This window comes from Olsenella sp. SW781, from assembly GCF_012027725.1.
GTDB lineage: Bacteria > Actinomycetota > Coriobacteriia > Coriobacteriales > Atopobiaceae > Thermophilibacter.
The window spans coordinates 1-57,671 of record NZ_SJOU01000005.1 but is presented as its reverse complement, the minus strand read 5'-3'; the positions used below and the strand labels follow the sequence as shown (position 1 = coordinate 57,671).

General features: G+C 67.9%; 48 protein-coding genes (1 of these 48 running past the window's edge). 27 read left to right on the top strand and 21 right to left on the bottom strand.

Annotated features, from left to right (window positions below):
• From leuC to leuB, 3 genes are all read left to right on the top strand, one after another.
• Positions 1 to 112, top strand: the 3' portion of a protein-coding gene (gene leuC / locus E0L17_RS04115; protein WP_167929987.1) for a 3-isopropylmalate dehydratase large subunit. The gene continues 1,151 nt to the left of window position 1, outside the view; the window shows 112 of its 1,263 coding nt (coding positions 1,152–1,263); its start codon lies beyond the left edge, outside the window; it ends in the stop codon at positions 110 to 112.
• Positions 113 to 740: 628 nt separating this feature from the next.
• Positions 741 to 1,247: a 3-isopropylmalate dehydratase small subunit gene (locus E0L17_RS04110; RefSeq protein WP_167929986.1), complete on the top strand. Its 507-nt coding sequence runs from the start codon at positions 741 to 743 to the stop codon at positions 1,245 to 1,247.
• Between the two features lies 1 nt (position 1,248).
• Positions 1,249 to 2,379, top strand: a complete 1,131-nt coding sequence (gene leuB, locus E0L17_RS04105) for a 3-isopropylmalate dehydrogenase (RefSeq protein ID WP_167929985.1) — start codon at positions 1,249 to 1,251, stop codon at positions 2,377 to 2,379.
• A gap of 224 nt (positions 2,380 to 2,603) precedes the next feature.
• Here leuB and E0L17_RS04100 read toward each other — a convergent pair whose 3' ends face one another.
• From E0L17_RS04100 to E0L17_RS04090, 3 genes are all read right to left on the bottom strand, one after another.
• A complete protein-coding gene (locus E0L17_RS04100; protein WP_353652946.1) occupies positions 2,604 to 5,051 on the bottom strand; it encodes a beta-glucosidase family protein in 2,448 nt (815 codons plus the stop codon).
• A gap of 91 nt (positions 5,052 to 5,142) precedes the next feature.
• Positions 5,143 to 6,126, bottom strand: coding sequence for a helix-turn-helix transcriptional regulator (locus E0L17_RS04095; protein ID WP_167929984.1), 984 nt, complete (start codon positions 6,124 to 6,126; stop codon positions 5,143 to 5,145).
• A gap of 21 nt (positions 6,127 to 6,147) precedes the next feature.
• Positions 6,148 to 6,531: a VOC family protein gene (locus E0L17_RS04090; protein ID WP_167929983.1), complete on the bottom strand. Its 384-nt coding sequence runs from the start codon at positions 6,529 to 6,531 to the stop codon at positions 6,148 to 6,150.
• Positions 6,532 to 6,603: 72 nt separating this feature from the next.
• On the opposite strand from E0L17_RS04090, the gene E0L17_RS04085 reads away from it, so the two are divergent.
• Positions 6,604 to 7,806, top strand: coding sequence for a MalY/PatB family protein (locus E0L17_RS04085; RefSeq protein WP_167929982.1), 1,203 nt, complete (start codon positions 6,604 to 6,606; stop codon positions 7,804 to 7,806).
• Between the two features lie 39 nt (positions 7,807 to 7,845).
• Here the strand turns inward: E0L17_RS04085 and E0L17_RS04080 are convergent, their stop codons facing one another.
• From E0L17_RS04080 to nrdD, 8 genes are all read right to left on the bottom strand, one after another.
• On the bottom strand, positions 7,846 to 8,187 hold the full coding sequence (locus E0L17_RS04080; protein WP_167929981.1) for a hypothetical protein: 342 nt from the start codon (positions 8,185 to 8,187) through the stop codon (positions 7,846 to 7,848).
• Between the two features lie 3 nt (positions 8,188 to 8,190).
• Complete coding sequence (locus E0L17_RS04075; protein ID WP_206109001.1) at positions 8,191 to 8,538, bottom strand: hypothetical protein; 348 nt, start codon at positions 8,536 to 8,538, stop codon at positions 8,191 to 8,193.
• Between the two features lie 10 nt (positions 8,539 to 8,548).
• A complete protein-coding gene (locus tag E0L17_RS04070) occupies positions 8,549 to 9,247 on the bottom strand; it encodes a hypothetical protein (RefSeq protein WP_167929980.1) in 699 nt (232 codons plus the stop codon).
• A 145-nt stretch (positions 9,248 to 9,392) separates the two neighbouring features.
• On the bottom strand, positions 9,393 to 10,016 hold the full coding sequence (locus tag E0L17_RS04065; RefSeq protein WP_167929979.1) for a GNAT family N-acetyltransferase: 624 nt from the start codon (positions 10,014 to 10,016) through the stop codon (positions 9,393 to 9,395).
• Between the two features lie 193 nt (positions 10,017 to 10,209).
• Positions 10,210 to 12,942, bottom strand: a complete 2,733-nt coding sequence (gene mgtA / locus E0L17_RS04060) for a magnesium-translocating P-type ATPase (RefSeq protein WP_167929978.1) — start codon at positions 12,940 to 12,942, stop codon at positions 10,210 to 10,212.
• 277 nt (positions 12,943 to 13,219) lie between these two features.
• Entirely contained in the window at positions 13,220 to 13,777 is a 558-nt protein-coding gene (nrdG, locus tag E0L17_RS04055) for an anaerobic ribonucleoside-triphosphate reductase activating protein (RefSeq protein ID WP_167929977.1), read from the bottom strand.
• Positions 13,774 to 14,898, bottom strand: a complete 1,125-nt coding sequence (locus tag E0L17_RS04050) for a nuclear transport factor 2 family protein (RefSeq protein WP_167929976.1) — start codon at positions 14,896 to 14,898, stop codon at positions 13,774 to 13,776. Before E0L17_RS04050 ends, nrdG begins: the two co-directional genes overlap by 4 nt.
• A gap of 252 nt (positions 14,899 to 15,150) precedes the next feature.
• Positions 15,151 to 17,373 carry an anaerobic ribonucleoside-triphosphate reductase gene (gene nrdD, locus E0L17_RS04045; RefSeq protein WP_167929975.1) on the bottom strand — a complete coding sequence of 741 codons (2,223 nt, stop codon included), beginning with the start codon at positions 17,371 to 17,373 and terminating at the stop codon, positions 15,151 to 15,153.
• A gap of 332 nt (positions 17,374 to 17,705) precedes the next feature.
• Between nrdD and E0L17_RS04040 the strand changes: the two genes are divergently transcribed.
• From E0L17_RS04040 to E0L17_RS04030, 3 genes are all read left to right on the top strand, one after another.
• Positions 17,706 to 18,866 (top strand): pyridoxal phosphate-dependent aminotransferase, encoded by a 1,161-nt coding sequence (locus E0L17_RS04040; RefSeq protein WP_167929974.1) that lies wholly within the window; start codon positions 17,706 to 17,708, stop codon positions 18,864 to 18,866.
• 5 nt (positions 18,867 to 18,871) lie between these two features.
• The gene (locus E0L17_RS04035; protein WP_353652945.1) at positions 18,872 to 19,699 is read left to right on the top strand and encodes a Cof-type HAD-IIB family hydrolase; all 828 of its coding nucleotides are present in this window, start codon (positions 18,872 to 18,874) and stop codon (positions 19,697 to 19,699) included.
• Between the two features lie 99 nt (positions 19,700 to 19,798).
• The gene (locus E0L17_RS04030) at positions 19,799 to 20,401 is read left to right on the top strand and encodes a nitroreductase family protein (protein ID WP_167929973.1); all 603 of its coding nucleotides are present in this window, start codon (positions 19,799 to 19,801) and stop codon (positions 20,399 to 20,401) included.
• Between the two features lie 312 nt (positions 20,402 to 20,713).
• On the opposite strand, the gene E0L17_RS04025 is transcribed toward E0L17_RS04030, so the two are convergent.
• The 7 genes from E0L17_RS04025 to E0L17_RS03995 form a co-directional block, all read right to left on the bottom strand.
• Positions 20,714 to 21,325, bottom strand: coding sequence for a helix-turn-helix domain-containing protein (locus E0L17_RS04025; protein ID WP_167929972.1), 612 nt, complete (start codon positions 21,323 to 21,325; stop codon positions 20,714 to 20,716).
• Positions 21,326 to 21,433: 108 nt separating this feature from the next.
• Entirely contained in the window at positions 21,434 to 22,093 is a 660-nt protein-coding gene (locus E0L17_RS04020; RefSeq protein WP_167929971.1) for a potassium channel family protein, read from the bottom strand.
• 9 nt (positions 22,094 to 22,102) lie between these two features.
• Positions 22,103 to 22,756 (bottom strand): potassium channel family protein, encoded by a 654-nt coding sequence (locus tag E0L17_RS04015; protein WP_167929970.1) that lies wholly within the window; start codon positions 22,754 to 22,756, stop codon positions 22,103 to 22,105.
• Positions 22,757 to 22,760: 4 nt separating this feature from the next.
• Positions 22,761 to 25,598, bottom strand: a complete 2,838-nt coding sequence (locus tag E0L17_RS04010) for a cation-translocating P-type ATPase (protein WP_167929969.1) — start codon at positions 25,596 to 25,598, stop codon at positions 22,761 to 22,763.
• Positions 25,599 to 25,787: 189 nt separating this feature from the next.
• A complete protein-coding gene (locus E0L17_RS04005; protein WP_167929968.1) occupies positions 25,788 to 26,498 on the bottom strand; it encodes a response regulator in 711 nt (236 codons plus the stop codon).
• Positions 26,491 to 27,999, bottom strand: coding sequence for an ATP-binding protein (locus E0L17_RS04000; RefSeq protein WP_167929967.1), 1,509 nt, complete (start codon positions 27,997 to 27,999; stop codon positions 26,491 to 26,493). The genes E0L17_RS04005 and E0L17_RS04000 overlap by 8 nt, the downstream gene beginning before the upstream one ends.
• A 5-nt stretch (positions 28,000 to 28,004) precedes the next feature.
• Positions 28,005 to 30,932, bottom strand: a complete 2,928-nt coding sequence (locus tag E0L17_RS03995; protein ID WP_167929966.1) for an insulinase family protein — start codon at positions 30,930 to 30,932, stop codon at positions 28,005 to 28,007.
• 292 nt (positions 30,933 to 31,224) lie between these two features.
• Here E0L17_RS03995 and E0L17_RS03990 point away from each other — a divergent pair, with 292 nt between their 5' ends.
• Entirely contained in the window at positions 31,225 to 32,148 is a 924-nt protein-coding gene (locus E0L17_RS03990; protein ID WP_353652944.1) for a DMT family transporter, read from the top strand.
• A 129-nt stretch (positions 32,149 to 32,277) separates the two neighbouring features.
• Here E0L17_RS03990 and E0L17_RS03985 read toward each other — a convergent pair whose 3' ends face one another.
• Both E0L17_RS03985 and E0L17_RS03980 read right to left on the bottom strand, forming a co-directional pair.
• Positions 32,278 to 33,411, bottom strand: coding sequence for a coiled-coil domain-containing protein (locus tag E0L17_RS03985; protein WP_286163277.1), 1,134 nt, complete (start codon positions 33,409 to 33,411; stop codon positions 32,278 to 32,280).
• A 233-nt stretch (positions 33,412 to 33,644) separates the two neighbouring features.
• A complete protein-coding gene (locus E0L17_RS03980; protein WP_075278767.1) occupies positions 33,645 to 34,109 on the bottom strand; it encodes a universal stress protein in 465 nt (154 codons plus the stop codon).
• A gap of 186 nt (positions 34,110 to 34,295) precedes the next feature.
• On the opposite strand from E0L17_RS03980, the gene E0L17_RS03975 reads away from it, so the two are divergent.
• The 4 genes from E0L17_RS03975 (at position 34,296) to E0L17_RS03960 (ending at position 38,389) form a co-directional block, all read left to right on the top strand.
• Positions 34,296 to 35,225, top strand: a complete 930-nt coding sequence (locus tag E0L17_RS03975; RefSeq protein WP_167929964.1) for an undecaprenyl-diphosphate phosphatase — start codon at positions 34,296 to 34,298, stop codon at positions 35,223 to 35,225.
• A 23-nt stretch (positions 35,226 to 35,248) separates the two neighbouring features.
• Complete coding sequence (locus tag E0L17_RS03970; RefSeq protein ID WP_167929963.1) at positions 35,249 to 36,745, top strand: D-alanyl-D-alanine carboxypeptidase family protein; 1,497 nt, start codon at positions 35,249 to 35,251, stop codon at positions 36,743 to 36,745.
• Between the two features lie 17 nt (positions 36,746 to 36,762).
• On the top strand, positions 36,763 to 37,209 hold the full coding sequence (locus E0L17_RS03965; RefSeq protein WP_167929962.1) for a low molecular weight protein-tyrosine-phosphatase: 447 nt from the start codon (positions 36,763 to 36,765) through the stop codon (positions 37,207 to 37,209).
• A gap of 166 nt (positions 37,210 to 37,375) precedes the next feature.
• The gene (locus E0L17_RS03960; RefSeq protein WP_167929961.1) at positions 37,376 to 38,389 is read left to right on the top strand and encodes an alpha/beta hydrolase; all 1,014 of its coding nucleotides are present in this window, start codon (positions 37,376 to 37,378) and stop codon (positions 38,387 to 38,389) included.
• 207 nt (positions 38,390 to 38,596) lie between these two features.
• Here the strand turns inward: E0L17_RS03960 and E0L17_RS03955 are convergent, their stop codons facing one another.
• On the bottom strand, positions 38,597 to 39,739 hold the full coding sequence (locus E0L17_RS03955; protein WP_167929960.1) for an SLC13 family permease: 1,143 nt from the start codon (positions 39,737 to 39,739) through the stop codon (positions 38,597 to 38,599).
• A gap of 266 nt (positions 39,740 to 40,005) precedes the next feature.
• On the opposite strand from E0L17_RS03955, the gene E0L17_RS03950 reads away from it, so the two are divergent.
• The 15 genes from E0L17_RS03950 to E0L17_RS03880 all read left to right on the top strand — a co-directional run bounded on the left by E0L17_RS03950 (position 40,006) and on the right by E0L17_RS03880 (position 57,671).
• On the top strand, positions 40,006 to 40,437 hold the full coding sequence (locus E0L17_RS03950) for a PTS sugar transporter subunit IIA (RefSeq protein WP_167929959.1): 432 nt from the start codon (positions 40,006 to 40,008) through the stop codon (positions 40,435 to 40,437).
• 46 nt (positions 40,438 to 40,483) lie between these two features.
• Positions 40,484 to 40,981, top strand: a complete 498-nt coding sequence (locus E0L17_RS03945; RefSeq protein ID WP_167929958.1) for a PTS sugar transporter subunit IIB — start codon at positions 40,484 to 40,486, stop codon at positions 40,979 to 40,981.
• A 90-nt stretch (positions 40,982 to 41,071) separates the two neighbouring features.
• Positions 41,072 to 41,941: a PTS mannose/fructose/sorbose/N-acetylgalactosamine transporter subunit IIC gene (locus E0L17_RS03940; protein ID WP_167929957.1), complete on the top strand. Its 870-nt coding sequence runs from the start codon at positions 41,072 to 41,074 to the stop codon at positions 41,939 to 41,941.
• Complete coding sequence (locus E0L17_RS03935) at positions 41,941 to 42,789, top strand: PTS system mannose/fructose/sorbose family transporter subunit IID (RefSeq protein ID WP_167929956.1); 849 nt, start codon at positions 41,941 to 41,943, stop codon at positions 42,787 to 42,789. Before E0L17_RS03940 ends, E0L17_RS03935 begins: the two co-directional genes overlap by 1 nt.
• A gap of 100 nt (positions 42,790 to 42,889) precedes the next feature.
• On the top strand, positions 42,890 to 43,264 hold the full coding sequence (locus tag E0L17_RS03930) for a hypothetical protein (RefSeq protein WP_167929955.1): 375 nt from the start codon (positions 42,890 to 42,892) through the stop codon (positions 43,262 to 43,264).
• A gap of 60 nt (positions 43,265 to 43,324) precedes the next feature.
• The gene (locus E0L17_RS03925) at positions 43,325 to 47,830 is read left to right on the top strand and encodes a GH32 C-terminal domain-containing protein (RefSeq protein WP_167929954.1); all 4,506 of its coding nucleotides are present in this window, start codon (positions 43,325 to 43,327) and stop codon (positions 47,828 to 47,830) included.
• 148 nt (positions 47,831 to 47,978) lie between these two features.
• The gene (locus tag E0L17_RS03920) at positions 47,979 to 49,754 is read left to right on the top strand and encodes a class I mannose-6-phosphate isomerase (RefSeq protein ID WP_167929953.1); all 1,776 of its coding nucleotides are present in this window, start codon (positions 47,979 to 47,981) and stop codon (positions 49,752 to 49,754) included.
• Positions 49,738 to 50,577 carry a Cof-type HAD-IIB family hydrolase gene (locus tag E0L17_RS03915; protein WP_167929952.1) on the top strand — a complete coding sequence of 280 codons (840 nt, stop codon included), beginning with the start codon at positions 49,738 to 49,740 and terminating at the stop codon, positions 50,575 to 50,577. Before E0L17_RS03920 ends, E0L17_RS03915 begins: the two co-directional genes overlap by 17 nt.
• Before the next feature lie 113 nt (positions 50,578 to 50,690).
• A complete protein-coding gene (locus tag E0L17_RS03910; protein WP_167929951.1) occupies positions 50,691 to 51,143 on the top strand; it encodes a MarR family winged helix-turn-helix transcriptional regulator in 453 nt (150 codons plus the stop codon).
• 114 nt (positions 51,144 to 51,257) lie between these two features.
• Positions 51,258 to 53,819 carry an ATP-dependent helicase gene (locus E0L17_RS03905; RefSeq protein ID WP_167929950.1) on the top strand — a complete coding sequence of 854 codons (2,562 nt, stop codon included), beginning with the start codon at positions 51,258 to 51,260 and terminating at the stop codon, positions 53,817 to 53,819.
• A 133-nt stretch (positions 53,820 to 53,952) separates the two neighbouring features.
• Positions 53,953 to 54,168, top strand: a complete 216-nt coding sequence (locus E0L17_RS03900) for a helix-turn-helix domain-containing protein (protein ID WP_167929949.1) — start codon at positions 53,953 to 53,955, stop codon at positions 54,166 to 54,168.
• 1 nt (position 54,169) lies between these two features.
• Positions 54,170 to 55,465, top strand: coding sequence for a HipA domain-containing protein (locus tag E0L17_RS03895; RefSeq protein ID WP_167929948.1), 1,296 nt, complete (start codon positions 54,170 to 54,172; stop codon positions 55,463 to 55,465).
• A 20-nt stretch (positions 55,466 to 55,485) separates the two neighbouring features.
• Positions 55,486 to 56,250 (top strand): mechanosensitive ion channel family protein, encoded by a 765-nt coding sequence (locus E0L17_RS03890; protein ID WP_167929947.1) that lies wholly within the window; start codon positions 55,486 to 55,488, stop codon positions 56,248 to 56,250.
• Positions 56,251 to 56,471: 221 nt separating this feature from the next.
• On the top strand, positions 56,472 to 56,960 hold the full coding sequence (locus E0L17_RS03885; RefSeq protein WP_167929946.1) for an S-ribosylhomocysteine lyase: 489 nt from the start codon (positions 56,472 to 56,474) through the stop codon (positions 56,958 to 56,960).
• Between the two features lie 9 nt (positions 56,961 to 56,969).
• Positions 56,970 to 57,671, top strand: a complete 702-nt coding sequence (locus E0L17_RS03880) for a 5'-methylthioadenosine/adenosylhomocysteine nucleosidase (protein ID WP_167929945.1) — start codon at positions 56,970 to 56,972, stop codon at positions 57,669 to 57,671.

Genomic DNA, 57,671 nt, shown 5'->3' with positions numbered 1-57,671 from the left:
CAACTTCGTTGGCCGCATGGGTGACCCGACGTCCGAGGTCTACCTCGCGAGCCCGGCCGTCGCGGCCGCGTCCGCTGTGGCGGGCCACATCGCCCTGCCGTCGGACCTGTAAGTCACCTCCGGGAGCCCCGGCCCCGCTCCAGAGCCGCCCTCGCGGCTCGTCCGTAGCGGAGACGGGGCTTCTCTGCGTCCACGTTCTTCTCGTGCGCTGAGACGGTTGCCTCGCCCGGCGTCCCGCCCCGTGCCCTGGGCCGCCTCGCCCGGCACTCTTCTTAATTAAGATATTTATTACATGAAAAATCATGTAGCAACTCATGTCTCCAGCCGGAATTCGGTCGATGCGACCCAGTTCCTACATGCTTTTCCATGTAATAAATATATGAATCATATGGAGTCTCGCTAGATGAAGGGACTGGCGAGAAGGACGGCGGGTTCGACTCCGCGCGCGGCGCCCCGGGGGAGATATCGACCCGAGCGAGGCAGAATTCCGTTTCAGCTCGAAGAACCCGTCCCCCTTTACGTTTGGTTAGGCTGAGACGCGCGCTACAATCGCCCCACGGCAAAGACTCCCGGTGGAGGTCCCGCGATGGCGCGAACCGCGGCAAGACGGTCCCTTCCCGGCCTCACGTTCTTCTCGGCTGCGCAGGGTCGTGGGACATGTCCCGCGCGCAGTTTTGCGAAGCAACTGTTTGAGCACGGGGCATGTCCCACGACCCGGGCACCTGGCAGAAAGGACAACGATGCAGTTCAAGGGAACCGTCTTCCGCTACGGACGCGACATCGACACCGACGTCATCATCCCGGCACGCTACCTCAACACCTCCGACCCGGCAGAGCTTGCCGCGCACTGCCTCGAGGATCTCGATCCCACCTTCGTGAGCCGCGTGGGCCCCGGCGACATCGTCGTGGCCGAGGAGAACTTCGGCTGCGGCTCCAGTCGCGAGCACGCGCCCGTGGCCATCAAGGCGGCGGGCGTCTCCTGCGTCATCGCCAAGAGCTTCGCGCGCATCTTCTACCGCAACTCCATCAACATGGGCCTGCCCATCCTCGAGTGCCCCGAGGCCGTCGACGCCATCTCTGACGGCGACGTGGTCTCCGTGGACGCGGACACCGGCACCATCACTGACGAGACGACGGGCGCCGTCTTCCATGCGCAGCCGTTCCCTCCGTTCATCCAGGAGATCATCAACGACGGCGGCCTCGTCGCGCGCACCAAGCGCGTCATGGCTCAGAAGGGTGGCAACTAGCATGGCCTCTACGACCTATCGCGTCTGCACGCTGCCGGGCGACGGCATCGGCCCCGAGATCATCGCCGAGGGCAAGAAGGTCCTCGCGGCGCTGGGCGAGAAGTACGACGTTGAGTTCGTCTGCGAGGACCACCTGATCGGCGGCGCGGCGATCGACGCGACCGAGGCCGCGGGCGGCCCCGTCTCGGCGCTGCCGGCCGAGACGCTCGAGGCGGCAAAGGCGGCCGACGCCGTCCTTCTCGCCGCGGTGGGCGGCCCCAAGTGGACCGACACGCGCGTGGGCGCCGTCCGTCCCGAGCAGGGGCTTCTCGCCATCCGCAAGGAGCTGGGCCTCTACCTCAACCTGCGCCCGGTGCGCATGTTCGACGCGCTGATCGACGCATCCACGCTCAAGCGCGAGGTGCTCACGGGCGTTGACCTCATCATCGTTCGTGAGCTCACGGGCGGCCTCTACTTTGGCGGCCACGAGCGCACGATGGGCGTCGAGGGCGCCGGCGTGGGCGGCGCGCGCGGCGAGTACGCGCGCGACATCCTCGAGTACTCCGAGTACGAGGTCGACCGCGTGGTGCGCTGGGCCTTTGACGCGGCGCGCCGCCGCAGGGGCGTGGTGCACTCCGTGGACAAGGCCAACGTGCTCGACACCTCCCGCATGTGGCGCGAGGTGGCGCACAACATCGCCGCCGAGTACCCCGACGTGCGCCTCGAGGACATGTACGTGGACAACGCCGCGATGCAGCTCATCACCAACCCGGCGCAGTTCGACGTGCTCGTGACCGAGAACACCTTCGGCGACATCCTCTCCGACGAGGCCTCCATGCTCACGGGCTCGCTCGGCATGCTCGCCTCCGCGAGTCTGGGCGACGGCACGGCCCTCTACGAGCCGAGCCACGGCTCCGCGCCGGACATCGCCGGCCAGGGCATCGCCAACCCGATCGCGCAGATTCTCTCGGTGGAGCTCATGCTGCGCTACAGCTTTGGCATGGACGACGCCGCCGACGAGCTGGCCGCCGCGGTCACGCGCGTGCTCGACGAGGGCTGGCGCACCGTGGACATCGCCGACGAGAGCACGCCGGCCGAGAAGGTCCTCGGCACCGCCGCGATGGGCGACAAGATCGTGGAGGCCCTGGGCTAGACGCTCCGGGTTGGCGGGAGGCCGAGAAGGTCCGGCGCTCAGACAGCTTGCCGCAAAGGGCGCGGCAAGAACTCGCGGCGGACCTTCTCGGCCTCCCGTCGTAGCGACTATCCGGCAGGGCTACCTGCAGGATTGGGCGTTGCGGCAAGAACTCGCGGCGGACCTTCTCGGCCTCCCGCCGTAGCGGCTATCCGGCAGGGCTGATGGTGACGGTCCCGCTTTTCTCAATGCTCCTTGAGATGACGCTCATAGGCTCGGTTGGCCCTGCGGTTGGCAACATATCCGACGGCGAGCCCGCGCAGCCCTCGCAGTAGATGTCCGTTTACGGCGTCGAGCAGGCCCTCGGCCATCTCCATGCTCACCTGGCCCCCTGTCATCTTGGCGATGGCGCGGAAGGGGATGTTGTAGACAAAGAGCAGGTTGAGGTCGGGTCTGCCTTCCTGCTCGGCCTTCTGCATGCGCTTTGTCAGGGCCCGCCAGACGAGGCGCGCCAAGACGCTTTGTGCTCGACTCATCTGCGCCACCGAGTCGTTGATGTCGAGCAGACCCTCTGCGCGGGGTCTGGGAAGAGAGCGTCCGAGAAGGGCCTCAAACTCGTCATCGGTGACATCATGGACGTCGCCCGACCAGTAGTGAGGCAGCTCGCGTGATGTATAGGGCGCCGGGGCGCCGGTGCCAACGGGCTCAATCGACCCCTCAAGACGTATGTCCCGCACGCTTGATCCCACAAGTATTCTGTGACTCCCGCGTTCCCGTTCCCAAGCGCTTGTCTTGACGTTCCAATAGTCGAAGGCATGCTCGACGAGGGCGATGCTCACGCGGCGCGACTCTCCTGCGTGCAGAAAGACCTTTGTGAAGCCGATGAGCTCGCGTCGGGGCCTGAACACCTCGTGTGCCGGGGCCTCGCCGTAGACCTGCGCCACCTCAGCACCGTCGCACGCGCCCGTGTTGGTCAGCGTGATAAGGACGCGGTCATTCTCAATTTCAAGAGACGAGTACGAGAAGGCCGTGTAGCTGAGCCCATATCCAAAGGGATAGCGCACCGGAGTGTCAGTGGTTTCGTAGTAGCGATATCCCACAAAGACGCTTTCCCGGTGCTGGGCGACGAGGCCCTGCCCGGGATAGCAGTCGGCGCAGGGCGTGTCCTCAAGTGCGAGGGGATAGGTCTCGGCAAGATGCCCTGACGGGCAGACGGCGCCCGTGAGCACGTCGAGCATCGCCGAGGCCCCCGCCTGACCGCCGAGATAGCCGTGCAGAATCGCGGCGCAGCTGTTCTCCCATCCCATCTCGACGGGGGAGCCTCCCGAGAGGATCGCGATGACATTCGGGTTTGCCCCGGCGAGCTTCTCGAGAAGTGCTGCCTGGGCCTCGGGGATGCGCAGGTGTCTCCGGTCCATCCCCTCGACCTCGCTGATCTCGTCGAGCCCCATGCAGATGACGACCACGTCAGCCTGACGGGCCAGCTGAACAGCCTCGTCCTCGAGCGCTGCGTCCGGCTCTGTCCCACGGCGATACCCCTGGGCAAATCCAACGCAGCGAAGGCGCGCCGTGGCCTCGCGCTCCATCGTCTCCACCTCGAGCGGATTGACGAGAGAAGAGCCCGCTCCCTGATAGCGAGGGGTGCGGGCAAAGTCTCCGACAAGGGCGACGGTGGCGTCGGGGTCAAGCGGGAGCAGCGGCTTTCCCTCGCGCGCATCGTTCTTGAGCAAGACGGCGGACTCTGCCGCGGTCCTTCTCGCCAGCTTGTTATGCTCTTGAGCGGAAAGATCCTCGGGGTTCTGTGGTCGTGCGGCGGAGCAGCGGAGCACGAGCTCCAGTAGGTCGTCCACGCACTGATTGAGCTGGTCTTCGGAGAGGCTGCCGTTCTCGAGCGCGGCGAGCACCTGTCGCGCGGAGTCGAGGCCCGGCGTGGGCATCTCGAGGTTCGACCTGCACGCGATGGCGCGGACATGGTCGTTTGAGCCGCCCCAATCGGTGATGACGGCGCCCTCGTAGCACCACTCGTCGCGAAGGATGTCTGCGAGGAGGTGCTCGTTCTCGTTTGCGTAGGTGCCGTTCACCTTGTTGTAGCTCGTCATGATCGAACGTGCGGCACCTTCGCGAACGGCAATCTCAAAGCCCCTGAGGTAGATCTCGCGCAGCGTGCGCTCGTCAACGATCTCATCGACGGACATCCGCGAAGTCTCCTGGCTGTTGACTGCGAAGTGCTTCAGGCAGGCGGATGGCCCCTGGGACTGGATGCCGCGCACATAGGCTGCGGCCATCTTGCCCGAGAGCAGGGGGTCCTCGGAGAAGTACTCGAAGTTTCGTCCGCCGAGCGGGCTTCGCTTGATGTTGAGACCGGGACCGAGCACCACGTCGACGCCAAGCGCCCGGGCCTCTTGACCGAGTGCGGAGCCGATTTCCTCGGCAAGGCCAACGTCCCAGCTGTTTGCAACGGTTGCCGTGGTGGGAAAGCATGTGGCCGGAAGGGAGGGGTTAAGCCCGAGGTGGTCTCCCGCGCCCGCCTGCTTGCGCAACCCATGCGGGCCGTCGGCAAGGAAGATCGAGGGGATGCCCAGCCGCTCAAGAGGCCAAGTTTCCCACTCGTTGCGACCGCTGAGCAGGGCAGCCTTCTCCTCGTTGGACATGCGCGCGATGAGGTCGGCATGCCTGAGCTCCTGCTTGTGCACCGTGGGTCCCCTTTCTCTCGCTACGACAATCGTAGAAAATGGAGGGAAGGGGAAAGTGTCCCCGGAGGCACGAGCGTGTGTCCCAGATGACCTAAGAAGACGAGAAGAGCCTTCGATAGACGCTTGGCGTCATGCCACAGGACTCCTCGAAGCGCTTGTAGAAGCCTGACGGGTTGGAATAGCCCAGATCAAAGGCAATGCTTGAGATGGGGCGGTCGCTTTCGAGGAGGAGCTTGCGAGCCTCGCGCATGCGATGTGCGAGGCAGAGCTCGGAGAAGCTGTGGCCACAGCGCTCGCGCAGAAGCCGAGCGACATAGCGCCGGCTGTATCCCACATGCTCGGCAAAGCCATCGAGCGATGCCTTGGTTCCCGTTCGGTCGAGATAGCATGCGAGCTGTCGGGCAATCTCGGGTTCCGTTGTCCCTCCGTCGCGAGAGAGCTCAACGAACAACAGGGAAAGTGCGCTTGCCGCCGCCTGACCCCAGTGTGGTGGCCTTTCGGCGCACTCCCGCACGAGCTGACAGGCAAGATAGTCCGCACGGGCGGAGCTGCCATCCAGGAGAACGAACTCACGGTCCATGAGTAGCTGTGAGATGGGGTTTCCGACTTTGGCAAAGAGCGTTGGCGGCACGCTCATCTTGAGCACGGTATCCCCTGCGCCTGCGCGCTCCATGAGGTGGACGGTGCCCGGAGGGACGAGGCATGCCCCGCCCGTACCCAGTCTCAGCGGCGCATCAGCCCCCTCAATTCGCTGAATCGTCTGACCTCGAAGAACAAAGACGAGCTCAAAGAAGTCATGGCGGTGCCAGTAGGGGACCTGCAGGCGCGTGTGCTTGTGGACCGAGAGCTCGGGGCTCGTGCGCGTGGGGATAGCGAACTGGCGGACGATCTCGGGAAAGTCCGGATGATGGAAGAGCCTTACGAGATCAATCTTGTGCGCGTCCGCCTCAGCGAGAAGCGTGGCGGCATCGGAGAAGTCTCCGGAGACCATCTCACGGATGAGATCAGCATGCCGATAGGCATGCTCCTCGAAGCTCTCCTGCCGCTCGAGAATCTCTTCGACGTGCCTGTCCATCGTGGCCTCGTGCCCTCCGCGCTAGACCGTGATTTCCACCTGGTTGCCCTCGGGACCGAGGACGCAGGACTCGTAGTAGCCGTCGCCCGTGGCGCGCGGTCCGCTTACGACCTCGCAGCCCGCCGCAGCGAGCTCGGCGGTGAGGCGGTCGACCTCGGTCTTGGAGCCGACCGAGAGGGCGACGTGCGCCCAACCGGTTCGCGCGAGGTCCTTCTCGACATCCGTCATGCCCGGCTTGGTCATGACCTCGAGGCGCGCCCCGCCGTCGAAGGTGAGGAAGTAGGAGCGAAAGCCCGTCCTCGGGTTGTGATACCCGTCGCCGGCGACGGCGCCGAAGAAGCGGACGAAGAAGTCCCGCGCCCCCTCGAGGTCGTTGACGTAGAGCGCGACATGCTCGATTCTCATGGGCCCCTCCGATGTCGGGCGTGCTCCGTTGCGAGTATCCTAGCAGAGGAAAACCGCGTCGAAGGGACTCCCATGACCTATGACTTCACGACCATCCTCGACCGTGCCGGGCATGACGCGCTCGCGCTCGACGCCATCGGCGCGCCGGGCTCCGGGTATCCCGCGCCTGACGAGGGCTTCGACCCCATCCCCATGTGGGTCGCGGACATGAACTTCCCCGTGGCCCCCTCCATCACGCGTGCCATCGAGGAGCGCCTCGCGTACCCCACCTTCGGCTACTTCCGCCCGAGCGATGCCTACTACCAGGCCATCATCGACTGGCACCGCGACCGCAAGGGCGTGTGTGACCTCGAGCCGCGTCACATCGGCTACGAGAACGGCGTGCTCGGCGGCGTGGTCTCAGCGCTCACGGCCTTTGCGGCGCCGGGGGACCCGGTGCTCGTGCACAGCCCCACGTACGTGGGGTTCACCCACAGCCTCGAGGACAACGGCTTCAAGATCGTGCACTCGACGCTCGTGCGCGACGCGGGCGGCGTCTGGCGCATGGACTTCGAGGACATGGAGCGCCGCCTCTCCGAGGGGCGCATTCACGTGGCGATCTTCTGCTCGCCGCACAACCCCTGCGGGCGCGTGTGGGAGCGCTGGGAGGTCGAGCGTGCGATGGAGCTCTTCCGTGCCCACGACTGCGTGGTCATCTCCGACGAGATCTGGTCCGACATCGTGCGCCCGGGGCACGCGCACGTCCCCACGCAGTCCGTCTCCGATGACGCGCGCGAGCGCACGATCGCGCTCTACGCGCCGAGCAAGACCTTCAACCTCGCGGGGCTCATCGGCAGCTATCACGTCATCTACAGCGACTACCTGCGCGACCGCGTTGAGTCCAAGGGCGCCAAGCCCCACTACAACTCGATGAACGTGCTCTCGCAACATGCGCTCATCGGCGCCTATAGTTCCGAGGGCCGCGCATGGGCCGACGAGCTCAACCAGGTGATCGCCGGAAACGTGGACTGGGCGTGCGACTTCATCGAGCACAACCTCCCCGGCGTGGACGTCTTCCGGCCGCAGGGCACCTACATGCTCTTCCTTGACTGCACGCAGTGGTGCGAGAAGAACGGGCGGGACATCGAGGACCTCCTGCGCGCCGGCTGGCGCGTGGGAGTCTACTGGCAGGATGGGCGCGCCTTCAACGGGCCCTGCCACATTCGCATGAACCTGGCGCTGCCGCTCTCCCGCGTGCAGGAGGCCTTCGGGCGCCTGGCCGAGCACGTCTTCTGAGCGTCCGGGCTCCCCCGGCGGCGCTCCGCCCGGGGGAGCCTAGGCCTTTACGCGGCCCGACCCCTCGGGGTCCTCGACCTTCTCGCCCACGCGCTCGAGCTCATGGCGGACGGCGCTCTGCATGAACTCGGACTTGGTGATGCCAAGTCGCTTGATCGCGCGGTCCACCGCAGCGATGTGGGGGCCGGGGATGTCAAAGGTCCACATGGCCCGGTCCTCCAGGTAGAGGCGCGGCGGCCCGTACTCGATGGGCCCGTCAAAGTGGATGGGGTTGCCGTCGTCATCGATCCACGAGCCGTCCTCGAAGGGGCGGGCCATGCGGTCAAAGTCCTCGCTCGTCAGTCCGGTCAGCTCGTAGATCTCCTCGTCCGTCAGCGACATGTCCTACTTCTCCCTCCAAAGCGCTCGCAGCTCTTTGAGCATCTTATCGCTCGGCGGCGTCATGGCATGATAGACGAGCCAGGTTGAGGGACCGATGCGCTGGGCGACCATCTCGAGGAGACGCCCCCTTCCGTCTTGCCCTATTGCGACTTGGCGAACCGTCCCGTCGTCAATTCGGGGTCTGGAGAGAAAGGCGTTCTTCCAGGCACTGCAAACATCCTCGGCCAGAATCTCGGGATGACGCTTGTGGACGCGGTCGTGTACCTCGACGTGCTCTACTGGCCATACGCTCATTTCTGATTGTATCAATCTGAGATGGGTTGCCGTGCGCCGCTTTCCCCCTTTGCGCATTGTTGCCTCCCTACGCGATGGCCCCCGTCGCAAAGGACTCGTCGACCTCCCTCTGGAAGCGCGGCGTGACGCGGTTCTCGTCGTCGGAGACGCCGGATGCGTAGAGGAGCAGGTCGTTGGCCGTGGAGACGAGCGGGCGCACGGCGAGCTCGGCGGCCTGGCGGGCGATGAGCGGAACCGCCCAGGGATGCGGCTTGGGCGAGAGGTGCAGCGTGATGCCGCTCGTCACGATGCCCCCCTTGAAGGGAACGAGCGTGAGGAGCATGAGCGAGGGGATGTGGTGGACGTGGGAGTCGGCCGGGTCCTGGGACGCCCCCACCACGAAGAGGCGGTCCTGGTTCATGTAGATGGCGCGGTCGGCGTCAGCGTCCACGACGGTGAACATGTCGCGCAGCGCATGGCGCCAGGGGCGCGCCACCTCGAGCTGTCGCTCACTGAGCCCGAGCGGGTTCTCCCGCACGAAGTCGTCCACGAGCGCCCGGTTCTTCCAGAGCTCCTCGGAGACCCTCCCGCCGTTCTCGTAGAGCATGCACGGGTCTCCGGGGCGGGCCCTCAGCCTCTTGGGGCTGATGACGTGCAGCCGGTTGTTGGCATAGACGAGAAGCGCGTTCATCGTGGAGTAGAAGAGCCTCGAGTCGTCCTCGTCCATGTGGGAGTAGGGGGCGCGTGCCTCGAGGAGGACGTCTCCTACGGTCTGCTGCCTGCGCATGGGAACCTCCTTCGATCGGGTGCGAAGGAGCCTACCAACTTTGGCGCGCGAGTTGTCTTCCCACTTGCTGACGCGTTGCTGCCGGACGAGGTCGGGGGCCTCGCCCGGCCGTCAGGGGGAGGGGAGAAGTTCGTGGGCGGTCGCGCTAGCGCGGCGAGCGGGAGCTGTCTCGCAGCCTGTCGTCGATGAGGCGCCAGGCCTCGTCGTTTTTGTCACGAAACGCCTCGGGATCGGAGCCGAAGTTTGGGGGCATGGGGCCTCGATAGGGAACAAAGCCCAGCTTGCGATACATGCCACAGGCAACCCAGCTCTCCGTCTGCGTGGTGAGGTAGAGGGGCGGCTCGCCCGAGGGGACGAGCTCGTCGTAGAGGGCGATCGTCCGGAGCATCAGCGCGCGGGCGAGGCCGCGACGCTGATGGGCGGGGTCCACCCCGACCCAGTGCACGCGCAGGCGCGGCTCGCCGAAGTGGTCGCCGCGCCAGAGCGAGCTCGTCCCCGCAAGGGCGCTGTCCCCATCGACCGCGAGGATCATCTGGCGCCTGAGGGCGACGGGGTCCGACTCGTAGGTGCGCTCGAAGTACGCGAGCCCCTCCTCATATGACGGCAGCTGGCCGAGAAGGACGTGCAGCCGCACCCATGGCTCGCGAAAGCGTGGCTCCCAGGCGGCGAAGCGGTAGCCCGTCGGCAGCGTGACGTCGGATACGGGCTCGTGGGGGCCGAGCGTCATCATCACGGGGATGTGGGGCACGCTCGTGTCGAGTACGGTCATGGGGCCTCCTCAATGTCACCGGCGTCGGGCTTGCGCCAACGGCGTCAGGTGCCAACGGCGTCAGGTTTATTTGGCACGCCTCTTGCGGCGTGCCAAATAAACCTGACGCCGTTGGCACGCCTGCCTCCCTTGCACGGAAACCATTTTCTGACAGAATATCCTGTCACCCCTGTCAGGCTTTCCCCATGTCGCCCTAAAGAAACGAGCGGTCGCGTCGGAGCAGGTGGCGCTTGGCGAGCGAGAGCGAGGCCGCGTAGAGAACGACGATGGCCGCAAGCAGGGCAAAGTATCCCAGCGGGAGCGGGGCGAGGTCGAGTGCGGCGCCGAGGGGCGTGAAGGGGAGCGCGGTGGACAGGCCGACTCCAGCGAGCCCGAGGGCCGTGAGTTTCCCTGAGGCCCGGCTCTCGATGAATGACCTGCGCTGTGTGCGAATGAGATGCACGGCGAGCGTCTGCGTCCACATACTCTCGACGAACCACCCAGCCTGGAACGTGGCTACGAAGATCGTCTTGCCCGCCCCGTCGAGCGCCGTCCAGGGACCGCCCGCGACTCCGGGACACACGACGAAGAACAGCGCCGCGAAGGTGATGACGTCGAAGGCGGAGCTGATGGGCCCCACGAAGATCATGAACCGGCGGATGGAGCGACCGTCCCACCTCCGCGGCGCCGCCACGAGCTCGTCGTCGACGCGGTCCCATGGCAGGGCGGTGCAGGTGACGTCGTAGATCAGATTGAGGAGCAGCAGCTGGACGGCGGTCATGGGGAGAAACGGCAGCAGCGTGGCGGCGACGAGCACGGAGAGGATGTTCCCGAAGTTTGAGCTTACGGTCATCTTCACGTACTTTGCCATGTTGGCGAGCGTCCGGCGCCCGCAGACGATCCCGCGCTCGAGGACGAGGAGATCCTTCTCGAGGAGAATCAGGTCGGCCGCCTCGCGGGCCACGTCCACCGCGGAGTCAACCGAGATGCCGCAGTCCGAGGACGCCATCGCGGCGGCGTCGTTCACTCCGTCGCCCATGAACCCCACGGCATGTCCCCTTGCCCTGAGGGCGCTGACAACCCGTGCCTTCTGTGCCGGTGAGAGCTTCGCGAAGATCGTCGCGCGTTCGGCGCGCTCGGAGAGCTCCTCGTCTCCCAGGGCGGCGACGTCAGCTCCCGTGAGCACGTCGTCCGTCGGGATGCCGAGCGTGCCGCACACGTGTGCGGCGACGCGCGCGGAGTCGCCCGTGAGGACCTTCGTCGAGATGCCGTGCCCGGCTAGCGCAGCGACGGCCGCGGCGGCACTTCTCTTGGGAGGGTCAAGAAAGGCGAGGTAGCCAACGAGGACCATGTCCTTCTCGCCCTCCTGGGCGAGCCCGCCCGCCTCGGGCGAGCCCTCGCGCACGGCCACGCCGAGGACCCTCATGCCCTGGTCGGCGAGGGACGCCGCCCGTTGCATGATCGCGTTTGCGAGCTCGGGGGCGAGAGGGACGGCCTCCCCCCTCACCTGCGCCTCGGCACAGGCCTCGACGACCTCCTCGATCGCGCCCTTGCAGATGAGGAGCCCCGGTCCAGTTTCGTCATCGACCACGACGCTTACGCGCCGCCGCTCGAAGTCGAAGGGCAGCTCGTCGACAAGTGCGTATCGGTCGCACAGCCCCTCGGCCGAGGGATCGACCTCGAGGGTCCGACGAATGATCGCGGAGTCGACGAGGTTCTTCATGCCCGTGCCGAAGAAGCTGTTCATGAACGCGGCGCGCAGCACCTCCACGTCATCCTCGCCAAGGACGTTGAGGTGGCGCTCGAGGACGACGCGGTCCTCGGTGAGCGTGCCGGTCTTATCGCAGCAGAGAACGTCAACGGCTCCGAGGTCGCTTATCGCGTCGAGCCGCTTAACGATGACCTTGTCGCGCGAGAGGTCGACCGCCCCTTTGCCCAGGCAGCAGGTGACGAGCACGGGAAGCATCTCCGGCGTGAGCCCCACGGCTACGGAGAGGGAGAAGAGCAGGGCGTCCACCCAGTCCCCCGTGGTAACCCCCGAGATGAGTGCGACGACGGGAACCATGACGAGCATGAGGCCCACGAGCAGGCGGCTCGTTGTTGCGACGCCCTCGCCAGACGCCGTTGCGCGGTCGCGCGCGACGCCCGATGAGAGCTCCGTTGCGGCCTGCCCGATGAGGGTGGACGTGCCCGTGGCCACCACGACGCCAACCCCGCTGCCAGAGATCACGCTACTCCCCAGGAAGAGGAGGTCGTCGAGATCGGTCACCGCGGCGTCGGAGGGAATCGGGCCGTCGAGCTCGTGGTGCTTCTCGACATCCAGGGACTCGCCCGTGAGGGCGGACTGGCTTACGAAGAGGTCCCGCGAGGCAATGAGGCGCAGGTCGGCGGGAACGAGGCTCCCGGAGGAGAGGTGGACGACGTCGCCCACCACCACCTCGTCAAGCGACACCTCCACGCGGCCGACGTCCGCGCGCTCGACGGTGCAGGTGGTCTCGATCATCTCGGCGAGCGCCGCGGCGGCGTTGTCGCTGCGCTCGCCCTGGACGAGTCTCAGCATGCCTGAGACCAGCACCATGACGGCGATGATGGCGGGCGTGGTGAGGTCGCGCGCTCCGGACGTGGCAAAGACCCAGTCCGTGAGCACGGAGACGATGGCGATAAGGACGAGGATGCCCGTGAAGGGGTCAAGGAACGCGGCGGCTGCGCGCCGGGGGAGCGACGGCCGCTCGGCGTGGCCGAGGCGGTTCTCGCCCCAGAAGGCGCGCATGGTCTCCACCTCGTCAGGGGAGAGGCCGCCATCGCGGGTGCCGAGCTCGTCGAGCAGGCGGGCGGGCGACGCTTCCGCCACGTGGCGCAGCCAGTCCGATCCGGCGGCGTTTGGGGTGGGGCTGTTGACGGTACGGGCGCGTGCGAGGGCACGCGAGAAGAGGGTGGCCAGCAGCATGGTGCCACCTCACAATCCCGGGATACGAGAAGGGCCGCTCTCGCGGCCCGTGGGAGTGCTTCTTGAGCGTGCGCTACGCGCGTCGGTGCCAGCCGTCCCGACCGGCAGGCGCCTCTCCCATGGACCTTGGTGCATCGTGACTGTGACTGTGACTATCGCTCATGGGAAAACCACCTCCCTTGGGTCTGGGCGCGTGCCCGTCTCTCCTAGCTCTGGTCAGTATGCCCGATTTCTCCGCGCCTCACAAGGAGGGGTGGCACGCCTGCCCCCCGCACGGCTACATCGTGTGCGTGGAGAAGATCGGCTCGTCCTCCCACCAGATGACGTCGTCGCCGGGCGCCTCGAGCGTGGCGGGGACGTCGATGAGCCGCTGGTTGGACGAGCCGCGGAAGCGCAGCGTGATGTCGTGGAGGTCCTGCACGAAGGGGCCGTCCACGAGGACGTCCAGCGTGTCGAGCAGCCGGTCCGTCACGTCTCCGAGGTTCCATGCGCCGCCGGGGCGCAGCTGGTCCCAGGTGTGGCCCGAGAAGAGCCAGATGGACTTCTCGCCCCCAAATCGCTCGCGCACGGCCTCGAGAAAGCCCACGAGCCCCTGCTGGTTCTCCGGCTCCATCGGCTCGCCGCCCAGGATGGTGAGGCCGCCCACGTAGGGCACGTCGAGCGAGTCCATGATCTTCTCGGCAACCTCCTGGGTGAAGGGCTCTCCGGCGTCGAAGTCCCACGCCTCCTCGTTGAAGCAGTTGGGGCAGTGTAGGCGGCACCCGGAGACGAAGAGCGTGGTGCGCACGCCCGGTCCGTTTGCGATGTCGCAGTACTTGATGTTCGCGTAGTTCATGGGTGCTGGCCTTCCGATTCAAAGGGGCGGCGCTGGTCGTGGTCCGCCCGATATTCTTTCACGTGATCGATGCGCCCGTCCGAATCAAAGTGGATTCGAGAGATTCCGTCAAAGATGTAACTCTCTTCCTCTGTGGCGGAAAACGTCCACGACACAAAGAAAGTCTCTCCATCCGGGTCGGACTCGACTGAGTGGATGTTCCACGCTGTGACCGTCTGGCGAGCAAGCATATGGTCAATCCAGCGGTGCAGCTCGTTGGTACCCACGTATACCGGACCGTAGCACTCCTCGTATACACAACCCAACGAGAAGAGTTTGTCAAAGCGCGAGAAGTCACGCCGCACCCACATGGCGAAGTACTCGGCGATGGTCTGCTCGAACGCATTGGCATTCAAAGACTTCAGGTCGCCTGGCATGGGATGTTCTTTCAGGAACCGGTCTACCGGAGTGGGGGCGCCAGGCGAGAAGAGCGTGTTCTCGGGAACGAGCTGACAGAAGAGCTCAACGATGCTGCGGTCTACGCGAGTTGGAAGAAGGCCATCATCTTTGGGATCGAAGAGATGCTCGTGATGGGCAATTCGATTTCGACAGATGCCTATGGAACGAATCGCGGAGTCGAGCGTGGCACGGTTTGTGCCAGCTGGCCAAGCATGGTGCAGATAGGGAATCCAGAGCGCTCGCTCATGGGCCTTGTCAGTCAGGTGCGCCCAAAACCCAAAGGATAGGTTCGCAATCGTTGAGTCAGGGCCGAGCCTGCCTCTTGACCCGCGGCCTGCCTCCGCAATCAGACTTCGGTTAAGAGCGTTTGCATCAAACGGAACGCCCGCTCGCGTGCGTCGAGGTATGCTGACGTTGACGGGGGAGGATGAATCAAAAAGCCAGTGGTCCTCGCCGTTCCAGCGCTCGCCTATGACACGGTCATAGGCGTTGCGAAGAGCGATTTCGAAGTAGCCGATGTCTTTCAGGAGGACGAGGCCAAGGTCGCTGTTCCATTCATAGAGGCGCATCGCCTCGTCTCTGTTGCCGTGGCACCGGCTAAGATATGTTGCCAGCCGAGGTTCGGAGAGCCACTTTTCGATCCATGCGCTGCTGTCAGGGTTGCCGACCGTCGATTGATTCATGGCCCTCCCTCCTGGTCAATAGATACGAAAATGCCCCGGTGACATGGAAACCAGCGGTCATCACGGGGCTTGCGAGCTCAGTATAGCACCTTGCCCACCGAGAAGAACCGAAGGGATGCGGCAGGGCCAAGGTCCACGTGCCACACCTAGATAACGCTGCGCGCGGGACCCGAGGATACGGTCCCGCGCGCAGTTCTTGCGCAGCAAGCTGTTTGAGCACGGGGCCGTATCCTCGGGTTCCGCCGGACAGGCCTACAGGTGCAGCACGCGGTCCTTGATCTCCTCGGTGCGGCCCTGGTTCCAGAACTGGGTGCCGATGTAGCCGCACGTCCTTCTCGCCACGTTCATCTTGGACTGGTCGCGGTTGTGGCAGTGCGGGCACTCCCAGACGAGCTTGCCGTCGTCCTCCACGATCTGGATCTCTCCGTCGTAGCCGCACACCTGGCAGTAGTCGCTCTTGGTGTTGAGCTCGGCGTACATGATGTGGTCGTAGATGTACTGCATGACGGAGATGACGGCCTCGAGGTTGTCCTGCATGTCCGGCACCTCCACGTAGGAGATGGCGCCGCCGGGGGAGAGGCGCTGGAACTCGGACTCAAAGCGCAGCTTGGTGAAGGCGTCGATCGGCTCGGTCACGTGGACGTGGTAGCTGTTGGTGATGTAGCCCTTGTCCGTGATGCCCGGGATGATGCCAAAGCGGCGCTGCAGGCACTTGGCGAACTTGTACGTGGTGGACTCGATCGGGGTGCCGTAGAGCGAGTAGTCGATGTTCTCGGCGGCCTTCCACTCGGCGCACTTGTCGTTCATGTGCTGCATGACGGCGAGCGCGAACGGCGTGGCCTCCTTGTCGGTGTGGCTGTGGCCGGTCATGGCCTTGACGCACTCGTAGAGGCCCGCGTAGCCGAGGCTGATCGTGGAGTAGCCGCCGTAGAGGAGCCTGTCGATCGTCTCGCCCTTCTTGAGGCGCGCGAGGGCGCCGTACTGCCAGAGGATCGGCGCGGCGTCGGAGGTGGTGCCGAGCAGGCGCTCGTGGCGGCAGCGCAGGCCGCGGTGGCAGAGCTCCAGGCGCTCGTCGAAGATCCGCCAGAACTCGTCCATGTCGCCCTTGGCGGAGAGCGCCACGTCGACGAGGTTGATCGTCACGACGCCCTGGTTGAAGCGGCCGTAGTACTTCGGCTTGCCCGGCTCCCAGTTGCCCGCGTTGGACACGTTGTCATAGCCGTTGCCCGAGCGGTCGGGCGTGAGGAAGGAGCGGCAGCCCATGCAGGTGTAGCAGTCGCCGTTGCCCTCGGTCTCGCCCTTGGAGAGCTTGAACTCCTTCATCTTCTTCTCGGAGATGTAGTCCGGCACCATGCGCTTGGCCGTGCACTTGGCCGCGAGCTTGGTGAGGTAGAAGTACGGGGTGCCCTCGCGGACGTTGTCCTCCTCGAGCACGTAGATGAGCTTCGGGAAGGCCGGGGTGATCCAGACGCCCTCCTCGTTCTTGACGCCCTGGTAGCGCTGGCGCAGCATCTCCTCGATGCACATGGCGAGGTCGGCCTTCTCGCGCTCGTTCTTGGCCTCGTTGAGGTACATGAAGACCGTGATGAACGGCGCCTGGCCGTTGGTGGTCATGAGGGTGACCACCTGGTACTGGATGGTCTGCACGCCGCGCGAGATCTCCTCGCGGACGCGACCCTCGACGATCTCGGAGATCTTCTCCTCGCCCGGATCAACGCCGATGGCCGCCATCTCGGCCTCCACCTGGCGGCGGATCTTCTGGCGCGAGACGTCGACGAAGGGCGCGAGGTGCGTGAGCGAGATGGACTGGCCGCCGTACTGGCAGGAGGCCACCTGGGCGATGATCTGCGTGGCGATGTTGCAGGCGGTGGAGAAGCTGTGCGGGCGCTCGATGAGCGTGCCGGAGATCACGGTGCCGTTCTGCAGCATGTCCTCGAGGTTCACGAGGTCGCAGTTGTGCATGTGCTGGGCGAAGTAGTCCGAGTCGTGGAAGTGGATGATGCCCTCGTTGTGGGCCTCGACGATGTCCGCGGGGAGCAGCTCGCGCATGGTGAGGTCCTTGGAGACCTCGCCGGCCATGTAGTCGCGCTGCACGGAGACGACCGTGGGGTTCTTGTTGGAGTTCTCCTGCTTGACCTCCTCGTTGTTGCACTCGATGAGGGCGAGGATCTTGTCGTCGGTCGTGTTCTTGTGGCGCTTCTGGTTCTGCACGTAGCGGTAGATGATGTACTTGCGGGCCACCTCGAAGTGGTGCAGGCCCATGAGCTGGTCCTCGACGAGGTCCTGGACCTCCTCGACGGTGACGGTGTGGCCGGCCTCCATGCACTCGTCGGTGACGTTGAGGGAGGCGAACTTGATCTCGCGCTCGGTGAGGCGCTCCTCCGCGGGGACCTCGCTGTTGGCGGCGCGGATGGCGTTCTCGATCTTGGAGATGTCGAAGGTGACCTCCGAGCCGTTGCGCTTGATGATCTTCATGGCCGTCCCTCTCGCTTTCCTCATGGGCGCCGCCCAGCTCGGCGCGTATGTCCTCGTAGTTGTGCACGGACTACTATGGCACAACTGGTGGTGGTGTGGCATTAACAAAAACACAAGATATTGTTGACAACCAGTCGAAATGCTGTCGATAAGCCATATCCGTGCAGGTAGGCAAAACGCGTCAGGAAAAAGCATTGGCTCAAATTGACATTGATGTTTCTGTGAGCGGGACGGCGAGCGGCAGGCACCGGCCAAGGAGTAGAGTTCTCTGACAGAGGAGACGGGTGACGGGGCGTCCCGGCGCCCCGTCACGAGAGCACGGGAGGGGCCACATGAATTTCTCCAGGCGACTTGACCTGTTCGGCGACGAGGTGTTCGCGGCGCTCAACGCGCGGCGGCGCGCGCTCGAGGCGGAGGGGCGGCGCGTGTACGACCTCTCCGTGGGCACGCCCGACTTCGAGCCGCCGACGCATGTGGTCGAGGCGCTGCGCGAGAGCGCGGCGGACCCCGCCAACTGGAAGTACTCGCTGCACGACAAGGACGAGCTTCTCGCCGCCGTCTGCTCCTACTACGAGGACCGCTTCGGCGTGGCGGGCGTGACGCCCGACATGGTCATGAGCTGCCGCGGCACGCAGGAGGGCCTGGGCTACGTCTGCGCCGCGCTCGCCGACCCGGGCGAGGTCGGCCTCGTGCCCGACCCGTGCTATCCCGTCTTCCAGAACGCCACGCTGCTCGCCGGGGCCCGTCCCGCCTACTATCCGCTCACCGCCGAGCACGACTTCCTGCCGTGCCTCTCGGAGGTTCCGGCGGAGGTCGCCGACGCCGCCAAGTACCTGATCCTCTCGCTTCCCGCCAACCCCGTGGGCTCGGTGGGCACGCCGGAGGTCTACGAGGAGGCGATCGCCTTCGCCCGCGCGCACGACCTCGTGATCATCCACGACAACGCGTACTCCGACATCGTCTTCGACGGCGAGCCGGGCGGATCCTTCCTGGCGTATCCCGGCGCGGCCGAGGTGGGCGTCGAGTTCCTCTCGCTCTCCAAGTCCTTCAACGTGACGGGCGCGCGCCTGTCCTTCCTCGTGGGTCGCCCCGACGTGGTGGCGGCCGCGCGCAAGCTCCGCGGCCAGGTGGACTTTGGCATGTTCTACCCCGAGCAGGACGCTGCTATCGCGGCGCTCACGGGCCCGCGCGACTCCGTTGAGCACCAGCGCCTGCTCTACCAGGAGCGCCGCGACGCCCTCTGCGACGGCCTCGAGGCAATCGGCTGGGAGCGCCCCAACGCCCACGGCTCGATGTTCGTGTGGGCGCGCATCCCGGGCGGCGGGACCGACTCGATGGCCTTCGCGCTCGAGCTCATGGAGCGCTCCGGCGTGATCGTGACCCCGGGCGCGAGCTTCGGCCCCTCGGGCGAGGGCTATGTCCGCATGGCGCTCGTGATGCCGCCCGACGAGCTCCGCGAGGCCGTGGCCGCCATCGCCGCGGCGGGGATGTGACGCGCGTGGGCGAGAAGAGCCTCGGCCCCACGCCCGCCGCACGCGGTTCTTGGGCTACGCCGGCCCCGATCCGTGCCGCCTTCTTCGACGTGGACGGCACGATGCTCAGCCTCTCGCAGGACGCCGAGCCCGCCTCCACGCGCGAGGCCATCCGTCGGCTCGCCGAGGCGGGCGTCATGCCGATCCTGGCCACGGGGCGCACGCACTACCTGCTCGACAAGGTCGATCTCGCCGACTTCAAGGCGTTCGTGACCTTCAACGGCCAGCTCGTCGAGGTGGGCGGGCGCACGGTGCACTCCAACCCGCTCGACCCGCGCGACGTGGAGACGGCGGTGCGCCAGACGCAGGCCGGCCTCTACAACTGCCTCTTCATGGAGCGCGGCCGCATGTACGCGCACGCCGAGGACGACCGCCTGCGGGAGATGACCGAGCTCACGCACAACCACTACGAGGCGGGCGACGTCGAGCAGGCCCTCAGGAACGACGTCTACCAGCTGAACCTCTTCGTCGACCCCGGCGAGGAGCGCGTCCTTCTCGACCAGACGCGCCACTGCAAGGCCACGCGCTGGTCGGACGTCTTTGCCGACGTCATGCCGGACTCCGGCGGCAAGGACGTGGGCGTGCGGATCGTGATGGAGGAGCTGGGGCTTGCGCCCGAGGAGTGCGTGGCCTTCGGCGACGGCGGCAACGACGTGGACATGTTCCGCGCCGTGGGGACGTCCGTGGCCATGGGCAACGGCAACGACGAGGCGCTCGCCGCCGCGACGTACGTGACCGACCACGTCGACGACGACGGCATCTGGAACGCCTGCGCCCGCCTCGGCCTTCTGTAAAAAGGGGACGTGTTTTCTCTCTCAGAGAAAACGGGACAGGTCTTGGCGGGAGCGCGGAAACCTGTCCCAAATTTGCTGCAAGAAAAAACACGTCCCAAAATGACGGACAGAGAGGGGAGCTGGATGAACGGGATGGAGTTCAGGGACCTCGTGGCGGCGTCGCGGACCTATCGGCGCTTCAGCGACCGCCAGGTGGGCAAGACGGTGCTCGAGGGGCTCGTCGACGCGGCGCGCCTCGCCCCGTGCGGCAACAACATGCAGGCGCTGCGCTTCCGCGTGGTCGGGGAGCGCGACGCGTGCGACGCCGTGTTCGGCCACCTGCGCTGGGCGGCGCTCTATCGGGACTGGGACGGGCCCGCCCCGGGGGAGCGCCCGCACGGCTACGTGATCATCTGCCTTCCCGCCCAGCTTGCGGACAATCCTGTCCGCCTCATCGACGTGGGCATCGCGGCGCAGACGATGGCGCTCGCCGCCTGTGCGCGGGGCCTCGGCTGCTGCATGATCCGCAGCTTCGACGCGGGCCTCGCCGAGGAGCTCGCGCTGCCGGAGGAGCTCGTGCCCGCCCTCGTGCTGGCCGTGGGCGGACGCGGCGAGAAGGTCCTGCTCGAGGGCCCGGACACCGAGCACGGCCTCGCCTACTGGCGCGAGCCCGACGGTACCCACTGCGTGCCCAAGCTGCGGCTGGAGGACCTGCTCGTCTAGAGGGCCGTGCCGACAGGGTCGCATAACCTGACAAAATCGGCGAGATTTAGCCAAAAATGTCGGGTTATGCGACCTGGGCTCCGCTACCTGGCTCCGTCCAGGCGCTCCTCGAGAACGGGCCAGAGCGCGATGGGCCCCAGTACGACCAGGGTGGCGAGCGTGGCGAGAAGGACGTAGAGCTGCTGGATCATCGAGGACCCCTTTCTCCGGTTTGCTGGGACCATTGTCCGGCGCCGGTCGACGGGGTGCCATCGCGCAAGGTTGCGCGCGCCTTATGCTTTCGCAAGGTTTTGGCGGAGGGCCGCTCCGAGGCTAGATTCCCAGCGCGTCCAGGATGCCCAGGACGAGGGGCATGGCCAGCTCGCTAGCACCCCGGAAGAAGCCCCAGAGGAGAAGCATCCTGACCCAGGGGCCAAGCGCGCGAAAGGCCGCGACGAACCTCGTCCAAGCTCCGCGCCTGCCGCGCCCGGGGTCCTTTCCGCGCGCGAGGTCGAGAGCCTCGCGATACGCATAGATGTCATGCTCCTCCTGCCAGGACTCGAGCGCGGCGTCGACCATGGTGAGAAGCAGGGCAAAGGGCAGCGTGGCGAGAAGGACGATGGGCCCCCAGAGCCTCGAGCCAACGACCATCACCAGGATGAGGAGCCCGACGCCGACCCACACCACCCACTCGAGGGCCAGCATCGCGCGGGCCTCCCAGGACTCGACCATCTCGCGCATCTCGGGGAGGTCGCCCTTCACGAGGGAGTCTATCGAGACGTCGAAGAGGGCGCTCATGAGCATGAGGCTCTGGGCGTCGGGGTAGGTTCTCCCGCACTCCCAGTTCGAGATCGTGTTGCGCGAGACGTAGAGCCTCCGCGCAAGCTCCTCCTGCGAGAGGCCGCGCTCCGTTCGATGGCGTCTAATCTGGTTGGAGATGTCCACGGCAAGCCCCCTCTCCTCGGCCTCAAGCGTAGGAGAGGGGGCCGTATTCCGCCGCCAAAAGTCTTGTGCAGGCCGCCTGCCGGCGAAAACGCGCCTCTGGGATGTTCCCTAGGCGAAGGCGCGGTGGAGGCGCGAGCGCCCCTCGGCGTCGGTGAAGGCGATGATCTTGTCGCCCGCGGCGAAGCGGGTGCCCCCCTTGGGGACGATGATGTCGCCCTCGCGGTCGATGGCAACGAGGATGGTCTGGCCGGGCAGCTTGACGTCGCGCAGCGCCTCGCCCACGACGCGCGAGCCAGGCCGCACCTCCACGCGCACGACGGCGTGGCCGTCCTTGCCAAGGCGCAGGATCGTGAAGACGTCTTTCAGGTCGAGCCCCTCCTGTACGGAGCGCGCGAGGATGTCCGCCTGGTTGATGCCCACGTCGACGCCCATGGACTCGTTGAACATCCAGGCGTTGGCCGGGTCGTTCACGCGCGCCACCACGCGGCTCACGTTGTACTCCATCTTGGCGAGGGTGGAGACCACGAGATTGACCTCGTCAGAGCCCGTCGCCGCCACCACGACGTCCGCGTGGAGGATGCCGGCGCGCTCGAGGGTGAGCGGGTCGGCGCCGTTGCCGAGGATGACGTCGCGCTCGCCGAACTGGTCGCGCAGGCGGGGCACGAGCCCCTTGCGGGACTCGATGATGCGGATGCGGTAGCCGTCCTCGGCGAGCAGCGCCGCGAGATGGGTTCCGGTCTTCCCGCCGCCAACGATGATGATGTCCATGGCCCCTCCTTACGCGCTCGTGCCGAGCATGTAGCGGAACTTCGCCGAGGCGCTCGACGCCACGGCCGCGTAGATGACGTCCCCGTGCTCAAGGACGGTCCCCAGGGTGGGGATGAAGGTCTCGTTGTTGCGTGACACCGCCACGACCTCGACCTCGCCGATGGCCGTGACCTCGCGCACGGGGCGCCCCTCGAGAAGGGCCGGGACGTCGCTGCGCACGAGCTGGACGTCCCCCGACCCGATCTCCAGCACCGTGTCCATCTCCTGGTAGGTGATGAGCTCGCAGGCGTGGCGGATGCCCCAGTCGGTGGTGGAGATGGTCTGGATGCCCAGGCGGCGGTACGTCTCGGCCTTGCTGATGTCATAGAGCCGGGCGATCACGCGCGGCACGCGGTACGTCCCGCGGGCGATGCGCGCGATGACGACGTTGGCCTCGTCGGACGAGGTGCAGGCGATGACGGCGCTCGCGCGCTCCACCCCCGCCTCGGCGAGGACCTTCCGGTCAAACCCCACGCCGACCACGCGCCTGCCGGCAAAGCCCTCGTCGAGCTCGTCGAGCTCCTCGGCGTCGCGGTCTATGACGGTGACGCCGTGCCCCTGGCGGCTCAGGCGCTCCGCGAGCCCGCGTCCCATGTGGCCCGCGCCCACTACGATGACGTTCATGGCACTACCTCCCCTCGGCGCCCTCGCGGCGCCGCTTGACGTGACGGAACAGGGCCTTCCTGGCCTCCTCGATCGCGAGCACGAGCGGCGGCAGGCAGCAGAGGAACGCGTAGTCCCAGGCCCCGAGCGGGCTCGTGTGGAACACCGCCTGGAAGGGCGGGAAGAGCGTTATGAACACGATAAGGCAGACCTCGAAGACGATGCCGACGTTGATGTGACGGTTGGAGAAGAGCCCTCGCGAGAAGACCGAGGCGGTCTCGGTGCGGCAGTTCAGGACCTGGCCGATCTGGGCGAACACGATCGCCGCGAGGCACATGGTCGTCGCGCGCACGTAGACGGGGTCGAGGTCGGCGCCCACGCCGAACATCTCGGCTCCCGGCGCCCACCCTGCCTCCAGCTGCGCGAAGAGGTAGGCCGCCATGGAGACCACGCCGCCCATGAGCCCGTACCAGAGGAAGGCCTTGCGCATGAGCTTGCCCGTGAGCAGGGGCTCCTTGGGGTCGCGCGGCGGGCGGTCCATGACGTCGGCCTCCGGAGCCTCGCACCCCAGGCCCAGGGCCGGCAGCATGTCCGTGCCGAGGTCGATGGTGAGGATCTGCATCGTGGTGAGCGGCAGCGGCACCGCGCCGCCGGAGAGCAGGTAGACGGCCGAGGGCACGGCCTCGGGCATGTTGGAGTTCAGGATGTAGAGCATGAACTTGCGGATGTTGGCGTAGACCGCGCGGCCCTCCTCGATGGCGTGGACGATCGAGGCGAAGTTGTCGTCGGTAAGGACCATGTCGGCAGCCTCCTTGGCCACGTCGGTGCCCGTGACGCCCATGGCCACGCCGATGTCGGCCTTCTTGAGGGCGGGGGAGTCGTTCACGCCGTCGCCCGTGACGGCCACGATCTCGCCCATCTGCTGGAGGTTCTCGACCACGCGGAGCTTCTGCTCGGGCGCCATGCGGGCGAAGACCACCTCGCCGGAGAGGGCCTCCTTGAGCTCGTCGTCGCTGATGCGCTCGAGCTCCACGCCCGAGAGGACCCGCGGCCGCTCGCCGCGCACGATGCCGATCTTGCGCGCGATGGAGACGGCGGTGAGGCCGTAGTCGCCGGTGATCATGATGACGCGGATGCCGGCGCGCCGGCACTGCTCCACGGCGTCGGCGACCTCGGGGCGCGGCGGGTCCTGCATGACCTCGAGGCCCACGAAGACGAGGTCGCGCTCGATGTTGTCCGGCTCGTAGGCGCTCACCGAGCGCGGCAGCGTCTCGTCGTCGGCGCGCAGCGGACGATAGGCCACGGCAAGGACGCGCAGGCCCTCGGCGGCGTAGGAGTCGTTGGCCGCCGCGATCTTCTCGCGCAGCTCGTCGGTCATGGGGACGGTCTGCTCGTAGGCGCGGCAGCGGGTCGAGAGGCGCAAGATCTCGTTCGGGGCGCCCTTGACGAAGGCCACGCGTCGTGCGCCGTCGAGCGGCTCGGGCAGCTGGTGGATCGTTGTCATGCGCTTGCGGCGGCTCTCGAAGGGAAGCTCGCGCACGCGCGGCCATGCCCGCTCCTGCTCGGCGGGGTCCACGCCCGCCTTCTGGGCGGCCACGAGCAGGCACGCCTCGGTGGGGTCACCGAGCACGGTGTAGCGCCCGCCCTCCTCCTCGGGCGGGAGCAGGCGCGCGTTGGAGCAGAGCGCCCCGCCGGTCACGAGCAGGCGCAGGTCGTCGTCGTAGGCGGCCTGCATGCGGTGACCCGCCACGCGCACCTCCCCCTCGGGCCCATAGCCCACGCCCGTGACCTCGTACTCGGCCGTCACGGCCCAAAGGCGCCTCACCGTCATCTCGTTCTGCGTGAGCGTGCCCGTCTTATCCGTGCAGATGACCGAGCACGAGCCGAGCGTCTCCACGGAGTTGAGCTTCTTCACGAGGGCGTTTCTCTTGCTCATGCGCTGGACGGCCATGGCGAGCGAGAGCGTCACCGTGGGAAGGAGCCCCTCGGGGATGAAGGCCACGACCATGCCGAGGGAGAAGATGAAGGCCGCCGCGAACTCGCTTCCCACGAAGAGCTGGTCGAGGGCGAAAAAGCCCACGCCCATGCAGGCCGCGAAGACCGTGATCTGCTTGGTCGTGCGGTTGAGCTGCCGCTGCAGCGGGCTCTCGGCCTCCTCCATGTTCTGCGTGAGGTGCGCTATCTTTCCGAACTCCGTGTCCATGCCGATGCGCGTGACCACGACGCGCCCGTTGCCCTCCGAGACCGAGGTCCCCGCGAACACGAGGTTGGGCGTCTCCGCCTGCGTGAGGTCCTCCTCGAGCACGGCGTCCGCCGTCTTGCGCACGGGGTTGGACTCGCCGGTGAGCGTGGACTGGTTGACCTGCAGGTCGCTCGCGCGCACCACGCGGGCGTCGGCGGAGATCTTGTCGCCCTCCGCGAGCACCATCACGTCGCCGGGCACGAGGTCCTCGGCGAGGATCTTCTGCTCCCGACCGTCGCGGATGACGGTGGCGTAGGAGGGGAGCATCTTCTTGAGGGCGTCCGTCGCCTTTCCGGCGCGGTACTCCTGCCAGAAGCTGAAGCACCCGTTGATGAGGTTCACCATCCACACGGCCACGCCCAGCTCCGGCAGCCCCGCCACGAAGGCGATGATTCCCGCCGCCCACAGAAGGCATGCCATGAGGTGGGTGAAGTTGGAGAGAAACGCCAGGACCGGGGACTTCCTCCTCTCGGTCTGGATGAGGTTCTTGCCCTGCCTTGCCTGACGGGCCTCGGCGTCGGCCTGCGTGAGCCCCGCCGCGGAGGTCCCCAGCGCCGAGAAGACCCTGTCCGCCGTGAGCCTCTGCACGGCGACGGGCTGCGTCTGACCGTTGGCCATCATCGCGCCCTCCCTACTCGCTGCTGTCGTACGCGGCTAGGGTAGGTCAGCGCGCGCGGGCTGCCCGCGACGGGCGGGCATACGGTCAAAATGTCACGCCACAAGCATAAAGACCCTGTTAAGAGAGGGTGCAACGGAATAAAGACCGCATTAACGCCGCAGGTGGGGCGGCCTGACGGAGACGACGGGCCGTCAGGAGGAGCGGAGCAGGCGATAGCCCACGCCCACGTGGGTCTGGATGAGGCCGTCCGCCCCGGTGCGGGCGAGCTTCTTGCGCAGGGACGCCATGAGCACGCGAAGCGACGCGAGGTCCCCCACCTGCCCCTCGCCCCAGGCGTGCTCGAGCAGGTACTGGTGGGTGAGGACCTTGTCGGCGTTTCTGGAGAGAAGGACGAGCAGCCGGTACTCCATGGCCGTGAGGCGGAGCTCCTCCCCGCTCGCGCGGGCGATCCCGGCCGCGTAGTCGATCGTGAGCCCGCCGTTCTCGAAGGTGGGCGACTCGGGCGGGCCGGGCTCGTGGCTCGCGCGGCGAAGCGCCACCCGCACGCGGGCGAGAAGCTCGCCCACCGAGAAGGGCTTCACGAGGTAGTCGTCCGCACCGGCGTCGAGGGCGCCGATCTTGTCCGCGTCCTCCGCGCGCGCGGAGACCACGATGATCGGGAGGCCCTGGGACCAGGTGCGCACCCGCCTGACGACCTCGATGCCGTCCGCGTCCGGGAGGCCCAGGTCGAGCAGGATGACCCGGGGCGAGAGCTCGGCCGCGCATGAGATGGCCTCCTGCGCAGTCCCGGCCACGGCCACCTGGGCCCCGTGCGACTCGAGCGCGGTGCGGACGAGGTTTGCGATCGCGGGGTCGTCCTCCACGACGAGCACGAGCGCGGATTCGCGTGGGGCGTCAGACATCGGGAACCTCCTCGGCGGGAAGGGAGAGGACGAAGACGGAGCCGTGGGGCCTCCGGTCGCGGACGCAGATGCCGCCCCCGTGGGCCCGCGCGACGGCCCGGCAGACGGAGAGGCCGAGGCCCGCGCTGCGGGTGCCGTCGGGCAGCGTGCCCGAGCCGCTGTGGAAGGCCTCGAAGATGAGGTCCTTCTCGGAATCCGGGATGCCCGGGCCGTCGTCCGCCACGCAGAGCTCGACGCTCGCGCCCGAGCGCGCGGCGAAGACCGTGACGGCGCAGCCGGCCGGCGTGTGGGCCACGGCGTTGTTGACCAGGTTCACGAGCGCCTGCACCACGAGCGACGGGTCGGCGCGCACGAGCAGGGGCCCCTCAGGCGGCTCGAAGCGCACGGGGTGCGCGGGGTCGGCCGCGGCGTGTCGCAGGGCCTCCTCGACGAGGTCGTCCACGAGCTCCACGTCCGCGAGCGGGCGCACCCCTCCCTCCTCGAGGCGCGTGACCGTGAGGAGGTTCTCCACGGTGTCGCGCAGCCAGCGGGCGTCGTCCCGGATCCCGGCGAGCAGGCGGCCGCGCGCCGCGTCGTCGAGCGACGGCCCCGCCTCAAGAAGGACGTCCGCGGTGCCTGCGATCGAGGTGAGCGGCGTGCGCAGGTCGTGCGAGATGGAGCGCAGGAGGTCGGCTCGGGTCCTCTGGTCGCGGGCGCGCACCGCCTCCTCCTCGCGCTGCTCGAGGGCGTCCACGCGGTCGAGCGCAAGGGCCACGAGCCCGCAGACGGAGCCCCAGAGGTCGCGCTCCTCCGCCGAGAGGCCGGCTGCGGGGACGACCCCCGCCACGCCGTGCGGGCACGTCGCGGGGCCGACGGGCTGGTAGAGCCCGGATGCCGAGCCAAAGGCCGGCGTCCCGGACCCGGCGGGGGCGCCGTTTGCGAGCGCGCGCAGCGCGACCGTGCCCTCCTCCACGACCGACGAGCCGTCTGCCGAGAAGAACGTGGGCTCGCCGAGCCCGCGCCCGTCGCCGGCGGTCGGGTACCAGGCGAGCGAGCGGCCCAGCGTCCCCGTGGCGGCCGCGGCCAGGGCGGCGATGACGTCCGCCCCCGCGGTGCAGTCCTGGAGGCGCTGGGAGAGGTCGAGCAGGGCCTGGGTGCGCTCGCGGGCCGCCTCTGCCGCGCGGGCCTGGAGGCGCAGGCGGGCGGCGAGGTGCCCCGCCACGAGCGCCACGACGAACATCACCGCGAAGGTCCCGGGCATGGCGGGGTCGAGCGCCGCGAGGGAGAGCGTCGGCGCGGCGAAGAAGAAGTTGAAGGCGAGGACGGACAGCGCGGAGGCGGCGAGGCACCACGGCCCGCCTGGCGTGGCGAGCGCCACGCCGATGACGGCGAGCACGTAGGTCACCACGACCGTGGCCTCCTGGAGGCCCGCCGCGCGCCACGCCGCCCCGAGTAGCGTGGCGCCCGCGAGCAGGCCCGCGGTCACGAGGAGCGACGCGAGGGGGCCGTCCCTCCGCAGCACCGGGATCACTCGCTCACGAGCTCGGTGATCTGGAGGTCGAGCCCGCTCGCCTCGAGGGCCTCGCGCCCGCCGAAGACGCAGACGCCGTGCGGCGCGCCCTCGTCCGCGAGGGCGGCGGCGAGCCCGCGCAGGCCCTCGGCCGTGGCCGAGAGCTCCTGCTCGCGCACGGCGTCGCGCCAGCCTGCCGGGCGCTCGTCGAAGCGCGCCGCGTCCTGGCGCCGCGCGAGCTGGCGCGGCTTCAGGGGGGCGTCGTGCGCCGCGACGGTGGCCACCACGTAGCCGTCCAGCTCCTCGGGGGTCGGCTCCCAGCCGGCGAGCCATGCGGCGGCGTCGTCGTAGCGGGCGAGCGTGGCGTCCACGGACGGGTCGCGGAACGACCAGAAGAGCGTGAGGCCCTCCGTCGAGCGCTTGAACCCGCAGCCGTAGGCCCCGCCCTTCACGCGGACCTCGTTCCAGAGGTAGTCGTAGGAGAGGGCGCGCGCGGCGACGGCCCACTTGCCCGGGGCTCCGGCGTCCGCGGCGGAGCGCCCGGACGCCCGGGCCACGTAGCATACGGGCGACGGGATGACGAAGCCCTCGTTTCTCGGCTCGGGAGTCGGGATCGCAAGGGCGTGCGCCACCTCGCCCGCGCGGGCGAGGCCGAGCGTCCCGCCCGCCCCCCAGAAGCGCGCGCGGTCGTCGGCGGAGCCCGTGAAGCTCACGGTCACCTCGTCGGCGGTGAAGACGCGCGCCGCAAGCGCCGAGAGGCGCCCCGGGAGCTCGGGCGAGAGCTCGTCCCAGCGCGCGAGGAGGTCGCGCAGGAAGAGGTAGTAGTCCAGGCCGCCCATCCGGCTCGACGCCACGGCGGCCGCCGAGAAGTACGTGTTGGCGCGCTGGCTCGCCGCCGCGTGCCCCGAGCCCACGAAGTACTGCTCGAGGGACACCTTGCGCTGCGTGAGGATGTCTCGGATGCGCCCGAGGTCCTCGAAGCTCGTCTCGCCCCAGACCTCCGAGGGGAGCGTGGCGAGCGACCCCACCTTCTCGGAGAGCGCCGAGGCGCCCACCACGAGGCGCGGGGCGGCGAAGGAGAGGTCGTCGTCGCGCGTGGCGGTCTCGCAGAAGAAGTCGAGGCTCCCGAGGTTCGTCTCAACGAGGGTGTCGAGGTCGGAGGCCGTGTGGCGTGCCGTGTCGAGCCGGCCCAGGAGGTCGGTGAGCACGCCCGCCCAGGAGAGTTCCTCCAGGGGAAGGCGGCGCAGGTCAAAGTAGTGGTAGACGTAGTCGATGCCGTGGGTGTCCAGCTCGTGTGCCACGCAGGGCAGGGGCGCCTCCACCTCGAGCGGGGCGGGCTCGGGCGCGGGCGGCTCGATGTCGGCGGGCGTGAGCTGCGGGAGCGTGGCGAGCGCCTCGGGCGCGTCCGGCGCCCCCTGCTCGGCGCGCAGCGCCGCGACCTCCGCGCGCACGGCCTCCAGGTCCTTCTCGCCCATCCCCGCGCGCAGGCGCGCGAGCTCCGCGGCCTCCTCCGCGTCGTCGCCCTCCTCAACCGGGACGAGCTCGACCTCGGCGGCGTGCCCGCTCTCGCAGACGAGCTCGCGCAGGAGCCGCTCGAAGTAGCCCTCGTCGAGCCCGCGCTTGAGCTCGGCGAGTGCGTCCTCGTAGCGCAGGTAGTCGAGGGCGCGATCGTCGTCGTAGAGCCAGCCGGAGAGCGCGGCTATGGAGAGCGCCACTCCGTCGGGGTAGCCCCCGAAGTCGCCCTCGCGCAGGTTGAACTCCGCCTGGGCGAGCGAGGCCTCGAGCTTGTCGCGCGGGATGCCGCCCTCGGCGAGCTCGGCGCACGTCTCCTCCACGAGCGCGCGGAACCTCTCGCCCGCGCCCTCGCGCAGGCCCCGCAGGATGAGGAGCGCGTGCGGCTGGAGCACGCCGTCCACGAGGATGGCGGAGAAGTCGTCGGCGAGCCCGGCGTCGAGCACCCGGCGCTTGAGCGGCGCCTCGTTGGAGCCGCAGAGCGCGTCGAGCAGGATGTCCGCTCCGAGGACGCGCGTGCGCTCCGCCGCGGTGCCCACGACGTAGGCGAGCCCGACCGAGGAGTTGGAGGGGGCGGTCGCCATCTCGAGGGTCGTGCGCTCGGCGCGCACCGGCGCCTGGAGCTCGAGCGGGTTGGGCGCGCCGGCCCCGCGCCGCGCGGCCCCGCGGAAGCGCTCGTCGATGAAGGCGAGCTCGCGGTCGATGTCGAGGTCGCCGTAGAGCACCGTGTAGCTGTTGGGCAGGGAGTAGTGGCGCGCGTGAGCGTCGAGGAAGGCCTCGTAGGTGAGCGACGGGATGGCGCGCGGGTTGCCGCCGGACTCGTGCCCGTAGCAGGTGTCGGGGAAGAGCGCGCGGCCGACGGCCTGATAGAGGGCATCGTCGGGGTCGGAGAGCGCACCCTTCATCTCGTTGAACACCACGCCGTTGTAGTTGAGCGAGCCGTCGTCAGCCACCTCGAGGTGCCAGCCCTCCTGCTCGAAGATCCGCGGGCGCCGGTAGATGGCCGGGTGCAGCACCGCGTCCAGGTAGACGCCCATGAGGTTCTCGAGGTCCGCCACGTTGGTGGAGGCCACGGGGTAGACCGTCTTGTCGGGGAAGGTCATGGCGTTGAGGAAGGTCTGCATGCTCGTCTTGAGCAGGTTGACGAAGGGCTCCTTGACCGGGTAGCGGTCCGACCCGCAGAGCACCGAGTGCTCGATGATGTGGAAGACGCCCGTGTCGTCGGCCGGGGGCGTCCTGAAGCCGATGGCAAAGGCGCGGTTCACGTCCGCGCAGGCAAGCCAGAGCGCCCGCGCGCCGGTGGCGTCGTGGCGCATGAGGTAGGCGTGGCCGGAGATCTCGGGCAGGCGCTCGACGCCGGTGACGGTGAACCCCGCGTGACGCGTGCCGACGGCGAGCGCGGGGTCCGCCGCGAGAAAGTCCTTCTCGCTCATGGTTCCTCCCTTGTCGTTTTCTCTCAGCTGAGCATAGCGCAGGAGGCCGCGCCGCTGGCGTCAGGTTTGTTTGGCACACCGATAGCGGCGTGCCAAACAAACCTGACGCCAGCGGCGCGTGCCAGGCAAACCTGACGCCAGCGGCGCGCATCAAATCTCTCCGCGGATTTCTGGCACTTTGGGGCCCTCTGAGACCCTTGAAAGTGCCAGAAATCCGCGGAGAGATTTGATGGGCGGGAAAGGCCCGGAAGATGGTAGGCTATCGCGGGCCGTAACGAGCAGGGGAGGGCACGTGGCCGAGAAGAACCAGCTGTCTGAGAGAGACCTCGAGCGCCGCCGCCGCGTGCGCCGCGGCATCGTGGCGACGCTCGTGGGAGGGACCTTCTGGGGCCTCAACGGCACCGTCTCCAAGTGGCTCATGGACGCCTACGCCATCGACCCGCTCTGGCTCGTCTGCGTGCGCGAGCTCTCCGCGTGCTGGCTCTTCCTCGCGGCCGCGGCCGCCACCTCCCGCGGGCGGGAGCAGCTCGCGGGCGTGTGGCGCCACCCGCGCGACCTCGCCGCCATCCTGGGCGTGAGCCTGGGGGCCATCCTCTTCTCGCAGGTGGCCTACCTCGAGGCCATCGACTGGACCAACTCCGCCACCGCCACGATCATGCAGAGCCTGGGCATGGTGCTCGTGCTCGCGTTCGTGTGCGTGAGCACGCGCCGCCGGCCCCGCCGCCGCGAGGCGTTCGGGGTGGTCCTTGCCCTGGTGGGGACCTATCTCGTGGCGACGGGCGGCAACCCCGGGTCGCTGAGCCTGCCGCCCGAGGGGCTCTTCTGGGGGCTCGCCTGCGCGGGGGCGGCGGCGTGCCTCTCCATCCTGCCGGCGCGCCCGATGGCGCGGTGGGGGAACTTCACGGTCAACGGGCTCGCTTTTCTCGCCTCGGGGCTCATCCTCTCCGTGGCCTACCGGCCCTGGGAGCACATGCCCGAGCTCGACGCGCTCGCTGTGGCGGTGCTCGTGGGCTGCGTCGTGGTGGGGACCTTCGGGGCGTATGCCCTCTACCTGCAGGGGGTGCACGACGCCGGATCCATGCGCGCGAGCCTGCTCGGGACCATCGAGCCGGTCACGGCGACGGTGGCCACGGTCGCGTGGCTGGGCACGTCCTTCTCGCCTGCGGAGATCGTGGGCTTTGGCCTCATCATCGCGATGGTGTACCTCACGGCCTAGCGGGCCCCCCGCGCCTCGTTCATGTTGACGAGCATACCCCCGCGCACGGATTCGAGGCCCGAGGGGCGGGTTCCGTGCGCGGGGGCATGCTGAGCCGTTCCGCGTGTGGCGAGAAGAACGGGCGGGTCGCTAGATCCGCTCCATGTTGGCGAGGACGCCCGCGTACCAGTAGTCGGCGTTGGGCGGGCAGTACTTCTGCGCTCCGGCATAGGTGAGCTGGCCGCCGTAGCCCGCGGCGAGGCCGGCCACGTGGTCCCAGATGGCCTCCTCCCAGCTGTTCCAGCTCGAGCTGCCCCAGCCCCAGGCGTTGTGGGGGAGGAAGCAGTAGCGGCCCTGGGTGCTCTCGATCATCGAGATGGCGGGCGAGAAGCGCGGGTCGACGCCGTACTCCCAGGCGGCCTCGGCGAAGGTCGTGCCCTGGCCGGCGAGCGGGGAGCCCGCGAGGTAGGCATCGATGCGGGCGGACCACTCGGCGACGAAGGAGGCCTTGTCGCTGCTCCAGTCGACGTTGCCCGCGTCGGGGGAGGAGGGCACCTCGACGGGCGCCTGGGTGCCGGACTCGGTGGTGAAGGTCACGTCCTGCTCGCCCTCGGCATCGGCGGCTGCCGCGGCCTGCGCGGCGGCCTCCGCGGCGGCGCGCTGCGCGGCCTCGATCGCGGCGCGGCGCTGGGCCTCCTCGGCGGCGGCCTGCGCGGCGATCTCAGCCTCGAGCTCGGCGCGGGCGGCGTTGGCCTGCTCGAGCGCCTCCTCGGCGCGCTGCTGCTCCTGCTCGGCCTCCTCCATCTGGGAGTTGAGCGAGAAGCGCGCCTGGTCGAGCTCCTTCATGGAAGCCTGGAGCTCCTCGATGGCGTCGTTGTTGTTGGACTGGATGACGTCGAGGTACTGGATGGTGGAGAGCAGCTGGTAGAAGTCGTCCGCGGAGAGCAGCAGGTCGATCAGGCTGCCGGAGCCCTGCTGCATCTTGTAGAGGGCGCGCAGGGAGTCCTCCGCGCGCTCCTGCTGCGCGGGCAGCTCGGCCTCGAGCTCCGCGACGCGGGCCTCGTTCTCGCCGATCTGGGCCCGGAGCTCCTCGACGCGCGCCGTGGCCTCGTCGTAGGCCTGGTTGCCCTCCTGGATCTGCTGCTGGACGCTCTGGAGCTCGCTGGTCGCGTCGGCGCGGGCCACGGCGGGCCAGGCGGCGAGCGGGATGGCGAGGGCGGCGCTCAGCGCGCCGGCGACGAGGGCGGTGCGGACGTGCTGTCGGGTGCGTGTCTCGGACGACAAGGGCAGAAACCCCCTCAGTAGGGTCCCGCGCGGCGGGCTTCACTATCACAACGTTCTCATTTTACGGTCTGGCACCGCGTATCACCGAACCTTCATCACTTGGTTGAGGGTTTGGGCCGTCGCGCCGTCGCGCGGCACCCCGTGACATGGCTCGCCCCGCAGGTCGGGGGCCTGCGGGGCGAGGGAGGCTCGTGGGCGCGCCGCGCCCGGGGGGTGCGGACGCGGCGGCGTGACTACTTGATGACGAGGGTGTCGCACTCGGTGTTGCGCGTGAGGAAGGTGGAGATGGAGCCGAGGATCGCGTACTTGATCGAGGAGAGGCCGCGCGCCCCGCAGATCACGAGGTCGGGGTTGATGACGTCGAGCATCTCGTCCTTGATGGTCTCGCGGATCCTGCCGGCGCGGACGATGACCTCGACCTTCTTGATGCTCGGGTTGGCCTCGGCGGCGCGCACCTTGGCGTCGATGGACTCGCGGAACGCCTTCTCGAGCGAGGGCACGACGTCCACCGGGAAGGTTCCGGCGGCCTCGAGCGCCGTCGAGTCGATGACGTGGCCGATGTAGAGCTCCGCGTTGTCGTTCGCCGCGAGCAGGATGGCGCGGTCGAGCACCTTGTCCTGCTGGTCGGAGCCGTCCAGGGAGACGAAGATCCTGTCGTAGCCGAGGTCTTCATAGGTTTGGGCTGCGGTGTCGGCCATGGTGGCTCCTTTCCTCTTCCGCGGGCTCTGTGCTGCGGGTTGCCTCTCTTATGCCCGTTGTTCCGCAGGCGTGAGGTTCTTCTCGCCAAACGGCGTAGTTTTTCGGTGGCGGCCGCGTTGCCCCGCCCCTCCGGGCGCCCTCGGGCGAAAATAGGTCCGGTCCAAATCGAGTGGGAAGGTTAAACCGTGGATCTTATCGAGCTCGTCAAGGCGGCGGTCTTCGGCTTCGTGGAGGGCGTGACCGAGTGGCTGCCCATCTCCTCGACCGGTCACATGCTGCTGCTCAACCAGTTCCTCACGCTGGATGTCTCCGAGGACTTCTGGAACATGTTCCTCGTGGTCATCCAGCTCGGCGCCATCCTTGCCGTCTGCGTGGTCTTTTTCGGGAAGCTGAACCCGTTCTCTCGGAAGAAGGACGCCCTCGAGCGCCGCGCCACCTGGACGCTCTGGGCCAAGACGGTCGTGGCGTGCGTTCCGGCGGCCGCCATCGGCATCCCCATCGACGACTGGATGGAGGCCAACCTCGGGAGCCCCTTCGTGATCGCCGCGGCGCTCATCGTCTACGGCGTCGCGTTCATCGTGATCGAGACCGTGCGCGAGCGCCGCGCCTCCGAGCTCGCCACGCGAGGCCCGCGCGGCGGCAGGCACTTCGCCGAGCCCGAGCTGCCCGAGGGCGCCGGCACGTCTGCCCTCGCGGACGCCGAGGCGCGCATCCAGACCGTCGACGACATCGACTGGAAGACCGCCATCGGCATCGGCCTCTTCCAGGTGCTCTCGATTGTGCCCGGCACCTCGCGCTCCGGCTCCACGATCATCGGCGGCCTCCTGCTCGGCTGCTCGCGCACCGCGGTGGCGGAGTTCACGTTCTTCCTCGCCATCCCCGTGATGATCGGAGCGAGCGCGCTGCGCCTCGTGAAGTACTTCCTCGCCGGCAACATGTTCTCCGGCACGGAGGCGGCCGTGCTCGGCGTGGGCTGCGCCGTGGCCTTCGTGGTCTCCATCGCGGTCATCCGCTTCCTCATGGGCTTCGTGCGCCGGCACGACTTCAAGCCCTTCGGCTGGTATCGCATCGTGCTCGGCGCGGCCGTGATCGCATGGTTCGCGCTCGTGGGATAGGGGGCGGCGTGAGGGAGGACCGCATGGCGAGAAGGACGCTCGCCTCGGCGCTGGCACTGGCGCTCGCGCTGGCCGCCGCGGGCGCGCCCCGCGTCGCGTGGGCGCAGGACGACGCCGAGCCCGTCGCCGTGGTCGAGGAGGCCCCGGCCGCCGAGGCCCCCGCCGCCGAGGCCCCGGCCGCCGAGACGCCGGCCTACTCGGCCGACGAGCCGCCCGCGCTCTCGTCCCCGGTGGCGCTGCTCGTGGACCGCGACACCGGCTACGTGCTCTTTGAGCAGGGGGCCGACGAGCAGCGCACCCCGGCGTCGATCACCAAGATCCTCACTGCCCTCGTGGTGCTCGAGAACGCGAGCCTCGACGACGTGGTGACCGTCGAGGAGGGCGACTTCGAGCACGTGACCGCCGAGAGCACGACGGCGGGGCTCAAGGCGGGGGACGTCCTCACGGTGCGCGACCTTCTCGCGGGGCTCCTCCTGCCGTCCGGCAACGACGCCGCGTACGTGCTCGCCCGCGCGGTGGGCGGCGACTGGCAGACCTTCGTGGGGATGATGAACGAGAAGGCGGCGTCGCTCGGCTGCACCTCGACGCACTTCTCGGACCCGTGCGGCCTGGCCGAGGACAACCACTACACCACCGCGCGCGACCTCGTGACCATCTTCGAGGCCGTGATGGCCTACCCCGCGTTCCAGGAGATCGCGGGGAGCACCACCTGGGAGATGCCCGCGACGGGGGAGAACCCGGCGCGCACGATCACGACCACGGACCTGCTGCTCGACCCCGAGAGCCCCGTCTACATGGGCGACGTCGTCGTGGCGGGCAAGACGGGCTTCACGTATGACGCCGGCAAGTGCCTCATCGTGGCCGCCGAGAAGGACGGCATGCGTCTGGCCGCCGTCGTCCTCGGCGGGTCGGACGAGGAGGACGCCGACGGCGTGACCCCCAACTACTACGACATGCGCTCGCTGCTCGAGTGGGGCTTCGGCGCGTGGGAGACGGGCGAGGTCGTGTCCGCGGGGGACGTGATTGCCTCCGCGGAGGTGACGCTCTCCTCCGACGGCGACGAGGTGGGCGCGCGCTCGGACGACGCGATCGTCACCACGTTCCCGCGCGGGACGACGATCGCCGACCTCACCGTCGAGCCCTCGTGGGAGGGGGCGTTCCAGGCCCCCATCGAGAAGGGGGACTCGCTCGGGGAGGCCGCCATCTCGCTCGACGGTCGCGCGCTCGGGACGGTTCGCGTCTCCGCGGAGAGCGCGATGGAGCTCTCGCTCGTGGACTACGCCATCTGGTGGGTCAGCTCCGACCCCGTCCACATGGGCATCGTGGCGGGCGTCGTGACGGTGGTCTTCGTGGTGATCGGCCTTGTCGCGGCGGCAGTGGGCAGGGGGCGCCGGCGCAACGAGCAGTTCACCATCGCGGTGGGCGAGCGCCGCGCGGTGGCGGCGGCCCCGAGCCCGCAGCGGCTGAAGCCGCCGACGGAGAAGGTCGCCCAGAAGAAGGGCGGCAAGCACTTCAAGTGACGGGGGCTGGAGGGCGAATGACCCGCATTCTGTTTGTCTGCCACGGCAACATCTGCCGCTCCACGATGGCGCAGTTCGTGATGGAGGAGCTTGTCCGTCGCGCCGGGCGCGAGGGGGAGTTCCTCATCGACTCGGCGGCGACGAGCTCCGAGGAGCTGGGAAATCCCCCGCATCACGGGACGGTGGCCAAGCTTCGCGCGGAGGGGGTGCCCGTGGGGCGGCATCGCGCCCGTCGCGTGCGGCGTGACGAGTACGCGGACTGGGACCACATCGTCTATATGGATGCGGAGAACGCCTGGGGGCTCTCGCGCATCCTCGGCGGGGACCCGGACGGGAAGGTGAGCCGCCTGCTCGACTGGACCTCTCGCCCCGGTGACGTGGCAGACCCCTGGTACACCGGGGACTTTGACGCCACGTATCGTGACGTCCTGGAGGGCTGTGAGGCCCTGCTGGCCGCGTTGTAGGGGATGAGGGGCGCGTAGGCGGAATCCTGATGCCGCATAACCCGACATTTTTGCCGGTTTTCTCGCAAATTTGTCAGGTTATGCGACCTTGCGATTCTACGAGTTGGGATGCAGTCGTCCGCAGGGGGTGTGCGGCGACTCGTGAAAGCGACGGGAGGGTGACGCAATGGCGGGATGTCGGGGCATGTCCGTGGTGCGCGGCCTTGCCGCCTCGGTGCTCGTGTCGAGGCTGCTGCCGGCCGTCCTGGGCCATCAGCCCGATGCGGGCCACGAGGAGCTGGGCCCATACCTGGGCGGCGGGGGAGACGCGCGCGTGCGCGAGATGTCCCCGGGCGTGAGCGCCCATGAGGGCGAGGTGCTCGAGTGGGACCGCGCCGAGGAGGCCGATCGCACGTGGCGCTGGCTGCAGGCGCAGCCTCGGGGCTTCGAGCGCGTGGAGACCGCCTCGGATGACGGCACGCGCCTCGCGGGCCATGTCCTCGCGTGCCGACCGGACTCGCCGCGCTGGCTCATCTTCGTCCACGGCTACCACGACAACTGGCGCACCGGGCTCACCTATGCGCGTCGCTATGCCGAGGCTGGGTTCAACCTGCTCTTCGTCGACCTGCGCGCGCACGGGGAGTCGGGCGGCGACTGGGTGGGCGCGGGCTGGCTTGACCGGCGCGACCTCGTGGCGTGGTGCCGCTGGGTGGTTTCCCGTGCGGGGGAGGGCGCGCGCATCGCGCTCGCCGGTATCTCGATGGGTGCCGCCTCGTGCCTCATGACCTGTGGCGAGAAGGACCTGCCGCCGCAGGTCAGAGCCTGCGTGGAGGACTCCGGCTACACGGACTTCTGGCGCACGGCGGAAAACGTCGTGGAGACGGGCTCGCTCGGCACGCCGCCTGCCGCGGCTCACCCGCTCGTTGACGTGGCGCGGCGTCGGCTCATGAGGGCGCGTGGCGGCTATGATCTTCAGCTCGCGCGACCGATGGACGCCCTGGCCCGCACGAGGGTGCCGGTCCTGATAATCCACGGCGAGGCCGACCGCGTGGTGCCCGCGTACATGGCCCGCGAGCTCGCCGCGTCGGGCGACGGCCACCAGCTGGAGCTCTTCCCCGGAGCGGGTCACTGCTGTGCGGTCTTTGCCGACCCGGAGCGCTACTGGGGCTGCGTACTCGGGTTCCTCGGGCGCTGGATGTAGCTGCGTCGGCGGCCCCGCGGGCGACTCTGCCGCGTTTGCTCGTGCAAACTCGGGTTGAGTCGTGGGGGTCGTGGGACTCGAGTACCCTCTGACCTGCTGAAACTCAGAACTGGCTGCCTCAGAGTCCGGTTTTCTCGCCACGTTTGCTCGTGCAAACTCCAATAGGGTGTCCTGCCGATGGGATATCCGGCCCCATTGCCGGGGCGCTTAGCCGAGAAGGAGCGCCAGCCCCACGAGCGCTGCGAGGAACGCCACGTTCATGATCGTGAACCGCAGCAGGTACGCGCCCGCGGTGCCCGCCCCCTCGGCGATGACCTGCTTGTAGGAGATGAGGCTCGCCATCGACGCGATGAGCGTGCCCAGGCCGCCGATGTTGGTGCCCACGATGAGGGCGGGCCAGGCGGAGCTGAAGCCGGAGAGCAGGAGCGCCGCCGGGACGTTGGAGACCACCTGGCTCGCCGCGACGGAGGCGATCAGCTCGTTTCCGGAGACGAGCGACGAGAGCAGGCTGTCCACCGCGCCCACGCGCCCGACGTTGCCCACGAAGACGAAGAACGCAACAAAGGTGAGAAGCAGCCCGTAGTCGACCTCGCGCAGGGCATCCCGGTCGGCGACCAGCGTCACGGCCACCACGATGGCGAGAAGCGCCGGCACGGGGAGCACGCGCGCGACGGCGAGCAGGCTCAGCGCGAAGAGCGCCGCCCACGGGGCGACGGAGCGCCTGCGCACGCGACCCGCCGCGAGCTCCCGCGCCGCAGGGAGGGCGTGGTCGCCGCCCCTGACGGGCAGGCCGTGGCGATATGCGCCGTAGGCGAGGACGCAGGCGACGAGCAGCACGGCGGAGAGCAGCGCGTAGGGGAGCATGAGGCCCACGAACTCGCCGACGCCCATCCCGGAGGCGGAGTAGAGGTAGAGGTTCTGCGGGTTGCCGATCGGCGTGAGCATGCTGCCGAGGTTCGCCGCGATGGTCATCATGACCACGGTGAAGACTGAGGCGTCGGCAATCCCGAGCATGCGCAGGACGAGCAGGCCAAACGGCACGAAGGCGATGAGGGAGACGTCGTTGGTGACGAGCATGCTCGCGAGGAAGGGGAGAAGGACGAGCCCCATCACGACGCCGGTGCCCGAGCTCAGCCGCGCCACGAGCGCCCGCCCCGCCGCCTGGAAGACCCCGGCCCGGGAGAGGCCGGCCATCGTGGTCATGAGGCAGAAGAGCAGGCCGAGGGTCCGGAAGTCCACGTACTCGAGGTAGCCGGCATCGGGCGGCACGAGCGCGCAGGACGCGACGGCGAGCACGGCCGCCGCCGCGAGCACCGGGTCGCGGCGTACGAGTTCCAAGACCTGTGACATGGGGTGACGCTCCTTCTTTCGAAAATGCCCGAGATAGTGTAAGCGATGTGGCCTGACGGGGGCGGCGGCGCCCGTCGCACCCTGAGACAAAGAAGTTTCGCCCTGGAATAGTTGCGTTCAGGAATAGTTGCTACCGTTAACCGACGGATAGTTACCGCTGACAACTATCTGATTGCCCCCTTAATAGTTAATAACGACAATCAAAATCGTCGAAAGGGCGTAGGCAGGACGCCTAGGACGTCAAATCGAGGAGAGAGGGAGCTGCTATGAGGTATCTGCTTCTGGTAAGCCACGGGACGTTCGCGCCGGGGCTGCACAGCGTGCTCGACATGCTGGTGGGCAAGCGCGAGGACATCCTGAGCTGCAGCCTGCGCGACGGCGAGGGCGCAGACGAGTACGTCGCCGAGCTGGAGAAGGTCGTTGCGCCGATCGGCGAGGGCGACGAGGTCATCGTCATGGGCGACATCATCGGCGGGTCCCCCCTCACCAATGCCCTCAACGTGCTCGCCGGCCGCGGGCTTCTCGCCCACACGCGCGCCTTCGGCGGCGTGAGCCTGCCGATGGCGCTCACCGCGGCCTTTGACCTCCAGTCCGATGACCCGACCGACCTTTGCGCCTCCGCGCTCTCCGAGGGCCTGGCGGCCATGCGCGAGGTCGAGCTCGACCTCGGCGGGGATGACGAGGACGAGGAACTCTAGCGAGAGGCGCGGCGGGCCATCCGTCGCCTGAGAGAAGGAGAAGAACATGGCAGTTTCGTTCGTTCGCATCGACGACCGCATGATCCACGGTCAGACCGTCACGCGCTGGGCGGTTGAGTACCCCTGCGACGGCATCATCGCCGTCAACGACGCCGCGGCGTCCAACCCGGTGCTCAAGAGCGCCTACAAGAGCGCCGCGCCCGACAAGAAGACCTTCGTCTGGACGATGGAGCACTTCAAGGAGAAGGCCCAGACCGTCCTCGACAGCAAGACGCGCTACTTCCTCATCACCAAGAACCCGCTCGACATGGCCGAGATCCTCGTGAACTTCGGATTTGTGCCGGGAGACGTCAAGACCGTCATCGTGGGACCCTGCAACGATCGCCCCGGCACCACCAAGCTGGGCAACAACCAGTCCATCACGCAGGAGGAGGCGCAGGCCTTCGAGAGCATCTCCAAGGCAGGCTACACCGTCGACTTCCGCCTGATCCCCGACAAGGGCATCGGCACCTGGGACAAGTTCCGCGGGCAGTTCGGCTTCTAGCTCGTTGCACTGCGTGGCGGGCCGTCCGGGGGTCCGCCGCGAGAATAGCAATCGCCCCGAGAGGGGCATAGCACGGGAAAGGTGGTTCATATGGAAATCAACGTGTTCCAGGCGGCTCTGCTGGGACTGTTCGCCTGCCTGGCATCGATGCCCGGCCTCGGCGGCACGTCCATCGGCAACTACACGCTCGGACGTCCGCTCGTGGCCGGCCTGGTGGTCGGCATCATCCTGGGCGACATCACGCTCGGCATCATCGTGGGCATGGCCATTCAGGTCGTCTACATCGCCCTCGTCACCCCGGGCGGCACCGTCTCCGCTGACGTCCGCGCGGCCTGCTACATCGGCATCCCGCTGGCCATGATCGCCATCAAGGGCAACCCGGCGCTCGCCGCCGACCCCTCCGGTGCCGACGCGGCGGCCCTCGCCACGACCCTCGGCGCCACCTGCGGCACCCTCGGCGCCATCCTCTTCTACGGCACCGCGACGGTCAACCTCGCCTGGCAGGCCATGGGCTGGAAGTGGCTCGAGAAGGGCGACACCCACAAGCTCTATCTCGTGGACATGGTCCTGCCCTGGATCTCCCACATCATCTGCTCGTTCATCCCCACCTTCGTGATCGTCTACTTCGGCGGCGACATGGTGACCACGCTGCTCAACAGCCTCCCCATGGACGGCATCCCCATGAAGACCCTCTTCGCCGTGGGCTCGCTGCTTCCCTGCGTCGGTATCGCCATCCTGCTCAAGCAGGTCATCACCAAGGCCACTGACTTCCTGCCGTTCTTCTTCGGCTTCACGCTCGCGGCGGTCATGGGCGCCAACCTCATCGCCTGCTCCGCCATCGCCTGCTTCTTCGCGCTCATCAAGTTCGAGCTCTCCAAGATCGAGTCCAGGCTCGACAAGGTGGGCACCGCGGGCGCCATCACCGCTTCCGTCGACGACGAGGATGAGGAGGATATCTAATGGCTGACAACACCACCGCGGCCCAGGGCCGCAAGGTCTCCAAGAAGGCCCTCACCAAGTCCTTCCACAACTGGTACTACGGCAACCTCACCTGCTTCTCGCAGGAGCACATGCAGACCTTCGGCTACCTGGTCTCCATGCTGCCGATCGTGGAGGATCTCTACGACAACAAGGACGACCAGACCCAGGCCCTCCAGACCTACTCCGCGTTCTTCAACACCGAGCCCCAGATCGGCTCCATGATCGTCGGCGTGACCGTCGGCCTCGAGGAGGCCCGCGCCAACGGCCAGCCCATCGACGACGACACCATCAACGGCATCCGCGCCGGCCTCATGGGCCCGCTCGCCGGCATCGGCGACTCCCTCATCGTCGGCACGCTCATCCCGATCCTGCTCGGCATCGCCATGGGCCTCGCCGAGGGCGGCAACCCGCTCGGCCCGATCTTCTACATCGTGGTCTGGAACCTGCTCGCCTACTTCGGCATGCGCTTCGCGTACTTCCGCGGCTACAAGCTCGGCGGCGACGCGGTCGAGGCCCTCGTCGGCCCCGACGCGACGGCCCTGCGCGAGGCCATCGTCCTCGTGGGCACCATGGTCATCGGCGCCGTTGCGGCCACGTGGGTCTCCATCTCCACGGCGCTCCAGCTCCCCGGCGGCGGCACGCTCCAGGGCACGTTCGACGGCATCTATCCCAAGCTGCTGCCCCTGATCTTCACCGTGTTCTGCTGGTGGCTCATGGCCAAGAAGAAGGTCAGCCCCATCATCACGATGCTGATCCTGCTTGCCATCGCCTTCGTCGGCGCCTGCGTCGGCTTCTTCGGCGCCGCCACGATTGCCACGGCCGCGTAAGGCCCGCGCGACCGCACGCAAGCTCGATACCCTCCTTCAAAGCCCGGGCCGCGGAATCTCCCCTGCGGCCCGGGCGCGTCTCTAGAGATGAGGAACCCTCATGGCACTCGACACCTCCAACTGGACCCGCGACGACCTCATCCGCGAGGCCAGGCTCCAGACCGACGCCATCCAGCGCCTGAACGTGTGGCTGCGCATCGGCTACTCGCTCGTCGCCGCCGGCTTCATCGTCGGCTACTGGGGCTTCTATGGCGGAGGAGGGACGGGCTTCGGCGTGCTGGGCGTTGCCCTTCTCGTCGTGGGGGCGCTCGTCTCGGTGGTCCTCAAGGTGGGGACGACCAACGCCAAGAAGAACGTGAGGAACATCCTTGCGGCTGCCGGCGTGGACCTCGACGAGTGGGCGCGCGAGCACGGGAGGAGCAAGGGCGGCGAGAAGAACGCGAAAGGCGAGAAGAACGGCGGAAAGGCCAGGTAACCACGGCGGTTGCTGCCTGGCCCACTAATTTGGCGAAACACTGGAAAGGAGATGCTTGACATGGATTCAGCAATGCGGCCCGCACGGTTGGCGGTGATTCTGGGGACGGTCTGTGCCCTAGGCGCCGGCGCACCGGCGATCGCCCTTGCGGCGGAGTCGCCGGCTCCCGTCGTTGCGCGGCAGGATGCCGGGGCGTCCGACTTGACGACGCTCACGCAGTTCGTGAGCGCAAGCGGGGGCACGGTCACCTGCGAGGACGGGACGGTGGACGTCTCGCGTCGCGACGGCGACCACTTTGCCATGCTCGAGGGCGGAAAGGCCTACCAAAGCCTGGACTACCAGGCCGACGTGCAGGTGACCGACGGCATATCCGCCGCGCTCGTCGTGGGGGCGACAAACGCGGCGGAGCCGGGAAGCGGCACGTGGTACGGCTTCAACTTCAACAACGAGAGCGCCGACCAGCGCGTACGCCTCTTCCGCGTGAATGATAGCATGGACCTGATAACGTTCCCACAGAATCAGGTTGATTCCGCGGGTCTTGACACGACGGGCACGGTCCACCTGAGGGTCCAGATTGACGAGACGGGCCTCTGCAGGGTGACGGCATCCGATGCCGCGGGCCACGAGGTCAGCGGATCGGCCACCATCCAGGGCTGGCAGGGAGGCTGCGTGGGGCTTCTCACCTTCAATTCCGCGGCGACGTTCTCCAACGTGACCATCAGCGAGGACGCCGGGCTCGAGCTGCCCGACCCGGATGTCCCCGAGGAGGGAGACGGCTTTGAGACCAGTCTCTCGGGTGACTACACGATGTTCGGCAACGGCCAGACGGTCGAGACGGCGGATGGGCTGTGGGTCGCATCCTCGGGTGGCGACTACATGGTTCGCTGGCAGGACGAGGCGGCATCCCTTGGTGACATGGTCTACTCAGCGGACGTGTCCTTCGAGAGCGCCGACGTGGACGGCGCCGCGTCGCTCGTGCTTCACAGCGACGAGGGCGACCTCGGTGCCATGCAGTCCTACGTGGCCAACATCAACCCCAAGACGGGCGAGTGCCGCCTGTTCAAGTTCGAGCAGACCGCCAACGAGGGGCGCATCGCATACGACATGCTGTCCCCCATCCAGCTTGGCGCGAGCGTCTCTGACGCCTTCCACCTGAGCGTCACGACCATCGGCAAGCACATGGTCTTCTCGGTGTCCTACGAGGACGCCGAGGGCAACGCCGTTACCAAGACGGCGAGCACGGCGGACTACACCCTGGGCACCGAGGCCAACAACGAAGAGGTCTACGCGCATTATGGGCAGAACACCGCCCTGCGCGAGGGGTACTGCGGCCTGCTCTCGTTCAACGCTGCCGTAACCTATCAGAACGTGACGGCCACGCCGCTCACCGAGGGCAACACCCCGCAGCTCACGAGCCTCAACATCACGGGCGATGCGGTTGACATGCCCTTTGCGTTCCAGGACACGGCTTACGTGTACGTGGGATACGTGCGGAACTCGGCCGATAGCGTGAACATCGCGTATGAGACGACCAACGCGGATGCGCGCGTGAGCGTGGCCGACGAGGCGGGAAACGTTTACGAGCCTGAGGGCGGGATCGTGAGTGTTCCCGTGACCGACCGCGGGACCGATGCGCGCAACGAGGGCCTCAACCAGTACACCCTCACCGTCGAGGATTCCGAGACGGGCGCCGTTGCCGTCTACCAGCTGCGCGTCTTCTGCGAGGGGCCGGACGACACGTATTACTACGAGGACCAGCGCGACCAGTTCCACTACAGCGTCAAGAACGGCTGGGGCAATGACCCGTGCGGCCTTGTGAGGACCTCCGACGGCGTGTACCACTTCTACTACCAGGCCTATACCGACACCGACTGGGGTCCCATGCACTGGGGTTACGCTACGAGCACCGACCTCGTGCACTGGGAGGAGCAGCCGATCGCCCTCTACCCGGACGAGTACGGCGCGCAGTTCTCCGGCTGCGGCGTGTACGCCGACCACTCCACGGCGCCTGAGATCTTTGCCGAGGGCGAGGAGGGCATGGTCTTCATCGTCACGGCCAACGGACGGGCGGGGCAGGACGGCAAGCAGCGCCTGACGCTCGCCTATGCCACCTACGACCGGAGTACCCAGACCATGGGCGCTTACCAGAAGTACGACGACGTTCTTCTCGACTACAGCACCGACGACATCATCACGCCCGCCGACGGCGCCTTCCGCGACCCCAAGGTCTTCCGCTTCGACAACAAGTGGTTCCTTATCGTGGCCGGCGGCCCCGTGCGCTTCTACTCCTCCGACGACCTCGTTCACTGGAAGGGCGAGAGCTATCTCAACGAGCCGGGGACCGAGAACCACGTGTACACCGAGTGCCCCGATCTCTACCCTGTTAAGGCCGAGGACGGCACCGTCAAGTGGATTCTCTCCCGCGGCGGTACGAGCTACAAGGTCGGCGAGTTCAAGAATGTGGTCTCCACCAACGTCGAGGGCGGCCAGTACGCCTTCGTGCAGGACGAGGGTACGCCCGACTACACGATGAACTTCGGGCGCGACGCCTACGCCGCCATGACCTACTTCAACGCGGGCAGCGACTTCGGCACGTCGGGCAGCGTTAAATGTCCGGAGCTTGTTGCCATGAACTGGATGAACACCTGGGACTACAACAAGCTCGTTCAGAATACCGGCAACTGGCGCTTCAACGGTACCTACAACCTTCCCGTCAAGCTGGGCCTCACCCAGGACTCAGACGACGCGTACCGGCTCACGCAGGATCCGGTCGACAGCCTCGATGACCTGCGCGACGAGAGCGGCAAGGTGACCGTTGACGGGCTGAAGCTCGGCGAAGACGATGCGGTGACCCCGATCGATTTCAACGGAACCTCCTACGAGATCGAGGCTACGTTCACGCCCGGGAAGGGCGAGCAGCCTACCGTGGGCTTTGACGTGCGTGTGGGCGCAGGTCAGAAGACGCGCGTTTCCTACGACTTTGCCACGGACACCATCACGCTCGACCGCAGCGAGTCCGGCTCCATCCTGAACGATGCGTTCGCCCAGCCGCGTTCGCAGGCAAACGTCGACCACAACGAGGACGGATCCGTGACCCTGCACGTGTATGTGGACCGCATGAGCATCGAGGTGTTCACCGGCGACTACGTTGCCGCCGGAGCCAACCAGATCTTCCCGTCGCCGCTTGCTGACGGGCTGCAGGCGTTCAGCGAGAACGGCACCGCCACGCTCGATGCGACGGTGTATCCGCTCGAGACCATCTGGGGCGACGAGCAGACGGGCAACCCGAGCTCCTCTGCCCAGAGCATCGGTCTTTCTCGCGACACGGTGACGGGCTACGCGGGCACCACGGCGGACATCAGCGCGTGGGTGTCTCCCGCCGCTGCTCCGCAGGACCTGACGATCACCTCGAGCGATCCTTCCGTCGCATCTGCCGAGCAGACCGAGGGCGGGCTGCGCGTGACGTGCAACGCCCGCGGTACCGCCACGATCACCGTGGCGAGCAAGAGCGACCCGAACGTGAGCCGCGATATCACGGTGAGCGTGTACGAGGGCGAGCTCCAGACCAACGTCGCAGGCGTTTCTCGACCGACGGGCGCATTCTACGTCGACGGCTCGGTGCTCCACGTGAACGGCATGGGCGCTAACAGCTTCCTGTTCTCGAGCGAGAAGTACCCGGTGGACGGCCTGACGTACGAGATTGACGTCCACCACAAGACCGGCCTGGAGAACCTCATCTTCGGCAGCCAGGTGCAGGATGCCTACCAGGGCTGCTATGCCATCCAGCTCGACGGCGCGGGCAAGATTCGCCTGTTCGATTTCAAGGGCGACAAGACGCTCTACCAGGACGACCACGCGGTTGAGGTTGACCCCGAGGGCAACTACCACGTGAAGATCTCGGTGGAGGGCAAGACCATCAAGGTCGAGATCAACGGTAAGCAGTACCTTGATTACACCCTCCAGGAAGGCGATCCCGACTACACCGATACCGAGGGCTACGTTGCCATCGGCATGTGGGACTCCGACCAGACCACCTTCGAGAACTTCTACGTGGGCGGCTCGGCAACCGAGGGACCCACTCAGGACCTTCAGGGCGCCATCGACGAGGTGAGCGAGAAGGTCGAGGGGCTCGACGCCTCCGACTACACCGCAGAATCGTGGGCGGCGCTCCAGAATGCGCTGGAGGAGGCCCGGGCTCTGCTGGCGGACAAGAACGCGACCTCCGCGGACATGGCAGCGGCGGCACAGTCCGTCAGGGATGCCTTCGCGGCGCTGGAGCGGGCCGACACGGGTGAGGAGCCCGGCGACGACCAGAAGCCCGGCGACGACGACCAGCAGCCCGGCGACGACCAGCTGCCCGGCGGCGACCAGCGGCCCGGCGGCGATGAGGGCCAGCGGCCTGGCGGCACGGGCTCCGAGGACAAGGGCGGCACCCATCAGGCGTCTGGCGGCTCCGGCAGGGTCCCCGACACCGGTGACGCCACGGTCGCCGTGGGCGGCATCGCGGCGCTCGGTGCCGTGACCGCGGGCGCGGGCGTCCTTCTCGGCAGGTCCAAGAGGAAGTAGCGAGGTCGGGGCGTCCTTCTGGGGCGCCCCGGCTTGCCGGCTGGCGCGCGGGACTGATGCCCGCGCGCCGCGGCCGGCCCGCGCCTGGGCGCCCATGCGGCGCCCGGACGCGAGCATGGCCGAAGGGCACCACGGCAAGGAGGAGATCATGGCATACGACAGGCATCCGACCATCCGCGTGCCCGGGCACCGGGCGATCGTGGGCTACGACGACCTTCTCGTCGAGCTCTCCGCGCGCGTGGAGAGGGTCCGCTCTCGGAACGGCGGGCGTTGCGTCCTGGTGTGCGACTCCTATCCCGGCGTTCGGGACGACGAGGTCATCTCGCAGATGTCGCGCCTGCACCCGGACGTGATGGTGGACACGCGGACGCTCTTTCCCGAGCCCGCCGAACTCACGCGCCGCATGGTGCCCTTCCTGACGGACGACCGGGTCTTCGGTCGCATGTGCTTCGGCGAGCTCGAGGAGTTCATGGACGCCCGCGCCCTTCTCGCCGCGCGCTGGTGCGTCGAGGGCGTGAGCGGCCTCGTGCTCGTCTGCGGCTTCGGGGCGGCGCTCGTGCACCCCGGTGACGTGCTCGTCTACCTGGACGTGACACGCTGGGAGATTCAGCTGCGCTATCGAGCCGGCATGCCCAACTACGGCTGCGACAACGGGGATGAGGACGTGCTGCGCAAGGTCAAGCGCGGCTACTTCGTGGAGTGGCGCCTCGCGGACCGGCACAAGGCGCGCCTGCTCGAGCGGGCGGACTATGTGGTGGGGACCGATGAGCGTGACCTGCCGCGCGCCATGGACGGGGAGGCCTTCCGAGCCGCCCTCGACGTGGCGTCCAGCCGCCCCTTCAGGACCGAGCCCTACTTCGACCCGGGCGTCTGGGGCGGCCAGTGGATGCGCGAGCACTTTGGGCTGCCCGCGGACGCGCCCAACTACGCCTGGTCCTTCGACGGCGTGCCGGAGGAGAACGCGCTCGCCTTCGAGCTGGACGGCGGCGTCGTGCGCCTGCCCGCCATGGACCTCACGCTCCTGCGCCCGCGCGCCCTTCTTGGCGAGGGCGTCTACGCGCGCTATGGGGCGGAGTTCCCCATTCGCTTTGACCTGCTCGACACCATGGGCGGGCAGAACCTGAGCCTGCAGGTCCACCCCACGACGGACTACATCCGCCGGGAGTTCGGCATGGCCTACACGCAGGACGAGAGCTACTACATCCTGGACGCGGAGGAGGGGGCGTGTGTCTACCTGGGCCTTCACGAGGGGGTGGACCCGGGGGAGATGATGGCCGCGCTCGAGGACGCCAACGCCGGAGGAGCCCCCTTCGATGCTGAGCGCTACGTCAACCGCATCCCGGCACGGCCGCACGACCACTTCCTCATCCCGGCGGGCACGGTCCACTGCTCGGGTGCGAGGACGATGGTGCTGGAGATCAGCGCCACGCCGTACCTCTTCACCTTCAAGCTCTGGGACTGGGGCCGGCTCGGCCTTGACGGGCGTCCCCGCCCGGTGCACCTGGCTCATGGGGGCAAGGTCATCCGCTGGGACCGCACGACCGGGTGGGTGGAGAAGAACCTCGTCAACCGCGCACATGACGTCGACGAGCCCAGCGGCGCCGACCGCGTGGAGGTGACGGGCCTGCATGAGCTAGAGCCCATCCTGTGCCGGCGCTACACGGTGGCGCCCGGCGGCTCGGCACTTCTGGACACGCGGGAGACGCTCAACGTGCTCAACCTGGTGGCGGGCGCGGAGGCGCTGGTCAGGAGTCCCGAGGGCGCCTTCGAGCCCCTGAGGGTGCACCATGCGGAGACCTTCATCGTTCCGGCCTCGGTGGGCGCCTATGAGGTTCGGCCCGCAGACGGCTGCGAGGGTCCAATCATGTTCGTGCGCGCGAGCGTGCGGGGGACGGAAGGTGGTCACAATGACGAAGAGGCCTGATGACGGGCGAGAAGAGCGAGGGCGCAGCCTGCCCGCCGCCGTGTTCAGCGACGTTGACGGGACGCTGCTCGACGCGTCGCATCGCGTGAGCCCTCGGACGGCCGCGGCGGCGAGGGAGCTTGAGGCGCGCGGAATCCCGCTCGTGCTCGTCTCCGCGCGCATGCCCGAGGCGCTCGACCAGATTCGCCGCGAGCTCGGCAACGTGGGGCCCGTCGTGTGCTATGGGGGCGCCTACGTGCTCGATGCCGCCGGGGCGGAGCTCCTGAGCAGGCCCATCGCGCTCGGGTGCGCGCTCGAGGTGCGTGACTACGTGGTCTGCGCCCTGCCGGACGTCTGCTGTATGGCGTATGGCTATCACACGTGGGTGACGTCGGACCGCTCGGACCCGCGCGTGGCGCGCGAGGAGCGCATCGTGGGCGTGGAGTCCGTCGAGGGGACGCTCGAGGAGCACTTCTCGGAGCGGGGCCTCCACAAGTTCCTCCTCGTGGGGGAGCCGGCCTCGGTGGAGCGGGCGGAGCGCGAGCTGGGCGCGGCGTTCCCCAACCTCGCCGTGGTGCGCTCGTCGCCCATCCTCTGCGAGGTGATGGACGGCCGCGTGAGCAAGGCCGAGGGGGTCGAGGCCGTCTGCCAGCATCTGGGGGTGAGCGCCGCGGACGCGGCCGCCTTCGGCGACGGCCGCAATGACATCGACATGCTGCGCGCGGTGGGCGAGAGCTGGGCCATGGCAAACGCGCCCGCCGAGGTGCGCGACGCCGCGTCGCGGGTGACGGCGCTCGACAACGACCACGACGGCCTCGCCGAGACAATCTTCTCACTTATTTGAAAGAGGTGAATAAAATGCGGGGCGCGGGGAAAGTTGCTACTATTAACCAGTCAGAGGACGTGTTTGGCGTGGCCGTAGCGCCGCGCTTCGATGAAGGGGCCCGCTGCAGGCAGATGGACTACGAGGACGCTGCAAAGAAGCTCATCATGTACTCCCGGGGGGTCGCCAAGGGCTCCATCGGGACGGCATACGGCATGTCGATGGGTGAGGACCCGGTGCTCGAGTACGTCTCGCGCCAGGACGAGGCGATGACGCCCTCCGAGCTTGCCAAGACGCTCGGGTACACGCGGCCGCGCATGACCCGCATCATCGACTCGCTCGAGGAGAAGGGCTACGTGGTCCGCGAGCAGGACAAGGAGGACCGGCGCCGCGTGCTCGTCTACTGCACCGACGAGGGCCGCCGCCACGCCCACGACCACAGCTCCGATGGTGTATCGAGCCTTGCCGCCACGCTGAGCAAGATGGGGGAGCACGATGCCCGCGAGCTGCTGCGCGGCCTCGAGATCGCCTACAGCCTCACCTACGACAAGGACGACATCCTCGGCGGCGTCAAGAAGCACAAGTAGCCGACCTGACGCCTTTGTCAGCATTTGTCGGGTAGCCAGATCCCGGCAATTGCCGTCCGGTCATGCCGCTACACTCGTAGGGCACGCAGTCACCGAGAAGAACGTGGGGGCTTCATGACCCAGAACCAGCAGACCCTCTTTTCGCCGATGCCCGCCCCGGCCTCGGCACCCGTCATCGACCTCAACGGCCTCAACCCGGCCCAGCGCGAGGCGGTTGAGTGCACGCGCGGCCCGCTGCTCGTGCTCGCGGGCGCGGGCTCGGGCAAGACGCGCGTGCTCACGGTGCGCATCGCGCACATGATCGCGGACGAGGGCGTGAGGCCCTGGCAGGTCCTGGCCATCACGTTCACCAACAAGGCCGCCGCCGAGATGCGCGAGCGCCTGGAGGCCCTGCTCCCGTACGGCACGCGCGGCATGTGGGTCTGCACCTTCCACGCCATGTGCGTGCGGATGCTGCGCGAGGACCCGGAGCTCATCGGGTATCGCCCCAACTTCACCATCTACGATGACGACGACTCGCGCCGCCTGGTCAAGACCATCATGGCGGACCTGGACATCGACCAGAAGCAGTTCCCGATGAACTCAATCCGCGCCAAGATCTCCTCCGCCAAGAACGCGATGGTGGGGCCGGACGAGATGGCGAGCTCCTCCAACCCGGCGGACCGCGCCGCCGCGCGCGTGTACCGCGAGCTGGACCACCGCCTCGCCAAGGCCAACGCGATGGACTTCGACGACCTGCTGGTCAAGACCTTCGAGCTGCTCTCCAAGCGCCCGGAGGTCCTGGAGCGCTACCAGGACCGCTTCCGCCAGATCAGCGTGGACGAGTACCAGGACACCAACCACGTCCAGTACGCGATCACCAACCTTTTGGCCGCGCGCTATCGCAACCTCATGGTCGTGGGCGACGACGACCAGTCCATCTACTCCTGGCGTGGCGCGGACATCCAGAACATCCTGGACTTCGAGAAGGACTACCCGGACGCCCACGTGGTGCGCCTCGAGCAGAACTACCGCTCCACGGGCCACATCCTGGCGGCGGCCAACGCCGTGGTGGCCAACAACTCCCGCCGCAAGCCCAAGCGCCTCTTCACCGACGCGGGGGACGGCGAGAAGATCCGCGTGTTCCAGGCCTCCGACGAGCGCGACGAGGGCCGCTGGATCGGCTCCGAGATCGAGAAGCTCCACGACGGCGGCACGAGCTACGACGACATGGCCGTCTTCTACCGAACCAACGCCCAGTCGCGCATCCTCGAGGACATGTTCCTGCGCGCGGGCGTACCGTACAAGATCGTGGGCGGCACGCGCTTCTTCGACCGCGCCGAGGTCCGCGACGTCATGGCCTACCTCAAGCTCGTCGTGAACCCGGACGACGACGTGGCGGCGCTTCGCGTGGTCAACACGCCGCGGCGCGGCATCGGCACCACTTCCATCAACAAGATTCGCGAGCTCGCCGCCGACGAGGGCATCTCGTTCTTCTCGGCCTGCGAGCTGGCGATCGCCGAGACGGGCCTTCTGGGCGCGAAGGTGCGCTCGGCGCTCGCGGAGTTCACGGGCGTCATCGAGGCGGGTCGCCACTTCACGGGCGAGCTCGCCGACGTGGTTGACGCGATCGTGGACCGCTCCGGCCTCATCCGCGCCCTCGAGGCGGAGCACTCCGTGGAGGCGGACGGCCGCATAGAGAACATCCGCGAGTTCATGGGCGTCGCCGCCGAGTTCGACGAGACGCACGACACGGTGGAAACGCTCGAGTCCCTGGCCCAGCTGCGGGCCGCGGGCGCCCTCGACCAAGACCTTCCTGCCAGCGCGGCGGCTGCCGGCGCGGTCGAGGTCGGCGCGCAGGGCCAGCCCGCGGGCAGGGAGTCCTCCGGATCCGAAGGCCTCGCTGCGGCCGCCCCGCCCGCCGTGGGCGACTTCGCGCAGCGTGAGCCGGAGGCGGGCGGGGCGGCCGCAGCGAGGCCCCCCGTCGCCTCCGAGAAGCTCCCGGCCCTGATAGAGTGGCTGGCCCTGCGCTCCGACCTCGACTCCCTCGCCGGCCAGACGCATGCCATCACCATGATGACCATTCACTCGGCCAAGGGCCTGGAGTTCCCCGTGGTCTTCGTCGCCGGCATGGAGGAGGGCATCTTCCCGCACACCTCCTACGAGGGCGACCCCGCGGCCGTGGAGGAGGAGCGGCGCCTGGCCTACGTGGCCATCACGCGCGCCCGCAAGAAGCTCTACCTCACGCACGCCGCCACGCGCCGCACGTACGGCTCCGTGCAGGCCAACCCGCCGAGCCGCTTCCTGAACGAGATCCCCGCCGCCGACATCGAGCGGACGGGCGTGGGCTCCTCGGGCTTCACCGGCGTGGGCTGGGAGAAGCGCGGGGACCGTCATGGCACCTTCGGCAGCGGGCGCGGCTCCTCGGTCTACGGCGGCAACGTCTTCGGCTCGCGCACGCGCTCCACGGGCGTGGCCCCCAAGGCGTCGTCCTTCTCGGCCCCCCGCGCCGCCGCGCCGGCGCGCCCCGCGCCCTCCACGTCCTTCTCGGCAGGCGACAAGGTCTCCCACAAGACCTTCGGCCCCGGTACGGTGCTCTCCGTCTCCGGAGACACGATCGAGGTCAAGTTCACGCGCACCGGCAAGACCAAGAAGCTCCTCAAGGGCTTCGCCCCGCTCGTCAAGATCGAGGGGTGACGCGTAGGGGCATCCCCTTCGCGTCACGTATGCGTTCGCATAAATTCTGCGGCATCTGCTGTTGATTTATGCGAACGCATATATTAGCCTTCAATTGGCGGATATTTACGTGTACGCATAAGTTGAGGTGGCTATGACTCGGTTGGCAAACGTCGGGGAGCTCGCTTCCCTGATTCGTTTTGAGCGGAGGAGGCAGGGGATTACGCAGGCTGAACTTGCGGGACTTTCGGGCGTCGGCGTCACGTTTCTCTCCCAGCTCGAGAACGGTAAGGAGAGCGCCGAGGTGGGAAAGGTCCTGAGCGTGTTGACGATGCTGGGAATAGATCTTGTGGCAGAGCCGAGGGGGTAGCATGTCGGGCTATTCCGTCTACAGGCTGGAGCAGAGGTCTCCGGTTCTTGTGGGCACCCTTGGAGAGCTGGGAGACGCCTTCTCGTATGATTCTGGCTACCTCGCTCGGGCCGATGCCAGGCCGCTCTCGCTCTCACTCCCCCTCGGGGAGGGGAAGTTTGGCCTCGTCGAGATCCGACCCTATTTCGAGGGCCTTCTCGCTGAGGGGCAGACGCGGGTTGCCCTTGCCGCCCAGCTCGGGCTTGCCGAGGAGGACTGGCTGGGCCTCCTTGTTGCCTGTGGGAGGGAGTGCATCGGCGACGTCCTCATCTGTGATTCCGCCTGTCTGCCAGGGGAGAGCGGAGATGGATACGTCCCGCTTGACGCGGGCGAGCTGAGGGAGATGTTCCTGAGCGACGCGGAGACCGCGCGGGAGAACGTCACGACGCGCCTCTCCCTTGCCGGCACCCAGTCTAAGACGGCCCTGGCGCACATGCCCGGATCTCCCATCGGCACCGGATGGCTGCGTCCCATTGGCCTCTCGGCGAGCACGCACATCCTCAAGACAAGTCATCTGCGCGACCTCCCCGAGGTTGAGTACCTCTGTATGTCCGCCGCGGCGTTCTGTGGGATGACGGTTTCCCAAACTGCCCTGCTCGACGTTGGCAACCCGGTGCTTGCCATCGAGAGGTTTGACCGGCGCGCCTTGGTCGTGGAAGGCGGGCTCGTGGTGGACAGGCTTCATCAGGAGGACATGGCACAGGCGGTCGGAGTCACGGGCGGCTCAAAGTATGCCGAGCTTGAGGGGGGAAGCGTTCACGCCATGGCGGACCTGCTTCGGATGCGCAGCGTCAGGCCCGCTCGCGACGTGGCGTCCCTGGCCCAGATGATCTGCCTCACGTTTCTGGTCGGCAACTGCGACGCGCATCTGAAGAACTACTCAATCACGCATGACGGGCCGGCGCGCGATGGAGGGGCGATTGTTAGCCTCGCGCCCGCATATGATGTCGTGAGCACCACGTTCTTTCCCCATCACCCCAGAAGGCTTGCCATGCGAATCGGGGATGCGCGGACGGTTGACGAGGTGACCGCCGACAGCTTCCGCGTGCTCGCCGCCGATTTGGGCATCAGGGACTCCGCGCTCAGACGTCTGGCGAGCCCTCTCGTCGAAGGGCTTGTCGAGGGCGTCCGACGTGCCGGGGAGGGGGAGTTTGGCGATGTGCTCGAGTCGACCCCCTACGTTGCGGATGACCTTATCGAAAACATGATGCCCCGCGTGGGGGTGCTGAGCGAGTATTGTTCGGGAAGAAGGGCATGACGGACTGAGGGGGAGACACGATGGAGCACCTACTGGGCCTCGACGCGGGCGGGTGGCTCGACAAGGGGGTGACCCTGGTTGCTGCCGTGGTGATCGCCTGGCTGGTCGAGCGGGTGGTCATGCGGCTCATGCACAAGCTGCTCGACGCCTCGGACCTGCCGAGCGCCTCGCTCTTCATCAACATCGGGCGCGCCCTCATCTGGGTGCTCGCGCTCCTCAGCGTCATGAGGCCGGTCTTCGGCGTGGACCCGGCAGGCTTCGTCGCGGCGCTCGGCGTCGTGTCCATCGCGGTCTCGCTCGGCATGCAGGACACGATCTCCAACATCATCGGCGGCATCAGCCTCATGCTGAGCAAGGCGGTCCAGCCCGGCGACTATATCTCCGTGGGGGACGTGACCGGCGAGGTCACCGACGTCACGTGGCGCAGCACCACCGTCATGATGCGCGGCGGCGCCCAGGAGGTCATCCCCAACTCGGTGCTCTCCAAGACCGCGCTCACGCGCATCACGCCCTGGAGCGTGGGCTACTGCGGGGTGCCCATCGCCGTGGTGCCGGGAGCGGACCTCAATGCCGTGGCGGACGAGTGCTGCCGCGTGGCGGCGAGCGAGCTCGCGGACCTGCTCGACCCCGCCTTCGAGACCGACGTGATCTTCTCGGCCTTCACCGCCTACGGCACGCAGGGCGAGGTCCGGCTGCACGTCAAGGCCGACGTGGTCTTCTCCACGGCGCAGGACCGCCTGGCCCGCGCGCTCTCCGGGCGGCCCTGGCTCGCGAGCGCGGTGTAGGGCGCGCGGCGGGACCGCCGCCCCCGCAAAGTGTCGCCAAACCCCCGCGGACCGGTCGTGCGGGGGATTGGCGACGGTTCTTCTCGCCAAAGCGTCGCCTCGCCCCCGCGGAGTGGCCGTGCGGGGGCAAGGCGACGCTTCTGGCCCGCGGGCCCGCGCCAGGACCGGCTACACTGGTGGCGAGAAGAACCGTCGAGAAGAACCTCGTCCCAGGGAGCCCCATGGAGAAGATTGCCAGCTTCACCGTCAACCACCTCACGCTCGAGCCGGGCGTCTACGTGAGCCGCGTGGACGCCGACCCCGCCACCGGCGCCGTGGTCACCACCTTTGACCTGCGCCTCACCGCGCCCAACCGCGAGCCCGTGATGGACACGGCGGCCGTCCACGCCATCGAGCACCTGGGCGCCACCTATCTGCGCAACAGTTCCGAGTGGCGCGACCGCGTGGTCTACTTTGGCCCCATGGGCTGCCGCACGGGCTTCTACCTCATCCTCTTTGGCGAGCACGCCTCAGCCGAGGTGGTGCCGCTCGTGCGCTCGTGCTTCGAGTTCATCCGCGACTTCGAGGGGGAGATTCCCGGCGCGCGCCCGGAGGAGTGCGGCAACTGGCATGATGCGGACCTCGCGCAGGCACGCTGGTGGGCCCGGCGCTACCTGGAGAACACGCTGGAGAACATCGACGAGGCGCACCTCGCCTATCCGCAGGAGTAGGGGGACAGAATGAAGATCGGAATCATCGGCGCCATGGACGTCGAGGTTGAGCACCTCAAGGCCGAGCTCTCGGACGCGTGCGCGGAGCGCGTGGCCGGCACGGACTTCTGCTCCGGACGCCTGGGCGAGAAGGACGTGGTCGTGGTCAAGTGCGGCATCGGCAAGGTGAACGCCGGCATCTGCGCGCAGGTCCTGGCCGACCACTTCGGCTGCACGCACCTCATCAACACGGGCGTGGCGGGCTCGCTCGACGCCGCGCGCCTCGACATCGGCGACCTCGTGGTCTCCACCGACTGCGTCCAGCACGACTTCTCGGTCGGGGCGCTCGGCTACGCGCCCGGCCTCGTTCCCGGCCGCGAGCGTCCCGAGTACGTGGCCGACGCCGCCCTCCGCGACGCCGCCCTCGCCGCCGCCGCCGCGGTGGCGCCCGAGGTGCGCGCGCTGCCCGGCCGCGTGGCCTCCGGCGACCAGTTCATCTCCGCGGAGGGGGACCGCCGCCGCATCGTGGACACCTTCGGCGCGCTCTGCTGCGAGATGGAGGGCGCCGCCATCGCCCAGGCGGCCGAGGCCAACGGCGTCCCCTTCGTCGTGGTGCGCGCCATCTCCGACAAGCCTGGCAGCGAGGGCCAGGCCATGGACTACGCCACCTTCGAGCGCGCCTCGGCCGAGCGCTGCGCCGGAATCGTCGAGCACATGGTGGCCGCGCTGTAG

Coding starts and splice junctions, on each gene's coding strand:
- E0L17_RS04080 (WP_167929981.1), bottom strand. CDS start 8,187: ATGTCGCTGACGGACGAGGAGATCTACGAGCTGACCGGACTGACGAGC.
- E0L17_RS04050 (WP_167929976.1), bottom strand. CDS start 14,898: ATGAATCAATCGACGGTCGGCAACCCTGACAGCAGCGCATGGATCGAA.
- E0L17_RS03925 (WP_167929954.1), top strand. CDS start 43,325: ATGGATTCAGCAATGCGGCCCGCACGGTTGGCGGTGATTCTGGGGACG.
- E0L17_RS03970 (WP_167929963.1), top strand. CDS start 35,249: ATGGCGAGAAGGACGCTCGCCTCGGCGCTGGCACTGGCGCTCGCGCTG.
- E0L17_RS04075 (WP_206109001.1), bottom strand. CDS start 8,538: ATGCGCAAAGGGGGAAAGCGGCGCACGGCAACCCATCTCAGATTGATA.
- E0L17_RS03935 (WP_167929956.1), top strand. CDS start 41,941: ATGGCTGACAACACCACCGCGGCCCAGGGCCGCAAGGTCTCCAAGAAG.
- mgtA (WP_167929978.1), bottom strand. CDS start 12,942: ATGCTGCTGGCCACCCTCTTCTCGCGTGCCCTCGCACGCGCCCGTACC.
- E0L17_RS03905 (WP_167929950.1), top strand. CDS start 51,258: ATGACCCAGAACCAGCAGACCCTCTTTTCGCCGATGCCCGCCCCGGCC.
- E0L17_RS04090 (WP_167929983.1), bottom strand. CDS start 6,531: ATGAGAATCGAGCATGTCGCGCTCTACGTCAACGACCTCGAGGGGGCG.
- E0L17_RS03930 (WP_167929955.1), top strand. CDS start 42,890: ATGGCACTCGACACCTCCAACTGGACCCGCGACGACCTCATCCGCGAG.
- E0L17_RS04095 (WP_167929984.1), bottom strand. CDS start 6,126: ATGGACAGGCACGTCGAAGAGATTCTCGAGCGGCAGGAGAGCTTCGAG.
- nrdD (WP_167929975.1), bottom strand. CDS start 17,373: ATGAAGATCATCAAGCGCAACGGCTCGGAGGTCACCTTCGACATCTCC.
- E0L17_RS04030 (WP_167929973.1), top strand. CDS start 19,799: ATGACGGACAGAGAGGGGAGCTGGATGAACGGGATGGAGTTCAGGGAC.
- E0L17_RS04085 (WP_167929982.1), top strand. CDS start 6,604: ATGACCTATGACTTCACGACCATCCTCGACCGTGCCGGGCATGACGCG.
- E0L17_RS04015 (WP_167929970.1), bottom strand. CDS start 22,756: ATGAACGTCATCGTAGTGGGCGCGGGCCACATGGGACGCGGGCTCGCG.
- E0L17_RS03895 (WP_167929948.1), top strand. CDS start 54,170: ATGTCGGGCTATTCCGTCTACAGGCTGGAGCAGAGGTCTCCGGTTCTT.
- E0L17_RS03890 (WP_167929947.1), top strand. CDS start 55,486: ATGGAGCACCTACTGGGCCTCGACGCGGGCGGGTGGCTCGACAAGGGG.
- E0L17_RS03900 (WP_167929949.1), top strand. CDS start 53,953: ATGACTCGGTTGGCAAACGTCGGGGAGCTCGCTTCCCTGATTCGTTTT.
- E0L17_RS04010 (WP_167929969.1), bottom strand. CDS start 25,598: ATGATGGCCAACGGTCAGACGCAGCCCGTCGCCGTGCAGAGGCTCACG.
- E0L17_RS04110 (WP_167929986.1), top strand. CDS start 741: ATGCAGTTCAAGGGAACCGTCTTCCGCTACGGACGCGACATCGACACC.
- E0L17_RS03880 (WP_167929945.1), top strand. CDS start 56,970: ATGAAGATCGGAATCATCGGCGCCATGGACGTCGAGGTTGAGCACCTC.
- E0L17_RS04040 (WP_167929974.1), top strand. CDS start 17,706: ATGAATTTCTCCAGGCGACTTGACCTGTTCGGCGACGAGGTGTTCGCG.
- E0L17_RS03960 (WP_167929961.1), top strand. CDS start 37,376: ATGGCGGGATGTCGGGGCATGTCCGTGGTGCGCGGCCTTGCCGCCTCG.
- E0L17_RS03940 (WP_167929957.1), top strand. CDS start 41,072: ATGGAAATCAACGTGTTCCAGGCGGCTCTGCTGGGACTGTTCGCCTGC.
- E0L17_RS03920 (WP_167929953.1), top strand. CDS start 47,979: ATGGCATACGACAGGCATCCGACCATCCGCGTGCCCGGGCACCGGGCG.
- E0L17_RS03995 (WP_167929966.1), bottom strand. CDS start 30,932: ATGAGCGAGAAGGACTTTCTCGCGGCGGACCCCGCGCTCGCCGTCGGC.
- E0L17_RS03950 (WP_167929959.1), top strand. CDS start 40,006: ATGAGGTATCTGCTTCTGGTAAGCCACGGGACGTTCGCGCCGGGGCTG.
- E0L17_RS04065 (WP_167929979.1), bottom strand. CDS start 10,016: ATGACCGTACTCGACACGAGCGTGCCCCACATCCCCGTGATGATGACG.
- leuB (WP_167929985.1), top strand. CDS start 1,249: ATGGCCTCTACGACCTATCGCGTCTGCACGCTGCCGGGCGACGGCATC.
- E0L17_RS03965 (WP_167929962.1), top strand. CDS start 36,763: ATGACCCGCATTCTGTTTGTCTGCCACGGCAACATCTGCCGCTCCACG.
- E0L17_RS03915 (WP_167929952.1), top strand. CDS start 49,738: ATGACGAAGAGGCCTGATGACGGGCGAGAAGAGCGAGGGCGCAGCCTG.
- E0L17_RS04070 (WP_167929980.1), bottom strand. CDS start 9,247: ATGCGCAGGCAGCAGACCGTAGGAGACGTCCTCCTCGAGGCACGCGCC.
- nrdG (WP_167929977.1), bottom strand. CDS start 13,777: ATGAACTACGCGAACATCAAGTACTGCGACATCGCAAACGGACCGGGC.
- E0L17_RS04020 (WP_167929971.1), bottom strand. CDS start 22,093: ATGGACATCATCATCGTTGGCGGCGGGAAGACCGGAACCCATCTCGCG.
- E0L17_RS03955 (WP_167929960.1), bottom strand. CDS start 39,739: ATGTCACAGGTCTTGGAACTCGTACGCCGCGACCCGGTGCTCGCGGCG.
- E0L17_RS04005 (WP_167929968.1), bottom strand. CDS start 26,498: ATGTCTGACGCCCCACGCGAATCCGCGCTCGTGCTCGTCGTGGAGGAC.
- E0L17_RS03945 (WP_167929958.1), top strand. CDS start 40,484: ATGGCAGTTTCGTTCGTTCGCATCGACGACCGCATGATCCACGGTCAG.
- E0L17_RS03910 (WP_167929951.1), top strand. CDS start 50,691: ATGGACTACGAGGACGCTGCAAAGAAGCTCATCATGTACTCCCGGGGG.
- E0L17_RS03980 (WP_075278767.1), bottom strand. CDS start 34,109: ATGGCCGACACCGCAGCCCAAACCTATGAAGACCTCGGCTACGACAGG.
- E0L17_RS03885 (WP_167929946.1), top strand. CDS start 56,472: ATGGAGAAGATTGCCAGCTTCACCGTCAACCACCTCACGCTCGAGCCG.